49 protein-coding genes, 7 pseudogenes and 1 riboswitch (2 of these 57 running past the window's edge) are annotated in these 56598 nt (G+C 67.7%); of the genes and pseudogenes, 31 read left to right on the top strand and 25 right to left on the bottom strand.

Going from position 1 to position 56598, the window contains the following annotated elements; genetic code table 11:
• The 3 genes from GQ57_RS05115 to GQ57_RS05105 all read left to right on the top strand — a co-directional run.
• Positions 1-860, top strand: partial view of a DUF1501 domain-containing protein gene (locus GQ57_RS05115; RefSeq protein ID WP_034197281.1) — the 3' portion only. Its footprint begins 298 nt before the window's first position; the window shows 860 of its 1158 coding nt (coding positions 299-1158); its start codon lies off the left edge, out of view; it ends in the stop codon at positions 858-860.
• A gap of 62 nt (positions 861-922) precedes the next feature.
• Complete coding sequence (locus GQ57_RS05110; protein ID WP_034197280.1) at positions 923-1144, top strand: YXWGXW repeat-containing protein; 222 nt, start codon at positions 923-925, stop codon at positions 1142-1144.
• A 145-nt stretch (positions 1145-1289) separates the two neighbouring features.
• Positions 1290-1688, top strand: coding sequence for a lysozyme inhibitor LprI family protein (locus GQ57_RS05105; RefSeq protein ID WP_034197279.1), 399 nt, complete (start codon positions 1290-1292; stop codon positions 1686-1688).
• A 47-nt stretch (positions 1689-1735) separates the two neighbouring features.
• Here the strand turns inward: GQ57_RS05105 and GQ57_RS05100 are convergent, their stop codons facing one another.
• Positions 1736-2929 (bottom strand): tyrosine-type recombinase/integrase, encoded by a 1194-nt coding sequence (locus GQ57_RS05100; protein ID WP_034197278.1) that lies wholly within the window; start codon positions 2927-2929, stop codon positions 1736-1738.
• 379 nt (positions 2930-3308) lie between these two features.
• Between GQ57_RS05100 and GQ57_RS05095 the strand changes: the two genes are divergently transcribed.
• Positions 3309-3689, top strand: a complete 381-nt coding sequence (locus GQ57_RS05095; RefSeq protein WP_031397571.1) for a DUF4377 domain-containing protein — start codon at positions 3309-3311, stop codon at positions 3687-3689.
• A gap of 9 nt (positions 3690-3698) precedes the next feature.
• Here GQ57_RS05095 and GQ57_RS05090 read toward each other — a convergent pair whose 3' ends face one another.
• Positions 3699-5087, bottom strand: coding sequence for a DHA2 family efflux MFS transporter permease subunit (locus GQ57_RS05090; protein WP_031397570.1), 1389 nt, complete (start codon positions 5085-5087; stop codon positions 3699-3701).
• A gap of 161 nt (positions 5088-5248) precedes the next feature.
• Between GQ57_RS05090 and GQ57_RS05085 the strand changes: the two genes are divergently transcribed.
• Complete coding sequence (locus GQ57_RS05085; RefSeq protein ID WP_031397569.1) at positions 5249-6109, top strand: LysR family transcriptional regulator; 861 nt, start codon at positions 5249-5251, stop codon at positions 6107-6109.
• Between the two features lie 83 nt (positions 6110-6192).
• On the opposite strand, the gene GQ57_RS44125 is transcribed toward GQ57_RS05085, so the two are convergent.
• The gene (locus GQ57_RS44125; protein ID WP_268810866.1) at positions 6193-6321 is read right to left on the bottom strand and encodes a hypothetical protein; all 129 of its coding nucleotides are present in this window, start codon (positions 6319-6321) and stop codon (positions 6193-6195) included.
• The gene (locus tag GQ57_RS05080; protein WP_235215022.1) at positions 6306-6545 is read right to left on the bottom strand and encodes a hypothetical protein; all 240 of its coding nucleotides are present in this window, start codon (positions 6543-6545) and stop codon (positions 6306-6308) included. Before GQ57_RS05080 ends, GQ57_RS44125 begins: the two co-directional genes overlap by 16 nt.
• A gap of 260 nt (positions 6546-6805) precedes the next feature.
• On the opposite strand from GQ57_RS05080, the pseudogene GQ57_RS05075 reads away from it, so the two are divergent.
• Positions 6806-7539, top strand: a pseudogene (locus GQ57_RS05075) (LLM class flavin-dependent oxidoreductase); the annotation flags it as partial.
• A 180-nt stretch (positions 7540-7719) separates the two neighbouring features.
• On the opposite strand, the gene GQ57_RS38915 reads toward GQ57_RS05075, so the two are convergent.
• Both GQ57_RS38915 and GQ57_RS43270 read right to left on the bottom strand, forming a co-directional pair.
• Entirely contained in the window at positions 7720-8445 is a 726-nt protein-coding gene (locus GQ57_RS38915; protein WP_174923141.1) for a lysozyme inhibitor LprI family protein, read from the bottom strand.
• A 115-nt stretch (positions 8446-8560) separates the two neighbouring features.
• Complete coding sequence (locus GQ57_RS43270) at positions 8561-8830, bottom strand: hypothetical protein (RefSeq protein ID WP_162531553.1); 270 nt, start codon at positions 8828-8830, stop codon at positions 8561-8563.
• A gap of 544 nt (positions 8831-9374) precedes the next feature.
• Here GQ57_RS43270 and GQ57_RS05070 point away from each other — a divergent pair.
• The 4 genes and pseudogenes from GQ57_RS05070 to GQ57_RS44235 all read left to right on the top strand — a co-directional run.
• Positions 9375-10094: a hypothetical protein gene (locus GQ57_RS05070; RefSeq protein WP_081894815.1), complete on the top strand. Its 720-nt coding sequence runs from the start codon at positions 9375-9377 to the stop codon at positions 10092-10094.
• A 261-nt stretch (positions 10095-10355) separates the two neighbouring features.
• On the top strand, positions 10356-10592 hold the full coding sequence (locus GQ57_RS05065) for a FitA-like ribbon-helix-helix domain-containing protein (protein ID WP_031397566.1): 237 nt from the start codon (positions 10356-10358) through the stop codon (positions 10590-10592).
• Positions 10579-10995, top strand: coding sequence for a type II toxin-antitoxin system VapC family toxin (locus tag GQ57_RS05060; RefSeq protein WP_235215025.1), 417 nt, complete (start codon positions 10579-10581; stop codon positions 10993-10995). The genes GQ57_RS05065 and GQ57_RS05060 overlap by 14 nt, the downstream gene beginning before the upstream one ends.
• Positions 10996-11163: 168 nt before the next feature.
• A pseudogene (locus GQ57_RS44235) lies at positions 11164-11574 on the top strand (VOC family protein); the annotation flags it as partial.
• 1227 nt (positions 11575-12801) lie between these two features.
• On the opposite strand, the gene GQ57_RS05050 reads toward GQ57_RS44235, so the two are convergent.
• Entirely contained in the window at positions 12802-13503 is a 702-nt protein-coding gene (locus GQ57_RS05050; protein WP_031397563.1) for a hypothetical protein, read from the bottom strand.
• Positions 13504-13992: 489 nt separating this feature from the next.
• On the opposite strand from GQ57_RS05050, the gene GQ57_RS05045 reads away from it, so the two are divergent.
• The 4 genes and pseudogenes from GQ57_RS05045 to infA all read left to right on the top strand — a co-directional run bounded on the left by GQ57_RS05045 (position 13993) and on the right by infA (position 16298).
• Positions 13993-14313: a hypothetical protein gene (locus GQ57_RS05045; RefSeq protein WP_152603196.1), complete on the top strand. Its 321-nt coding sequence runs from the start codon at positions 13993-13995 to the stop codon at positions 14311-14313.
• Positions 14314-14917: 604 nt separating this feature from the next.
• Positions 14918-15067 (top strand): annotated as a pseudogene (locus GQ57_RS41355) (acetyl-CoA C-acetyltransferase); the annotation flags it as partial.
• Positions 15068-15365: 298 nt separating this feature from the next.
• The gene (locus GQ57_RS05040) at positions 15366-15569 is read left to right on the top strand and encodes a cold-shock protein (protein ID WP_006483056.1); all 204 of its coding nucleotides are present in this window, start codon (positions 15366-15368) and stop codon (positions 15567-15569) included.
• A gap of 465 nt (positions 15570-16034) precedes the next feature.
• Positions 16035-16298, top strand: coding sequence for a translation initiation factor IF-1 (gene infA, locus GQ57_RS05035; RefSeq protein WP_011355053.1), 264 nt, complete (start codon positions 16035-16037; stop codon positions 16296-16298).
• Between the two features lie 154 nt (positions 16299-16452).
• Here infA and GQ57_RS05030 read toward each other — a convergent pair whose 3' ends face one another.
• Both GQ57_RS05030 and GQ57_RS05025 read right to left on the bottom strand, forming a co-directional pair.
• Complete coding sequence (locus tag GQ57_RS05030; RefSeq protein ID WP_052001085.1) at positions 16453-17259, bottom strand: alpha/beta fold hydrolase; 807 nt, start codon at positions 17257-17259, stop codon at positions 16453-16455.
• A 139-nt stretch (positions 17260-17398) separates the two neighbouring features.
• Positions 17399-17740: pseudogene (locus GQ57_RS05025) on the bottom strand (4-hydroxy-2-oxovalerate aldolase); the annotation flags it as partial.
• A gap of 301 nt (positions 17741-18041) precedes the next feature.
• On the opposite strand from GQ57_RS05025, the pseudogene GQ57_RS05020 reads away from it, so the two are divergent.
• The 5 genes and pseudogenes from GQ57_RS05020 to GQ57_RS38470 all read left to right on the top strand — a co-directional run.
• Positions 18042-18629, top strand: a pseudogene (locus GQ57_RS05020) (SDR family NAD(P)-dependent oxidoreductase); the annotation flags it as partial.
• Between the two features lie 170 nt (positions 18630-18799).
• Positions 18800-19048: a hypothetical protein gene (locus GQ57_RS05015; RefSeq protein WP_031397557.1), complete on the top strand. Its 249-nt coding sequence runs from the start codon at positions 18800-18802 to the stop codon at positions 19046-19048.
• A 248-nt stretch (positions 19049-19296) separates the two neighbouring features.
• The gene (locus tag GQ57_RS05010) at positions 19297-19596 is read left to right on the top strand and encodes a hypothetical protein (RefSeq protein WP_034197275.1); all 300 of its coding nucleotides are present in this window, start codon (positions 19297-19299) and stop codon (positions 19594-19596) included.
• Between the two features lie 92 nt (positions 19597-19688).
• The gene (locus tag GQ57_RS05005) at positions 19689-20045 is read left to right on the top strand and encodes a copper-binding protein (RefSeq protein WP_034197274.1); all 357 of its coding nucleotides are present in this window, start codon (positions 19689-19691) and stop codon (positions 20043-20045) included.
• 279 nt (positions 20046-20324) lie between these two features.
• Positions 20325-21728 (top strand): collagen-like triple helix repeat-containing protein, encoded by a 1404-nt coding sequence (locus GQ57_RS38470; protein WP_063934556.1) that lies wholly within the window; start codon positions 20325-20327, stop codon positions 21726-21728.
• Between the two features lie 120 nt (positions 21729-21848).
• Here GQ57_RS38470 and GQ57_RS04990 read toward each other — a convergent pair whose 3' ends face one another.
• Entirely contained in the window at positions 21849-22310 is a 462-nt protein-coding gene (locus tag GQ57_RS04990; RefSeq protein ID WP_031397553.1) for an Lrp/AsnC family transcriptional regulator, read from the bottom strand.
• 114 nt (positions 22311-22424) lie between these two features.
• On the opposite strand from GQ57_RS04990, the gene GQ57_RS04985 reads away from it, so the two are divergent.
• The gene (locus tag GQ57_RS04985) at positions 22425-23060 is read left to right on the top strand and encodes a LysE family translocator (protein ID WP_034197272.1); all 636 of its coding nucleotides are present in this window, start codon (positions 22425-22427) and stop codon (positions 23058-23060) included.
• 81 nt (positions 23061-23141) lie between these two features.
• Here GQ57_RS04985 and GQ57_RS04980 read toward each other — a convergent pair whose 3' ends face one another.
• Complete coding sequence (locus GQ57_RS04980) at positions 23142-23885, bottom strand: methyltransferase domain-containing protein (RefSeq protein ID WP_152603195.1); 744 nt, start codon at positions 23883-23885, stop codon at positions 23142-23144.
• Between the two features lie 493 nt (positions 23886-24378).
• On the bottom strand, positions 24379-26307 hold the full coding sequence (locus tag GQ57_RS04975) for a TonB-dependent receptor domain-containing protein (RefSeq protein ID WP_031397550.1): 1929 nt from the start codon (positions 26305-26307) through the stop codon (positions 24379-24381).
• 339 nt (positions 26308-26646) lie between these two features.
• Positions 26647-26839, bottom strand: a riboswitch (cobalamin riboswitch).
• Positions 26840-27242: 403 nt separating this feature from the next.
• Here GQ57_RS04975 and GQ57_RS04965 point away from each other — a divergent pair.
• The gene (locus GQ57_RS04965; RefSeq protein WP_034197269.1) at positions 27243-28085 is read left to right on the top strand and encodes an SDR family NAD(P)-dependent oxidoreductase; all 843 of its coding nucleotides are present in this window, start codon (positions 27243-27245) and stop codon (positions 28083-28085) included.
• Between the two features lie 34 nt (positions 28086-28119).
• Here the strand turns inward: GQ57_RS04965 and GQ57_RS04960 are convergent, their stop codons facing one another.
• The 4 genes from GQ57_RS04960 to GQ57_RS04945 form a co-directional block, all read right to left on the bottom strand.
• Positions 28120-28368, bottom strand: coding sequence for a hypothetical protein (locus tag GQ57_RS04960; protein ID WP_031397547.1), 249 nt, complete (start codon positions 28366-28368; stop codon positions 28120-28122).
• 117 nt (positions 28369-28485) lie between these two features.
• Positions 28486-29460: a threo-3-hydroxy-L-aspartate ammonia-lyase gene (locus GQ57_RS04955; protein WP_034197268.1), complete on the bottom strand. Its 975-nt coding sequence runs from the start codon at positions 29458-29460 to the stop codon at positions 28486-28488.
• A gap of 61 nt (positions 29461-29521) precedes the next feature.
• Complete coding sequence (locus GQ57_RS04950) at positions 29522-30160, bottom strand: helix-turn-helix transcriptional regulator (protein ID WP_031397545.1); 639 nt, start codon at positions 30158-30160, stop codon at positions 29522-29524.
• A 56-nt stretch (positions 30161-30216) separates the two neighbouring features.
• Positions 30217-30732: a YbaK/prolyl-tRNA synthetase associated domain-containing protein gene (locus GQ57_RS04945; protein WP_034197267.1), complete on the bottom strand. Its 516-nt coding sequence runs from the start codon at positions 30730-30732 to the stop codon at positions 30217-30219.
• A gap of 249 nt (positions 30733-30981) precedes the next feature.
• On the opposite strand from GQ57_RS04945, the gene GQ57_RS04940 reads away from it, so the two are divergent.
• A complete protein-coding gene (locus tag GQ57_RS04940) occupies positions 30982-31491 on the top strand; it encodes a hypothetical protein (protein WP_034197266.1) in 510 nt (169 codons plus the stop codon).
• A gap of 145 nt (positions 31492-31636) precedes the next feature.
• On the opposite strand, the gene GQ57_RS04935 is transcribed toward GQ57_RS04940, so the two are convergent.
• The gene (locus GQ57_RS04935) at positions 31637-32116 is read right to left on the bottom strand and encodes an NUDIX hydrolase (RefSeq protein WP_235212626.1); all 480 of its coding nucleotides are present in this window, start codon (positions 32114-32116) and stop codon (positions 31637-31639) included.
• 87 nt (positions 32117-32203) lie between these two features.
• Here GQ57_RS04935 and GQ57_RS04930 point away from each other — a divergent pair, with 87 nt between their 5' ends.
• From GQ57_RS04930 to GQ57_RS04910, 4 genes are all read left to right on the top strand, one after another.
• Positions 32204-32968, top strand: coding sequence for an alpha/beta fold hydrolase (locus tag GQ57_RS04930; RefSeq protein WP_034197265.1), 765 nt, complete (start codon positions 32204-32206; stop codon positions 32966-32968).
• A 458-nt stretch (positions 32969-33426) separates the two neighbouring features.
• Entirely contained in the window at positions 33427-34860 is a 1434-nt protein-coding gene (locus GQ57_RS04920; RefSeq protein WP_152603194.1) for a hypothetical protein, read from the top strand.
• 216 nt (positions 34861-35076) lie between these two features.
• On the top strand, positions 35077-35859 hold the full coding sequence (locus GQ57_RS04915; RefSeq protein ID WP_152603193.1) for a hypothetical protein: 783 nt from the start codon (positions 35077-35079) through the stop codon (positions 35857-35859).
• A 62-nt stretch (positions 35860-35921) separates the two neighbouring features.
• Positions 35922-36908 carry an alpha/beta hydrolase gene (locus GQ57_RS04910; protein ID WP_235215020.1) on the top strand — a complete coding sequence of 329 codons (987 nt, stop codon included), beginning with the start codon at positions 35922-35924 and terminating at the stop codon, positions 36906-36908.
• Positions 36909-37028: 120 nt separating this feature from the next.
• Here GQ57_RS04910 and GQ57_RS04905 read toward each other — a convergent pair whose 3' ends face one another.
• Together GQ57_RS04905 and GQ57_RS43265 are read right to left on the bottom strand one after the other, a co-directional pair.
• Entirely contained in the window at positions 37029-37727 is a 699-nt protein-coding gene (locus GQ57_RS04905; RefSeq protein ID WP_034197261.1) for a DarT1-associated NADAR antitoxin family protein, read from the bottom strand.
• A gap of 4 nt (positions 37728-37731) precedes the next feature.
• Positions 37732-39453, bottom strand: a complete 1722-nt coding sequence (locus GQ57_RS43265) for a DarT ssDNA thymidine ADP-ribosyltransferase family protein (RefSeq protein WP_200880651.1) — start codon at positions 39451-39453, stop codon at positions 37732-37734.
• A gap of 457 nt (positions 39454-39910) precedes the next feature.
• On the opposite strand from GQ57_RS43265, the pseudogene GQ57_RS04895 reads away from it, so the two are divergent.
• From GQ57_RS04895 to GQ57_RS44230, 3 genes and pseudogenes are all read left to right on the top strand, one after another.
• Positions 39911-40662: pseudogene (locus GQ57_RS04895) on the top strand (SDR family oxidoreductase).
• A gap of 527 nt (positions 40663-41189) precedes the next feature.
• A complete protein-coding gene (locus GQ57_RS04890) occupies positions 41190-43055 on the top strand; it encodes a phosphoenolpyruvate carboxykinase (GTP) (RefSeq protein WP_034197260.1) in 1866 nt (621 codons plus the stop codon).
• Between the two features lie 219 nt (positions 43056-43274).
• Positions 43275-43544 (top strand): annotated as a pseudogene (locus GQ57_RS44230) (flavoprotein); the annotation flags it as partial.
• Between the two features lie 67 nt (positions 43545-43611).
• Here the strand turns inward: GQ57_RS44230 and GQ57_RS04885 are convergent.
• The gene (locus GQ57_RS04885) at positions 43612-45276 is read right to left on the bottom strand and encodes an acid phosphatase (protein ID WP_034197259.1); all 1665 of its coding nucleotides are present in this window, start codon (positions 45274-45276) and stop codon (positions 43612-43614) included.
• Positions 45277-45753: 477 nt separating this feature from the next.
• Here GQ57_RS04885 and ftsH point away from each other — a divergent pair, with 477 nt between their 5' ends.
• A complete protein-coding gene (gene ftsH, locus GQ57_RS04880) occupies positions 45754-47727 on the top strand; it encodes an ATP-dependent zinc metalloprotease FtsH (protein ID WP_034197258.1) in 1974 nt (657 codons plus the stop codon).
• Between the two features lie 160 nt (positions 47728-47887).
• Here ftsH and otsA read toward each other — a convergent pair whose 3' ends face one another.
• The 3 genes from otsA to GQ57_RS04865 form a co-directional block, all read right to left on the bottom strand.
• The gene (gene otsA, locus GQ57_RS04875; RefSeq protein ID WP_031397531.1) at positions 47888-49294 is read right to left on the bottom strand and encodes an alpha,alpha-trehalose-phosphate synthase (UDP-forming); all 1407 of its coding nucleotides are present in this window, start codon (positions 49292-49294) and stop codon (positions 47888-47890) included.
• A 608-nt stretch (positions 49295-49902) separates the two neighbouring features.
• The gene (locus GQ57_RS04870) at positions 49903-51522 is read right to left on the bottom strand and encodes a methyl-accepting chemotaxis protein (RefSeq protein ID WP_031397530.1); all 1620 of its coding nucleotides are present in this window, start codon (positions 51520-51522) and stop codon (positions 49903-49905) included.
• Positions 51523-51988: 466 nt separating this feature from the next.
• Entirely contained in the window at positions 51989-54067 is a 2079-nt protein-coding gene (locus tag GQ57_RS04865; RefSeq protein WP_235215019.1) for a TonB-dependent receptor, read from the bottom strand.
• A gap of 402 nt (positions 54068-54469) precedes the next feature.
• Between GQ57_RS04865 and adhP the strand changes: the two genes are divergently transcribed.
• Positions 54470-55498 carry an alcohol dehydrogenase AdhP gene (gene adhP, locus GQ57_RS04860; protein WP_031397528.1) on the top strand — a complete coding sequence of 343 codons (1029 nt, stop codon included), beginning with the start codon at positions 54470-54472 and terminating at the stop codon, positions 55496-55498.
• Between the two features lie 47 nt (positions 55499-55545).
• Here the strand turns inward: adhP and GQ57_RS04855 are convergent, their stop codons facing one another.
• Positions 55546-55977: a MarR family winged helix-turn-helix transcriptional regulator gene (locus tag GQ57_RS04855; RefSeq protein ID WP_031397527.1), complete on the bottom strand. Its 432-nt coding sequence runs from the start codon at positions 55975-55977 to the stop codon at positions 55546-55548.
• A protein-coding gene (locus tag GQ57_RS04850) for an alpha/beta hydrolase family protein (RefSeq protein ID WP_031397526.1) crosses the window boundary here: on the bottom strand, positions 55974-56598 show its 3' portion. It continues 293 nt past the right edge of the window; 625 of the gene's 918 nt are visible here — the last part of the coding sequence; its start codon lies off the right edge, out of view; the stop codon is at positions 55974-55976. Before GQ57_RS04850 ends, GQ57_RS04855 begins: the two co-directional genes overlap by 4 nt.

The following is a 56598-nucleotide window of genomic DNA, read 5'->3' as shown; positions in this document are numbered from 1 at the left end:
TCATCCACGCGATCGCGTCGCCGTATCGCGACCGCTCGCATTTCGACGGTCAGAACGTGCTCGAGACGGGCGGCCGCGCGCCGTACCAGGTGAAGGACGGCTGGCTGAACCGGCTCGCCGCGCTGCTGCCCGCGACGCGCGAAAGCGCGATCGCGTTCGCCCCGACCGTGCCGCTCGCGCTGCGCGGCAGCGTGCAGGCCGCGTCGTACGCGGCATCCGGTTTGCCGGCCGCGCCCGACGACCTGCTTGCGCGGGTGTCGGCGCTCTACGAGGCCGACGCGCAGCTCGGCCCGCTGTGGCAGTCGGCGATGGACGCGCGCGGCCTCGCCGGCGACGCGCATGCGCGGCAGGACCCGGCGGGCGTCGGCAAGCTCGCCGCGACGTTCCTGGCGCGCGACGACGGCCCGCGCATCGCGATGATCGAAACCGGCGGCTGGGACACGCACAGTGCGCAGAACGCGCGGCTCGCGAATCAGCTGAAGGCGCTCGACACGATGCTCGCCGCATTGCGCGACGGCCTCGGGCCCGCGTGGCAGCAGACCACGGTGCTGGTCGCGACCGAGTTCGGCCGCACGGCCGCCGCGAACGGCACGGGCGGCACCGATCACGGGCAGGCGTCGGTCGCGATGCTCGCGGGCGGCGCCGTCGCGGGCGGCCGCGTGATCGCCGACTGGCCGGGCTTGCGGTCGGGGGACCTGTACGAAGGGCGCGACCTGAAACCGACGGCGTCGCTCGACGCGCTGATCGCGGGCGCCGCCGCCGAAAGCCTGCGGCTCGATCCGCGCCGCACCGCGTCCGCGCTGTTCGCGGAAAGCGGTGCGATGCGGCCGATGAGCGGACTGTTGCGCGGAACCGCGTGACGCACGGCGCTGCCGCAGCGGCGCCGATCAATCCATCCATGACACAACAGGGAGAATGCAAGATGACGAAGATCCGATCCGTTTCGCTCGCCGTGCTGGTGACGGCCAGTGCGGCGCTGATGTCCGCCTGCGTGGTCGAACCCGTGCGGCCGCCGCAGCCGGCGCCCGTCGTCGAGGTGCCGCCGCCGATGCCTGCGCCGGGCTATCGCTGGGAGAAGGGCCATTACCGGTGGGCCGGCAATCACTGGGCTTGGGTGCCTGGGCACTGGGTAGGCGTGTACTGATCGGGCAGCACGTGCCGCGCGCGGCGCGGCGTCTTGAACCGCGATGCGCGTTGCCCTAAGCTTCGGGCTTCCGGCGGCGGGCATGCCCGTTCGCCGTCACGGCGGGCCGATCCGCGGCCGCCGTTTTCTTCCCGATGGCACCTACATGAAAGCATGGCTCGTTGCGCTGGCCGTCGCCGCCGGCATGACCGGCGCGCACGCCGCGTCGTTCAACTGCGCGAAGGCGTCCACGTTCGTGGAACGCGAAATCTGCGGCAATCCGGCGCTGTCGCGTCTCGACGATGCGCTCGACGCGGATTACCGGCACGTCGTGGACGATTTCGGCAACTACCCGGTCGAGGATCCACCCGAGTATCACCAGTTCATCGCCACGCAGAAGGCATGGCTGAAGGCGCGTAATCGCTGCACCACGACGCAGTGCCTGTTCGACAGCTACCGCAAGCGCATCGACGTGCTGTGCGGCCAGATCGACGTGCCGGCGGAAAGCGACCGCGCGACATGCCGCGGCAACGGCGGCCTGGGCGGGCTCCGCCTGGCTCGCTGAGCCTGGCCGCGACGCGCGGGCGGGGATCGCCATCCGCCGCCGCGCGCCTACCACCCGATCCGGTGTTTCTCCTGCGTCTCGCGATGCCGCCAGTCGTCGTCCGCGTGCAGGTACTGGCTGGTCGTCGTGAGCGATACATGGCCGAGGTTGTCGCGCACGAGCCGCAGGTCGACCTGGCCGTCGGCCATGTGCGAGCCCGCGCTGTGGCGCAGCCAGTGCGCGGACGCCTGTTCGAGCACGCGCGCCTGCTGCGCGCCGGCTTCGCCGTTCGCGCGCAGCCGGTCGGCCGCGTGCCCGAACACCTGCTTCACGATCCGGTGCAGCGCCGCGCGCGTCAGCGGCTTGCGCGCCCGGCCGACCGGCAGCACGAGCGGAGTCGGCTCGCCGTCGGCGGGTAGCGCAGGCAGCCCGTGCGCGCGCCGGTAGCGCGACAGCTCGGCCATCATCTCGTCGGTGGCCGGCACGAGCCGTTGCCGGCCGCCTTTGCCCGTCACGTCGAGCCACCAGCGCTCCAGCCCGTCCGCGTCGCGCCGGCAGAAGAACCGGCCCATCGTCGTGTCGGCCGCTTCGGTGATGCGCAGCCCGCCGAGGTACAGCAGCGTGAACAGCCAGCGTGCGCGATCCGCGTGGAAACACGCGCGTGCGTCGTCGCGCGGCATCGCGGCGATCGCGTCCTTGACCGACTGCCACAGCGGCTGCCCGAGATGGCGCGTGACGCGCGGCGCGGGCCGGCGCTGGCGCTGGCGCGACAACGCGAGCGGATTGCCGGCCAGGTAGCCGGCCTGCACGAGCCACGAGAACATCACGTTCAGGATCACCAGCGCCTGCCGCTGGCTGGCCGCCGACAGCGGCCCGTAGAACGGCCGCCAGCGCGGATCGTCGCGCGGATGCTTGCGGCCGCCGTTCGCGCACCACAGCTCGGCGGGCGCCGGTGCGAGCAGGAACTGCCGGTAGACGACGAGATCCTCGTGCGTGAGCGACGACAGCGGCTTGCCGCACGCGATCACGGCCCACAGCAGCAATCGTTCGGCTTCCTTGCGGTAGTTCTGGAAGGTGGTGGACGTATCGACGAAGCGCGCGAGCCAGGCGCGCACCGCGTCGAGGTCGTTGGTCGCGGCGATCTGCGGATGCGCGCCGTTCGCGCGGTTGGCCCCCGCGCGTCCGTCGAGCGCGGCCGGCACGGTCAGCACGTCGATCGGCAACGGGCGGAGCGCGGCGTCGGACGGAACGGGTGAGGTCATGCGAAGGGAGAAGGACGGTGCGTGGCCGCGCGGATCAACGCAGCGCGACGAAGCGGATCGGGAAGCGCCGATGGTACACGATCATCGCGCGGCGAACCCGCCGTCGCGACGGCGGCATCGAGCACGCCGCCGCGAGACGGCGCGTTGTCCGGCCGTGTCCCCGCGAGCGGCGCCTGCCGCGCGATGCCGACGATCCGGGGCGCAGCGACACGTGCGATTCGCCGGTGGCGATATGCGTGACGGATCGGGAACCCGGTAACTCGGCGCGTCGTGCGCGAGATTCCGTGAATGAGAGGGATTTTTTTTGTAAGGTATTTGTGAACTTTCCCGCCACGCTATCTCTCTAATCGGCCCTCCAATGCTTTCAGAGGAACATCAGATGATTCGCCAATCCAGAACGCTGCTCGGCGCGGCCGTCATTGCCGGCAGCACGCTCCTCGCCGGATGCCAGACCGATGCGGTCGCCACGGCGCCGAACGCGGCGCGCCCGGCCGACGGCAAGCCGGTGACCCGGACCGTCTACGTCGCGCCGCAATCCGCGCGCTGCACGGGCGTCGCGCCGATGGAATGCCTGCAGGTGCGCAGCAGCCCGGGCGACGCGTGGAGCCTGTGGTATGCCGGCATCGAAGGCTTCGCGTACCAGCCCGGCTACCTGTACACGCTCGAGATCGACGAATACCGCGTCGCGCAGCCGCCGGCCGACGGCTCGTCGATCCGCTGGGTGCTCAAGCGCGTCGTCGAGCGCCGCCCGGCGAACTGACGGCTGCACTCATGCCGACGAGCGCGCCGCCGCGCCGGCCGGCGGCGCGGCCGTATCGATGCGCCGGAACACGACGGACGACAGCAGCGTGACCGCGCCCATGCACGCGAACGCCAGCATGAACCCGTGCGCCATCGAGCCCCAGCGGGCGGCGAACAGGTTGACCAGCCCGCCGCCGATCGACACGCCGAGCCCCATCGCCAGCATCTGCATCATCGTGAACAGGCTGTTGCCGCTGCCGGCGTCGGCGTGCGACAGCCCCTTGAGCGTCACGCCGTTCATGGCCGCGAACTGCATCGAATTCGCGGCGCCGAACACGATCAGCAGCAGGCCTTCCAGCAGCGGCGCCGGCCGCGCCGACACCAGCGCGAAGCCGGCGATCGCGCAACCGACGATCCCCGTATTCACGACGAGAAATGCCGCGTAGCCGAAGCGCTTCACGAGCGGCGCGATCCAGCGTTTCGCGATGACGCCCGCGATCGCGGCGGGCAGCATCATCAGCCCCGATTGCAGCGGCGTATAGCCGAGCTGCACCTGCATCAGCAGCGGCAGCATGAACGGCACCGCGCTGGTGCCGATCCGGCACAGCAGGTTGCCGAGCAGCCCCGACCCGAAGTTCGGCTCGCGGAACAGCCCGAGCCGGAACAGCGGCTGCGCGCGCCGCCGTGCGTGCGGCAGGTACGCAAGCGCGCTCGCCAGCCCGAGCACGGCGAGCCCGGCGGCCCACGCGGCGCGGTGCGCGGGCATCGGCGGATCGATCGCGAGCGACAGCGCGATCATCGCGGCCGACAGCAGCGCACAGCCGACGAAGTCGAACGGTGCCGGCTGCTGCGCCTGGTCGTGCGGCAGGTAGCGCTGCACGGCGACGAAGCCGACCGCCCCGACCGGCACGTTGACGATGAACACCCAGTGCCAGGAAATCGCCTGCGTGAGCCAGCCGCCGAGCGTCGGCCCGACGATCGGCCCGAGCTGGCCGGCGATCGACACGAACGCGATCGCCGCGACGTAGTGTTCGCCCGGCACGCGCCGCAGCACCGCGAGCCGCCCGATCGGCAGCAGCATCGAGCCGCCGATGCCCTGCACGGCGCGCGCGACGACGAGCTGGCCGAGCGTATGCGATGCCGCGCAGCCGATCGACGCGAGCACGAAGACGAGAATCGCGACCGAGAACACGCGGCGCGTGCCGAACCGGTCGGCGAGCCAGCCGGACGCCGGCGTGAGCATCGCCATCATCAGCGTGTAGGCGACCACGACGGGCTGCATCGCGAGCGGCGACGCGTGCAGGCTTTGGGCGATCGACGGGAGCGCGGTGTTGACGATCGTCGTGTCGAGCGACTGCATGAAGAATGCAGCGGCGACGATCCAGAGCAGGGCGGAGTGTGGGGATTCCCGGGACATGACGAAATCGGTGGTGCAACAGGCCCGGCGCGGGTTGCGCCGCCGCGTGGCCGCGCGGCGCCGGCCGGTCTTCAAGCGTTCGATGGTACCGATTCCGTCGGCCATCGGGAAGTCGCCTGAAGACGTTGACTGTCATCGGCAATGCCGATGACAATGCCGGCATGCTCAATCCTGTCTGGCTCAAGACGTTCGCGACCGTCACGAACTGCCGCAGCTTCACCGAAGCGGGGCGGCAGCTCGGGCTCAACCAGTCGAGCGTCAGCGAACACGTCCGTCGCCTCGAGGAGAGCGTCGGCCGGCGGCTGTTCGTGCGCGACACGCATTCGATCGCGATGACGGCCGACGGCGAGGCGCTGCTCGTGCATGCGAACGTGATCCTGCAGGCGCTGAACCGCGCGGAATCGCAGTTCCGCAAGCCGCGGCTGCAGGGGCGCGTACGGCTCGGCGCGCCCGACGATCTCGCGCTCGTCGCGTTGCCGGACGTGCTGGCCGGGTTTCGCGCCGCGCATCCCGACGTCGCGCTGGAAATCACCACCGGCATGACGAGCCGGCTCTGCGAAGCGCTGGACGCGGGCGCGCTCGACCTGATGATCGGCAAGCGGCGGCTCGGCGAGCGGCGCGGCACGCCGTTGCTGCGCGCGCGGCTCGAATGGGTCGCGCGGCCGGGCACCGTCGTGGATCCGGAGCGGCCGCTGCCGCTCGTGCTGGTCGCGGAGCCGAGCGTGACGCGCGCGATCGTGCTGAATGCGCTCGCGGAAAAGGGCATCGGCTGGGAAGTCGTCTGTTCGAGCAGCAGCCAGCCGGGTTGCATCGCGGCCGCGCGCGCGGGGCTCGGGCTGACCGCGACGTCGCATTACCTGTCGACGGGTGGGCTCGCGCCGCTGGGCAACGGCGATGCGCTGCCCGTGCTGCCGGAGATCGAATTCATCGCGCTGGCCGCGAAGCGGCTCAGCCCGCCGGCCCGCACGTTGCTCGAATTGCTGGAAGCGAGCGACCTGCGCGCACCGGGCGCGGAGGTGTGACGTCACTGCGACGGGTGACGCTCCTGTAACCGGCACTGGCACCGACACCGACACCGACACCGGCTTCGCGCGCCGTCACGCCGTCACGCCGCCCGTTTCTGCGAAATCACGAGCAGCGCGCCGTTCCGGTCCTCCAGCACCGCGCGGTATTCGTGCGGCCCGGCCTGCACCGGCACGCGCACCGCTGCGCAGGCCTTCACGACGCGCGCCATCGCCGCGCGTAGAGGTCATCATTCCCGTCGACGCGCAGCGTGAGCGCCACGCGCTCGACGATCCGCTCGTCGCCGGCCACCAGCGCGATCGTCAGCGGGCCGCCGTCGAGCGCGCGGTAGCGCTCGCCGTCGCGGAACTTCACGTTCATGCCCAGTCCGTCGACGAACAGCGGCAGCGCCGTGTTGATGTCGTCGACGGGATACAGCAGCATCGATATCTTCATCCCGGTTCTCCGATGTCGTGATTCGGGCGGCGTGCAATGCGCCGTCGTTCGATGCTAGCGCGCCGTTCCCGCCGTCACGCAGTCCGATCGGATGACCGTGAAACCCCTCTGTCGCCGCGTGCATGCCGTTACTCCAAACAGACGATGCCCGCGCCCGTGCGTGCGCCGACACTCCCGTTCGTGGACCGTCGCGCTTCGTCCGTATCGTGCGGGCGGCCTGCACGACTCCGACTCGTCCAACATTCATGGAGACGCATGCAATGAAGTTTTCCCTCATCTACGAAGCCCAGACCACCGACGCATCGCGCGAGGGCGACCGCCGGGTATTCAGGGAGACGGTGGAGCAGGCGCTGCTCGCCGAGCAGGTGGGCTTCGACACGATCTGGTGCGTGGAGCCACATCGCTGACCCACTACGCGCACATGAGCGCGCCGGAAACCTTCCTGGCGTATCTGGCCGGACGCACGACGCGCATCGGCCTCGGCCACGGCCACGGCCACGGCCACGGCGTCGTGTGCCTGCCGCCGGCGATGAACCATCCGATCAAGGTCGCCGAGCGCGTCGCGCTGCTCGACATCCTGTCGGGCGGCCGCGTGCACTTCGGCGTCGGCAAGGGCGGCAGCCAGCAGGAGGCCGGCGCGTTCGGCTACGACCTGAACGAACTGCAGCCGATGATCGACGAGTCGATGTACCTCGTGCCGAAGATGTTCGTGCAGGACGAGATCGAGCACGACGGCACTTACATCAGGATTCCGAAGCGACCGATCCACCCGAAGCCGTTCCAGGATCCGCATCCGCCGATGTACCTCGCGTGCACCAACACCGACGCGCTGCTGCGCGCCGGCCAGCGCGGGATGGGCGCGCTCGTGCTCGGCTTCGGCGGCCCCGACGAAGTGGCGAAGAAGAGCGCGGTGTACCGCGAAGCGTGGGCAAACCGCAAGCCGGAAGACCAGGTCGGCTTCCGCCCGACCCGGCATCTCGCGGCGCTGTGCCCGGCGGCCGCCGTTCGGGCAATGTTTCAGTTGCGTGTCGACTCTTGCACAGGGAGGCCTGAATGAAACTGATCGCGCGCATGTCGACGGCAGCGCTGCCTTGCTGGCGCCGGGCGGTGCGGCCGACCGTGGGTTTGCCGCGCCGCCACTGCCTTCGCCGCCCGCCGGAGACGATTGCGAGGGTCAGTTGTCTTGAACATTGACATCGCCGGTTTGTGCAATCTTCGCCAGTACGCGCTTCTGGTATGCGTACCACGATGTCAGGCATTCCTTATCTCGACAATTTTTCTCTCGAAAGTTCCACTGCTTGCGGGTTCGTTCGGCAAACGCCGTTTTGTCGATGACGGCGTCTTTTGCTTGCTGATAGGTCGCGGCAAGATCCCGGTCGGACGCTGCAAGATCCGGATCGTGGCAGATCAGGAACTCCGGAATCGACTTTGCCTTAGTGCAATCGAAGCTTGTTTGTTGCAGTGGCGCGTTCGTTGCGTCACTGGCCGGTTGGTTTGCCACCGGCTGATCCGCAGGCATGTTCGATGGTGTCGAAACTGCCTTGTTCTGTGATTGTTGAGGTTGATTGAGTGTTTCCGTGTGCTGACCATAGGGGACCAGCTGCCCTGACATCGCGTCTTCAATCATCTCGCCGATCAGGGAATTGGGTACAACGCGGAGAGTTTCTGTTTTTAGAATCATGTCGCCGGCCATTGTTTGAGATTTGGCAAAATCACATGGCGCCGAACAAGTAATGCGATTGGAAACATTCGGATTGTCTTCATCGACCAGGAGCAGAATGTAGTTGCCGTCCCTGAGGCCGACGAAACGCATCATTACGAGTGCCTTCGTGGCTTTTCCTGCTCTCACGTCATCTTCACTCAATGCAGGCTCGTAACCATATGTGCCATCCTGGCTCATTGCGTAGTTGTGCGACGGGGGAGGCGGCGCAGAGGCTACCGCAGGAGGCGATGGCAGTGGCGCGGAGCCGGGGTTCGTTGCTGACGACTGAGCGCTGTTGTCCGATTGCTTCGAATTACAACCCGCTACGATGGTTGAAGCCAACAAAAGAAGAAGTGCGATACGTTTCACAGTTTCCCCGCTGGTCGATTGGCCTTTTGGATTGCCGATGGCTGGCGCGGATATTCAAGGTGAGATGCCTCGCCTTTAATAGTCCGGCAGCCGAATTGGTTTGATAGGTCGGCTTGGTCTCGGTCGGTGGATTGTACCAAGGTGCTTCGTCTGGATGGGGACCTGGAAAGTCAATAAATTGATACATCGTGGTTGCATATCGAATGATAAGCATGTGCCGGTATCGGTATTCCCCCTGAGTCGTCGCGCAAGATTCCGCATCCGCCGCAGTCGCGACCGCCACGAGGTCACACCTTTGCAACACTTTCGGGAAGCGTTGCGTCAATCGCGCTTGACGGCGACGAACTCACGTCCGCACCGAAGGCCGCCCGGCCTTGTCCCGCCTGCCCGGCGGCATCCACGCGCGATCCGGCCCGTCGCGCGTGCCGGCCTCGCATGCCGGAACGGGATGCGTTTCTGAAACATTTCTTCCGATTACCTCTCGCGTGACCGTTCGAGTTCGACGGTGATGCTTGTCCCGCGCAGGTTTGCGCGTCATGGCACGCGCCTTGCGGTTGCCCCGATGCCGCGGGTGCGGACGAAACCGGCCAGAGCGACGATCGCATCGGCGGCATGCAACGACATCGAACCAAACGGGGAATCGGATCGGGAGCGGGCGCCGCGCATGTCGTATCGGTCATGCGCAGGGCGCGATGCGCTCCCGATCCGTGGAACAGCAAGCGTGCTTGCAAGGTGTCGTGCCGGGGTTCGCATCGCGCATGGCGACGCAGGCCGCATGCGCCGGCGCGGCTCGCCCGGCACATGTCGGGGAGGCGCCCGTGAAAACGACAATGAACCAATGGGTTGCGGTCGCGGCGATGTGCGCCGCAAGCGCGCACGCGCAGGAGATCTACCTGCAGGGCGGTACGCAGGGCGCGGGCATCGGTGCGGCCGTGAGCTTCAATTCGATGCTGGGCGCGCATGCGGATTTCAACGCGATCGATCTTTCGCATGATTTCTCGGTCGCCGGCAATCGCTACCAGGACGACCTGAAGCTGCGCCAGGGCGGCCTGTACGCGGATATCTTTCCATGGCGAGGCAGCGGCTTCCGGGCGACGCTCGGGATGCGCTTCAACGACGATGAGCTGCGCGGCGTATCGGCGCCGACCGACGGGGCCTACGTGTTCGGCGGCAAGCGCTATCCGGCGTTGCCGGGGATGTATGCGGTCGCGCAAGCGCGTTATCCGACCGTGATGCCGTATGCCGGGATCGGCTACGGGCACCGGCCCGCGTCGAAAGGGCTGGGATTCGTCGCCGACCTCGGAGTTGCGTACGGGATACCGGAATGCACGTACACGCTCTCGCCGGCACTGGCGGCCGCGGCGGGGCCGGCGAAGAGCCAGATCCTGGCGGAGAGCGGGCTCGATGCGCTGCGGCAGGTGATGTCGCGCTATCGGTGGTACCCGGTGTTGCAGATCGGGGTTTCGTACCGGTTCTGAGCGGTCGGGGTGGGAGAGCGCGCGCCGGTCGTACAGAGGGGCATGGCCGATCGGCCGTCTTTTCCGTCGCGCTGATCCGGCTTACCTTGCACGCAGTTCGACGTGTCGAGCGAACTGCGCGAGTTGGCCGGATTCATGCGGCCGGTTCGCCGTTCGCTGACGCCAACCACCGTCCTCCTTCAGTGGTTCTGGATGATAGCAATGATTGCAATCCAGGATCGTCGCGCTATCATTGATAGCGATATCTGGATGGAGGGAACCATGGCAAATCTTCTGGTGCGCAACGTGGATGACAGGATCGTTCAGAGCCTGCGTGAGCAGGCTGCGGCAAACGGCAGGAGTGCCGAGGCCGAACATCGGGCCATTCTGGCCGATGCACTCGGTCGGCCCAAGCGAAGGACATTTGCGGAAGTGCTGACAAGCATGCCCGATGTTGGCGAAGACGCGGATTTTCAACGTGTTCAGGATTCCGGCGAGGTCAGGCGTGTTTTTGATTGATACGAACGTCATCAGCGAAATCAGGAAGGGCAAGCGAACCAACCGCGGCGTGCGGGCCTTCTTCAGGCAGGCCGAGGCGGACGCGAGCCCGCTGTACCTTTCCGTTGTGACGGTTGCTGAACTTCGACGCGGCGTCGATCTGATCCGTCATCGCGGCGATCACAGCCAGGCGTCGGCGCTGGAGGCGTGGCTCGCGACGATCCTGTCCGGCTATGCGCCGAACATCCTGCCGGTGGACATCGAGGTCAGCCAGATGTGGGGGCATTTGCGCGCGCCCGACCCGGCGCACGCACTCGACAAGCTCATCGCAGCCACTGCGCTGATCAACGATCTCACCGTGGTCACGCGCAACGTCGCGGATTTCTCCCGCACCGGCGTGCGGTTGCTGAACCCGTTCGACTGAGCCGGGTTGCCTGACGCGGCAGCCGGCGCGGGTTCGCCGCCTTCCCCGCGCGTCTGACCCGTTGCGCCGGGCGTCCGAACGCTCCCGTTCCCCGCCGCTTCTCGTCCCAACAGACGATGTAACGCCACCCCCGACCGGCAACGGATTCTGAACCAGGAGGAGGCCGACATGATCGATGTCCGTGCGCTGGGCTACGTCGTCGTCGAGGCGACGCGCGTCGATGCGTGGCGCCGCTACGCGGAAGACGTGCTGGGCATGCAGGCGCTCGACGCGCCCGGAGGCGCGCTGTACCTGAAGATGGATGAGCGCGACTTCCGCTACGTGATCGTCCCCGGCGCGGCCGACCGTTATGCCGCGTCGGGCTGGGAGCTGCCCGACGGCGCCGCGTTCGACGCCGCGCTGGCGGTGCTGCAACGTGCGGGTATCGAGCCGGTCCGCGCGACGCCCGGCGAAGCCGCGCTGCGCCGCGTGCAGGCGATGGCGTGGTGCACCGACCCGTCCGGCAACCGCCACGAGCTGTACTGGGGCGCGCGCTGCGACTTCCGCCGCTTCGTGTCGCCGCAGGGCGTCGCGCATTTTACCGGAATGCACGTACACGCTCTCGCCGGCACTGGCGGCCGCGGCGGGGCCGGCGAAGAGCCAGATCCTGGCCGAGAGCGGGCTGGATGCGCTGCGGCAGGTGATGTCGCGCTATCGGTGGTACCCGGTGTTGCAGATCGGGGTTTCGTACCGGTTCTGAGCGGTCGGGGTGGAAGAGCGCGTGCCGGGGAATCGTCGGTATCGCGGATACGGGCGTGACCACGGATACAGGCAAGAGGCGTGTTTTTTCCGTCGTCATGCCGAGTACGAGCTATGTCCGAAATGGGCTGCGGATTCAACCCGTCGATGCAACGAATTGATGAAATCGCTCAGCCGGTGTGTCGAAGTCTAGTGTCTTTCGCGCCCCCCCGATAAAGACGCCCGGTATGGCTTGGGGAGAAGCCACCCACACGGTGAAGGAGTCGCCGATCGAATGCATCCGGGCGGCGCCGTGAAGACTTGCCTTCGTGATGCGTCCATCGTGTCGGCGTCGAGCGAGTCTTTTCGGTCCTGGCGCGTGCAGGTGTTGATTGCCAATGTGCTGCCGTAGTGCGATCGGGATGCGCAATTTTTGCTCGAGAATTATCGCGCCAATCCCGCTGGGCTCGGTGCTTCCCGCAGGATTTCCCGGTACGGATATTCACCGGCCGGGTGGCCGTCAGCGGATTCGTGACAGCCTGACCAGGTACGCCAGAACTGCTACCTCGATTCCAGTGTTTCTTTCACGTTCGATTATGTGCGTCGCGCCGCCCTTTGCAGACAGGAACGCGACATACCTGAAGACGTTGTCCAGCGCTTCCGTGTCGGCGTGTACCCGGTCGATGCAAGGAACGGAAGCACTGCTTGCGCCTGCTCGAGGGCGGCACTCGCTGATGATCCAGTACCACACGGGCCACAGATGTCGCCCGTCATCGAGCCCGGTTTCTTTGCCTGCCGTGGAGAAAGGGGGGCCGGGAAAGGGCTGATCCGGACAGGTCGATCGCTGGGCCAGTCGGCGCGAGCAAGCACGTGCAGCCATGCATCGATTCCGGCATAGACATGATTCTTCGTGGATTTCCAGGGATGTTGCTTGCAGAACCTCAAGGGACGTTCGCAATCCGGGACGGCAGCCCCTAGATACGAGTCCACCTCTACCGACCGCGACGTGACGTCATCAGTTTCACCGGGATTGCCAATGTCATGCCCGGAAATTCCTGCCCTCCGGCCGATGGAAACGCCAAGCGGACTTCATTGCGAGACGGTTGCCCTGGCAATCGCCGCGCGGTAAGGCTCGGCTAACGCGGCTCCTTCTCGATAGAGAATCCTGGTCGCCCAGCATGCGTCGTGGGGAGAGACCGTTCCCGGGTTTTGCAGCACCGAAATGAATTTCTGCGCTTCCTGCGGAGAGAGTGTGGCTTTTATTCTGGACATGGCTTCGTTGACATCCTCCTGCTTGAGTGTCGGAATAGGATCCTGTCGCAATGCGGCCAGTACGGCGTCGGCCCCGGATGAAAACCAGAAATCGGCGTCGGCCTCGTTCAGCTTGACTAGGGCTTGGTCCATTGCGCTCGGCCCAGGCGTTGACGAGGGGCCCTGCAGGAGCGCCACGCACTCGGATTCGCTCGCCTCGTCGAATATCCTGGACACGATTCGCATCCTGGTCTCGAGCGTTGCATCGTCGAGCCGCGTCATGCCATTCAATGCCAGGCGGGTGCCGCGGCTTGTTGCATTCTCGCGCGTCGTCCGGGCTGCGAATGCCTGAAAGTCCGGATCGGAGGTCACTCGCATGACGTATTTCGCGTAGCTCGCATGGATTGGCGTGGATTCGGGGAAGGGGTTGTGGATCTCCTCGCCTTGAATGTTCGCCTCCGCATCAGGTGCTGCATCCGCGCGCCCGATCGTCAGTGCAAGTACAAGCAGCACGCACTTGTGAATTCCGTTGCCGTTCATGTCGATTACCGTTTTGTTCAGATTGTGTGAATGGCGTCAAGCGTAAATGCCGGCCGGCAAGGGTAACGCAGAGAGGTCGGCGCGTGGAGCGGCCGTCGTCGGGAGACAAGCACGACGGATCAGGCTTGGCCGCTGCCAACCGTGACGGAAGGGCGCTGCCCGACTGTCCGTGAATGACCCGGGCGGCATGTGATTGCTCTGAGCACAGTGCTTCAGTGTGGAAGGCCGCTGTTTGCGATCCCGCGTTTCCGCGGACATGCACGGTTCATCAAGGAAATGGCGCCGGTTATGGATTCGCAAGTCGTCAGGGCGGACAGCATTGACGAACGACCAAGTCCACATCGCTTTGCGGGTTGTCTGTCGGTCAACTGATCTGGCGTACAGTGGCATCGGCCTTCAAACCCGGCTGACGGCTGGCAAGCGACGTCGAAAGTCCAGGAAGCGCGAGATGCTGATGTGCCGAAGCGGGTGACACAGCATTGCGCCAAAATGAGCTTTGCATATGGTGGAATGAAGGTGGGGTTCGAGTGTGCTTGCCGCTTCGCGGCAGGGATTGGGCGTATGGGCAGCAAAGTGGCTTTGTTGTATGGTCGCAGCGAAGTTCCGAAGCTTCACTTCTTCAGTCGGGAGAAAATGATGGCGCAAGTCGCGTACGTTGTAGCGAAGCAAGTGGATGGACAGGTTCAAAGCTGGCAGATGAGCCCGGTTAGCGTCCCTCAGCAGTCGTTGCCTGATGCTTTTAACGCCGGTTACAAGGTCGTCAGTACGACAAGTACAACTGACTTTGTGCTGGTAATCGTCGAGCAATAGAGCGGGAAGTACCGTCGGTGCCATGTACTTGGCTGCCTTTCTTTGGCCTCGATTGGAAAAGACAGGCTTCGGCAAGAGACTGTTCATGGCGCACAGGCAAGTGCCTGGTTTTTATGGCGGCAAGATGCACGCTCCGGCAAGCGTTTTTTTGCCAAAATACGCACCGGGCTAATTGAAATGGAAAGAAATACGTCGGATCGCCATGCCTGTTTGCTAACACGAACGTCATCAACGAAATCAGGAAAGGCTCGCGAACCCATTGCGGTGTGCGGGCCTTCTTCGTTCAGGCAGGCCGCGGCGGACGCAAGCCGAGCCTACCCGAATCTTTGTGTGTGAGACATGAACTGACGGCCAAGGAGACTTCATGCCGTCCGAACGTCCGCAATCACGGGAGCGGTTTCCCGACGGTGCGCTCGCCGCCCGCCAATGCACGTTGTCGCGACTGCTTCCGTGGCCAGGTCTAGAACGTCGAGAATTCCCAGATATGGTCCTTGCCGTGTTGCCTGACGAACGCCTTCAGCCTCGCGATATCGGAAATTTGCCCGGAATCGAGGTCTTCGTGCCGGCCGTTCGTGACGTAATCGAGCGCGTCCGGCGCAAGTTCGAAGGCGTGCTGCACGACGAGACGCCGCGCCCCGACACGTCGCTGGCAAAGATGGCGAAGCTCGAACCGCTGATGCGGGGCGGCTCGCTGACGGCCGCCGTCGCGAGCCAGACCGGCGATGCGGCCGCCGCGCTGCATCACGTGTTCGAGCCGCGCTGAGGGCGGGTGTGCCGGCCAAAAATCCGGGGCGCATCGAAACGGGCGCTGTCGGCCGGCAACGCCCGTCGCACAAGGCGCGCACGGCAGCCGCGCGGATGCACTGCACCGAAAGGGCTTGACGAGGTGGCGATTTCGGCGTAGTGTCCGAGACCGAAGTCGTCAAGAAGTTCGATTGCTCATCATTCGCCGCATACCATGCGGCAGTCGTTGGTCTCTCCCTCTTTTGATCTTTCTGTGCCCGTCACGGGCGCATGTTCAATCTTTTGTAAATTGCATTAAGGAAGTATTTGTGGATACCGGTACCGTCAAGTGGTTCAACGAAACCAAGGGCTTTGGTTTCATTTCCCCGGACAACGGCGGCGACGATCTGTTCGCCCATTTCTCGGAAATTCGCGGCACGGGCTTCAAGACCCTGGCCGAAGGCCAGAAGGTCAGCTTCGAAGTGAAGCGCGGCCCGAAGGGTCTGCAAGCGTCGAACATCACGCCGCAGTAAGCCGCATCGGCAGCGGCCGCCACGCGGCCGTCGCCGGCCGGATTCTCGCGCGGGACGCCGTTTGACCGGCAGTCCGCGCGATCCGATGCGCACGACCGATGCATCGCGGCATTCGCGATGCATCGGTCGTGACGCCTCCCTCATCGCATGCCCGAACGGCGTGCGACGCAACGCCCTCGCGAAGCGCCCGTCGCTTCGCCAGCGCATCACCGCTTCAACGCATCAACCCGAGCAGACCGCCGCCATGCCTTGGCCGGCGCGGTCCCGACCTGCGCGGCGCTCATCGCGCCGCCGCCACCGACCGCCCGAACGCCGCAACGCGCCGGGCTCCGATCGCAAGACAGGCCCTTGGCCCGTCTGAACGAACCGATCCCCGGCAGCCTGCCGGCCGCTGTCCCGTTGCGGGACAGCGCACCGGGCAGATCGCCGCGGCCGCGGTCAATCACCTTGTCTGGAGGAATTGGTTTGGCAAAAGAAGAACTGCTGGAACTGGACGGAATCGTCGACGAAGTGCTGCCGGACAGCAAATACCGTGTCACGCTGGAAAACGGCGTCGTGGTGGGCGCCTACGCGTCGGGCCGCATGCGCAAGAACCACATCCGCATTCTCGCGGGCGACCGCGTGACACTGGAACTGTCGGTGTACGACCTCACCAAGGGCCGCATCAACTTCCGGCACAAGGACGCGAATTCGCCGCGTCCGCCGCGAACCGGGCAGCCGCGCCGCTAAGCGGCCGGGATCGGGCGCGCGACGCGCCCCGATCGCAATCTGTCCGGCCATGAGCCGGGCAACCCCGACGGGCGGCGCGGTTCGCGCCGTTTGCCGGCGGCATCGCGCCGCGGCGGCCGCATCGCCTTCACCGGCCGCCGTGCGTGCACTACGCTCAGGCCGCCGCGTCCCGCAGGAAATCCTCGACGATCGTCGCGAAATACGGCGGACATTCCTGCATCGGGTAATGCCCGCAATTCGGGATCGTCGCGAGCCGCGCATGCGGATGCCACGCGAGGAACGTCGCCTGCATCGCCGCGGCGTCGAGCCCCGGGTCCTTGTCGCCGACGATCACCAGGAAGCGCGTGTCGAGCCCGCGCACGTCGTCGACGAAATCCGTTCCCGTCAGCATGTCGAGATACGCGAGCCGGCAGCCCGGCGCCGTGCGCTCGCGGTTCTGCCGCAGCTTCACGTCGGCCCAGCGCGCCGACAATCCCCCCGTCACGTAGCGCGCGAGCCGTCGCAATGCATCGTCGTCGACGGTCGTGCTCGCGAAGAATGCGCGCGCGTCGTCGTTCAGGCGATTGCCGGCCGCCGACATCGGGCATACGGCGATCGCGCTCAGGATGCGCTCGGGCGCGTCGGCGGCGAGTCGCTGCGTCGCCATGCCGGTCATCGAATGGCCGATCACGTGAAAGCGCTGCCAGCCGAGCCGGTTCGCGAGCGCCAGGCAGTCGGCCGAGATTTCGGCGACGGTATACGCACCGGTCAGGTGGGCGGATTCGCCGTAACCGCGCAGATCGACGAAGACATAGGTAAACGCCGCGTCGTCGAGATACGGCAGCAGCGCCGCGTAGTTCGTCCGGTCGCCGAGCCAGTCGTGCAGGACCATCACGCAGGCGGGGCCCGTGCCGTACTGCAGGTAGCCGAGGCCGTCGTGGCCGTTTGCCGGGCGGGAGGCGAGGGTGTCGATACGATTCATTTCAAGGGTTTCCTTCTGGTTGGGAGAACCAAAACGAAACGCCCTCCCGGCGGACCGGGAGGGCGTCTTGAAAGTGCATCGATCGTATCGGGCCGTCCGGCGAAAGTCAACGGCCGGGGCGCGGGCGAGGGCCAACCGGTTACGCCGCGACCGCCCGAGCCATCGTCAGCGCCGCGTCCTCGATCATGTCCTCCTGCCCGCCGACGAGCCGCTGCCGGCCCAGTTCGACGAGGATGTCGCGCGCCGGTATCCCGTACTTCGCTTCCGCGCGCTTCGCGAACAGCAGGAACGACGAATAGACGCCCGCATAGCCGAGCGTCAGCGCGTCGCGGTCGAGGCGGATCGGGGCGTCCAGGATCGGCGCCACGAAATCCTCGGCGACGTCCGAGATCGCGAACACGTCGACGCCCGTGTCGATCCCCATCCGGTCGCACACCGCGACGAACACTTCCATCGGCATGTTGCCCGCGCCGGCGCCGAGCGCGATCGTGCTGCCCGCGTGTGCGTCGGAAACGGCGGTGCACGTCAGCAGCGCGGCGGCCAGCGTCGACAGCGTGGCGGTCGCCCGCCTGTCGGTACGGCGCGAAATCCGTTGATGCATGGTGTCTCCTCTTGGGGGATCGACGGCGATCGACCGTGTGTTGTCGTGAGAGGCAGGGTAGGGAGATCGCGGTAGCAGGGAATCGTCGAAATGAACTAGATGACTTCCATAGGACAGCCAACCAATCGATTTCGCAACGCCCGCCCGGCGCGGTTCAGCGCGCGGTTACCACGGAGACATGATGAAACGCACCGAAGACCTGTTCGACCTGCACGGCAAGGTGGCCGCGATCACCGGCGGCGCGCGCGGCATCGGCGCGGAGACGGCGCGCACGCTGGCCGCCGCCGGCGCGCGCGTCGCGATTCTCGACGTGCTGTCGCAACCGGCCGAAGCGCTGGTCGACGAGATCCGCGCGTAGGGCGGCCAGGCTGCGTTATGGCTGCTCGACGTGACGCACGAGGCCGACGTGGCGCGCGTGTTCGGAGAGATAGTCGCGCGCTTCGGGCTTCTCGACGTACTCGTGAACAACGCGGGCATCGAAGGCCACAACGTACCGACGCACGAACTCACGCTCGCGCAGTGGCAGCGTGTGCAGGACGTGAACGTCAACGGCGTGTTCCTGTGCACGCGTGCGGCTATCCCGCTGCTCGAAGCGGCCGGTGGCGGTTCGATCGTGAACCTGTCGTCGATGTACGGGATCGTCGGCGGGGCCGACGTGCCGGCCTATCACGCGTCGAAAGCCGCGGTGCGGATGATGGCGAAGGTCGACGCGATGCTGTATGCGGCGAAGAACATCCGCGCGAATTCGGTGCACCCCGGTTCGACGCGAAGGCGAAGGGCACGCGGATTTATCAGCGACTGGCGGCGGATTGCCTGCTGACGATCCGGCGGCTCGACGGGTGAACGCGCGTCCGGGCCGGCCAGGATGCGCCGGATTGCCGGGCAGGTTGCCGTTGCCGTAAGATCGGCACAGGACTCTCCCATCGGCATCCGCGTCACATGAAAAAAAGCATACGTTTGCGGTTCACCGTCATTGCGTCGGCTTTTGCCGTCTACAGCGTTTACATGCACATCCAGCAGCTCGTCAGCGGTTGCGTGTGGGTCAGGGGCCATCAGCGCTGCAGTTTCGAGAACAGTGCGAATTTCGAAGGGTGGATGGATCTCGACCTGATGATTACCTGTTGCTGGGTCGCCGCGGCGGTGGTGGGGTGGATTGCCGTCGCGCAGGCCGCGAAGAAGCCGGGCTGACGATCGGTGTGCGCCGCGAACCCGGTCGCTGTCGATGCGTGACGGCGATTGGCGGGGCGACGACGGGGCACGCCGCGCCGCAGCGCTCGCGCGCCGAAGGGACAACGGGCCGACGGGCTTGGCCCCTCTTTGCATCTCGCTACGCCGGTTGCCGGAAACGCCGGCCAAGGCCGCCGGTCGTTGTGCTTTTGCCTTCCGCGCCGGGATAATGATCCGGCGTCGCGCATGCTGCGCGAAGGGAGGCTCCCATGCAATTTCCCACGGGGTCGGTGGTCGCGCTCAGCTCGGCCGCCGCGACGATGTTTTCGATGGGCATGCTGTTTCTCGGCTACTGGGGGTTCCACGAGCCGCTGCCGTGGCGGTTCGGCGACTATGTCGTGATCGTGCCCGGGCTGGCGGGCTTCGCGTGCCTCGCCAGCGTGCCGTTTCTGGCGACGTCGCCGATGAAGACCCCCGGCGACGAGTCGCGGATGCTGGTCGCGCGGCGCGTGTTTCTGTGCGGCGCGAGTGCGGTGTGGTGCGCGATCGTCGCGTCGCTGTTCGTGTGAGAGCCGGGGCCGCCGGCGGTGGCGGACGCGGTCGTGCGCGGCGCGCGGCGCACGACCCGAACGAACGGGTGCGGTTCGACAGGAGCGTTGCGATGAAGATCTGCTTTCCCTGCGTTCAGGCAGCCGCCGTATGGTGCGCGATGGTGGTCGTGGCGACGCCGGCGTTCGCGGGCAGCGAGATGCCCGACATGAACGGGGCGGACACGACGATGTCCTCGCCGGATGCGGCGCTGACGGATGCCGAGGTCAAGGAGATCGATGCCGGGCGCGGGCTGGTGACGCTGGAGCACGGCGCGCTCGACAACATCGGGATGCCGGCGATGACGATGGCGTTCAACGTGGCGGACGCGGCAATGATCCGGTCGCTGCACGTGGGCGACAAGGTCAGGGTGCGCGTCGAGAGCGTCAACGGCACGCTCACGATCGTGAGGCTCGTGAAGCGGCCATGACGGACGAGCCGGCGCGGGCGTGACGGCAATACGGGGCGGGACCCGCCCCTTCGTCGTTTGATGCTACGTAACGCGGAGCCCGCGTTACGCGCGTGTTACCGGTGACGGCAAGGCCTGATCGCACCGGGGCGATCGGCGACGGATGCCGGGTGCGATAGCCGCGGACGGCCACCGGCAATGCGCGCGCAGGCATGCGTGCCGATCCGTCGTGGGCGTCGATCGGGATGGCACGATCGATGCTTGTCGGGATGGTCGAGCTGAAAAGCGAAGGGGGCTTTCATGCAAATTCATTTCGTCAGGACGAACGTGGCGCTCGCCGCCATTGCCGCTGCGTGCGCACTGGCTGCCTGTGGCGGCAGCGACGTTACGGCACCGACGCCGGGCGGTGGCACCATCGGAACGACGAGTACGAGCGGGACGAGCGGGAGCAGTGGCACGAGCGGGAGCAGTGGCACGAGCGGAACCAGTGGCACGAGCGGAACCAGTGGCACGAGCGGAACCAGTGGCACAAGCGGAACCAGCGGCACGAGCGGAACCAGTGGCACGAGCGGAACCAGTGGCACAAGCGGAACCAGTGGCACGAGCGGAACCAGCGGCACGAGCGGAACCAGTGGCACAAGCGGAACCAGCGGAACCAGCGGCACGAGCGGCACGAGCGGCACGAGCGGCACAAGCGGCACGAGCGGCACGAGCGGCACAAGCGGCACGAGCGGCACAAGCGGCACGAGCGGCACAAGCGGCACAAGCGGCACAAGCGGCACAAGCGGCACAAGCGGCACAAGCGGCACAAGCGGCACAAGCGGCACGAGCGGTACCCCCGGCACGAACGGCATCATCAGCTCCGTCGGCGCGGTCGTCATGGACGCCGGCGCCACGATTTCCGGCGTCAGCCCGCCCGGGGCGACCAAGGGCGTGACGACCGGCCTCGGCAACATGGTCACGGGCGCGGGCACGATCGTCCGCGATACGACCAACGCCATCAGCAACGGCATCGGCCAGATCGGCTTCACGGCGAATCCCGTCGGGACGACAGTGGCCGGCCTCGGCACCATCGTCGGCTCGACCGGCAATCCGGTCGCCGGCCTCGGCGAAACGGTGAAGGCGCTCGGCACCGGCCCGCTGTCGCCGCTGGCGCCCCTCACGACACCCGTCGGCGGCCTGCTCGATACGGTGGCCGGCGGCCTGAAGACGGGCGGCACCATGCTCGGCTCGGCGCTGTCGTCGGGCCCGGTCCAGCAGACCACGCAAGCGATCAGCACGGCGATTACGCCGCTCGTGACGACGGTCGGCCAGGTCACGCAGCAGGTCGGCGCGGCAACCGGCCTCGGGCAGCCGGTCGCGGGCCTGCTCGGGCAGGTCGGCGGTGCGATTACGTCGGCGGGGTGGAAGGTGACGTCCACGTCGCCGCAGCCGCTGGTCGGCGGCGTCGGCGAACTCGTCCGCGCGGTCGGCAACACGGTGACCAATGTGGGCGGTCTCGTGAACGCAAGCGGCGCGAACGGCGCGGTGCCCGTCGCGGGCCTGGTGACGAGCGTGGTCGGCGGCATCCCGGCGACCGTGCACGGCGGTTCCGCAACCGGCACGGGCGGAAACGGCGGTTCGCCGCTGGGCGGTCTCGCCAATCCGCTCGCACCCGTTACGGGGCTGCTGGGCGGCCTGCTCGGCGGCGTGACGGGCAAGTAGTCGCGCGGTCGCCTCGTCCGGCGGCAACCGGCCCGGCGGATGTCGGCGGCAGGTTGCCGCCGACCGCGAGCGCTCGACGCGCGGCCGCGTGCCGGCGTCGGGGCCCGGTCGCGCGATGCGTCATTCGCGGACGACGTCGCGCGGCGACGGCGGTCGCGCCATCCCGCGCGCCGGCAGCGGCGTCGACATCACGATCGACGTGCGTGTTTCGCCGTACAGGTTGATGCGTTCGATCAGTTGTTCGAGATGGGCCATGCTGGTCGCGACGAAGCGCATGACGTACGAGTCGGCCCCCGTCACGTGATGGCATTCGACGACTTCGGGGATCGTCTCCAGCAGCTTGAGGAATTTCGCCTTGGCCGGCTGCGGCACCGTGATGCCGATCAGCGCGCTGACCGGATAGCCGGCCGCGGCAGGATTGATCCGGGCCGTGTAGCCCGCGACGACGCCGGCCGCCTCGAGGCGCTTCACGCGCTCCGTCACCGCCGGCACCGACAGGTGCACCTGGCGCGCCAGCTCCGTATAGCTGATGCGGCCGTTGGCCTGCAACAGCGTCAGTACCTTCCAGTCCAGATCGTCCATTGCGGCTTTTTTTTAAGGTGGAGCGGCTATTTTTCCTTAAAAACCGCATTCAGCGATGACGGGACTTTCCCTACGATGCCTGTTCGTCCCGTTGCATGTCGCAAGGAGCAGGCAATGTTGTTCATCCAATCCGTCGTGATCGGGCTGTCGATCGCGGTGCCGGTCGGCCCGATCGGCATGCTGTGCATACAGCGCAGCCTGAGCCGCGGCTTTCACGCGGGGTTCGCGACAGGCGTCGGCGCCGCGTGCGCCGACGCGATCTACGGCCTGCTCGGCGCGCTCGGTGTCGCGGGTGTCGTCACCGCATTTCCGATGCTTGCCGTCGGCCTGAAGATCGGCGGCGGCGCGTTCCTCGTGTGGCTGGCGTGGACCGTCGCGCGACAGGCGCCGGCCGCATCGACGCCGCAGCGCGACGTGTCGCGCCGCACGACCGTCGTGCGCGATTTCCTGACGACGTTCGGCCTGACGCTGTCGAACCCGATGACGATCCTGTCGTTCGTCGGGATTTTCGCGGCGCTGGGGCCGCTGTCGGGGGCGAGGGATGCGGCGGCGTGGCCGGCCGTCGCGCTGATGGTCGGCGGCGTGTTCGCCGGGTCCGCGGCCTGGTGGCTGTGCCTGAGCAGCGCGACCGCCGCGCTGCGCACGAAGATGTCGTTCGCATTCGTGCACGCGTTGTCGCGTGTATCGGCCGCCGTGATCGCGGTGTTCGGCGCGGTTCAGGTGGTCGCGGGCGTGAAGGGCTTCGTCTAGCGGGGTGTTGCCTTCCGGGAGGCCGCCGCGTTGACCTTTCCGGGGCGCAAAACCCTCCGCGGGTATCGATTCCGGATGCGATCAGATGGGGCGAAAGACGGCGTACTGGTCGCCGTCGAGCTTTTCCATGTACCGGTAGTCGTGGAGCGTCAGGCTGACGGGCTGGAGCGATTTCTCGTCGGCGGCCTCCGTCTCGCTGCTGGCGCGCGCATTGAACAGATGCGAGGCGTTCGCCGAGTTCACGAGGAAATCCAGGCCCTTCGCATTCCAGTCGAGATGCCCCCGGAGCAGATAGAAATGCATGATGCCGCATTGCTGATGCGCCCAGAAGTCATGCCACATGAAGGAATCGGGCCGCCACACGGAATTGTGGCTCTCGAAATAGGAGGTCCCGCTCATCGGCATGCATTCGGGCGTCGAGATGATGATGTAGCGCGCCCGGTAGTTCAGGAATTCCAGGAGATCGCGGCCATGAGAGTGGCGCATGTGTTCAATGACATCGCCCAGGATGATCGTGTCGTACGCGTCGCCGGGGCGATCGTAGAGCGTGTCGCTGAGGCCGGCGATGATGTCGTCGTAGCCGTTGTCGATCAGCAGCGGATGGGTTGCCTCGTCGCATTCCAGTGCGGTGAAGCGGCAATCCGGCACGACATCCCGGAGCATGCGTCCGTATTTCCCGCCGCCGGCGCCGATGTCCAGTATTTTTCCCGGATCGATCAGCCTGATCAGGTAGCGTGTCAGTTGATCGAAGGTGGGCCACGAATATCCGATCTGCTCCAATTGAATCTCCAGGCGGGATTGGCTTGAACAATCGATCGTCGTCACGTCACGGTTCGTGCCGGCAGGCGCGGGCGGCGAACCGGGTCGTCGGGCGTGCGGCGCCATCCATCGCAAGACGGCGGCGTGAAATTCGCGATCGACGGCTCGAGGGCCGATCACCGCGCGTCGGGCGCTTATTTTCGGCGCGTGCCGCCCACCGTACGGCCTGACGGAGCAAATGTCCAGCAGGGTTCTCCGGCCTCGACGGCCCGGCAGTGCGTGCGTCGTGTCGGGACCGGGCGTTCGGGGCGTTCAGGCCGGTCGCCCCGGACGGCGTCGCAACGTGTTTCGACGATGATGGTGGGTTCGACGCTCGTCGGCGTGCCGAGTTCGGCATTTCGCCTGTCGACGTCGTCGAGCGGGAGCAGGATGGGCCAGGGTTGCGTTCTTCCGGTTTTCCGCGGCGAAACCCTGGCCGGGCCGGCGCGTGCGGCGGACAGCGCGGCCGCTGTCCGTTCGAAGCCTTGCCGCGCCGCGCCAAGGCTTCTTCATCGACGCGTCAGAACGTATAGCTGATCTTCCCGAACGCGGTACGCCCCAGCGTGTTGTAACCGTACGCGGTCACGTACTGGCGATCGAACAGGTTCGACAGCGTGGCCGACACCGTCAGGTGCGAATTGATCCGGTACGACGCACGCAGGCCCACCGTCAGATACGACGGCAGATAGGTCATGTTCGCCGGATCGTCGAACGTCGTGCCGCCGTAGAGCAGCGACGCGCCCGTGCTCAGCGCGTGCAGGTGCAGCTCGTCCCACGTGTGGTCGATGCTCAGGCTGACCGTCTGGCGCGGCCGGCGGTTCAGCCAGGAGTCGTTGGTCTCGTCCTGCGGATTCAGGAGCCCGACCGCGAGGCTCACCGGCGTCGAGTTGCCGATCGTCCCCTTGTACGACAGGTCGAGCCCGCTGACATGCGCACGGCCGATGTTGATCGGCGAATAGGTCAGCGGGTTGTACGCGATCAGGTTGGTGATCCGCGTGTCGTAGATCGCGGCCGTGAACGTGCCGTACGACGTGTTCGCGTCGATCGCGGCCTCGACCGACGTATTGCGTTCCGGACTGAGGTTCGGATTGCCGTAGCCGGGGTAGTACAGGTCGTTGAACGTCGGCAGGCGGAACCCGTTGCCGTACGACACGCGCGCCGTGTAGACCGGCGTGATCGCCCACGACAGCGCGGCGTTGCCGGTGTTCACCGACTGCCCGGCGATGATCTCGTGACGGCCCGCGAGGAACAGGGTCACGGGGCCGAGCGTTGCCGACTGATGCAGCGAAAACGCGGAATCGTTGCGCGTGGGCACGCCGGTTGGAATGTCGATCGGCAGGAACGCCTGCTCGCGCGTGAAATCGTAGGCCAGCTTGGTCTCGCCCGACAGCGGCAGGCCGAACAGGTGGAAGCCGCGTTCCTGATGGGTCAGCGACGTCGACGTGCTGATGCGCTGCGAATTGATCTGGTCGGTCGGGACGGCCGGATTGCTTGCGTAGAGGAACTGGCGATCGTTCGAATAACCGAACGACTGGTCGAACTGCGTGTCGGGCGTGATGTCGAGGTGGAACGCGATACCGGTCGTCAGCTGATGATCGAGCTGGCGGTCTGCGTAGCCGATGTTGTCGAAGGACAGATCGGACCGGTGATACAGCGCGAACGTCGAGATCGACCAGTTGTCGCGCGCATAGCCGAGCCGCGCATCGAGATCCTGCGCGTGGTACGGGTTGCGGCCGGCCTCGTGGTACGGCAGCACGGGCTGCGTCGCATCGATGCCGGCCGTGTTGTACGAGTGCAGGCCCAGCGAGTAGGTGAGCCCGCCGAGCGCGGCGAGCGGCCCGGTCGACGGCACCGTGCCCGAGGTGCGCAGCTGCGTGTCGAAGGTCTTGTTCGACCCGCCGCCGAACGAGACGGTCGTCTGGTTCGGCTGGTTGGAGGCGCGGCGCGTGAAGAGCTGCACGACGCCGCCCATCGCATTGGCGCCGAACGACGCGGCGGCCGGCCCCGAGATCACCTCGACGCGTTCGAACGCTTCAGTCGGCAGATCCGACCACGGCGCGATGCCGGTGGTCGACGAGCCGATCCGGATGCCGTCGATGAACACGGCGACCTGGCTTGCCGACGAACCGCGGATGCTGACCGACGCGGACGAACCCGGGCCGCCGTTCTGCGACACGGTCACGCCGGGCAGCGTCGCGAGCGCCTCGGTGATGCTCGGGTCGCTCGGCGACAGCCGGTCGAGATCGGTGCGCGTGAGCACCTGGGTCGTCGCATAGCGCTGGTCGAACGACTCGGGCAGCCGCCGCGTGTCGGTCACGGTGATCGCCGGCAGGTCGGTGGCGTCGGCGGCGGGGGCCGTCGGCGAGGCCGCGAGGTCGCCGGCGGCGTGCGCGGCGGGCGAGAGCAGGGCGGTCGCGGCGGACGTGGCAAGGAGGTGTCGAATCTTCATGAGGCTGTCGTTGTTGTCGGGCTGCGCGTGGGCGACCGGGAACGGGCGGCGGGCAGCGCCGGTTTTGTTATCGGTGATCGGGCGGGTTATCGCGCGACCGGGCCGGTCAGGCTGCTGTCGCGGGCGTCGGCGCGGCGCGGGCCGGCGGACGCGATCGACATGGCACGGCGCGCGGGCGGGGCGTGCGCGCCGGCGGCGGGCCGGTGCGACGCTTGCGGCGCGCAAGCGGATGCGGTAACGGAGGACATCGGGCAGATCCTGAGGTCGGGCCGTCCATGCAACGGGCGACCGCCAGCGGCGGCGCCTGGCGCATCGGGACACCCCGCCCGGTGCGGCTGCTTGGACCTCGGGTCGATGGCAGGTCTCCTGGCTCGCGGGTCGCGATGCGTGCCGGCCTTCCCGGTTTCCCAGTGGCATGCGGTGGCACGGATTCGCCGCTCACAGTTGCGGGGGCAGCCGCAGATTCGAGGCGCCGCCTCTCCTGCGTTCCCATTTGATCCCGTTTCCGGGAACCATCAGCGCGCAAGGGTAATGGCGGGCGCGCCGGCGCGTCAATTGTCCGGTTGCGCAGGGGTGCGAAAAAACGTCATTGCCGGAAAAAACGGTTGGAATCCTGTTCATCGTGCGTCGCCGCCGCCTTTCATGTCTGACGAAACGGGGCGGTTCGCCGCCGTTCGGTCGCACCGGAACCGGCTCGGCGCGACACCCGTCCACCGGGCGAACGCGCGGCGGAACGCCTTCTCGCCGCCGAACCCGGGGTGCGCGGCGATCCGTGCGACCGGCTGGCCCGGGTCGCGCTGGCGGCGCGGGCGCCCGATCTCGTTCAAACAGGCGAGGCGGACACGAGGCGGGTGTTGCATGTTGCTGCGGATATCGCGGGCCGAACGGCCCGCGCGCACGGCTTCCTTCATCGACCCGACAGGACTCCGACCGACATGACGAAAACGATTCGCTTCGACGGCGGCACCGCCGTGATCACCGGCGCGGCCAGCGGCATCGGCAGCGGGCTCGCACGCCGCGCGGCCGCCCTCGGCATGCGCGTCGTGCTGGCCGATCTCGACGCGGCGAAGCTCGACGCATTCGCCGCGACGCTCGACACCGACACCGACACCGACACCGACACCTTGTGCGTGCCGACCGACGTCAGTTGCCCGGAAGCCGTCGACGCGCTGGCGGCCGCGGCCTGGCAGCGCTTCGGCGGCGCGGACCTGCTGTTCAACAACGCGGGCGTGATGGCCACCGGCTTCAGCTGGGAAATCACGCCGGAACGCTTCGAGCGCAGCTTCGCGATCAACGTGCACGGCGTGCTGAACGGGATCCGCAGCTTCGTGCCGCGCATGCTCGAGCGCAACCTGCCCGCGCGGGTCGTGAACACCGCATCGGTGGGCGGATTCCTGCCGAGCCCGTTGATGACGCCGTATTCGGCGACGAAATTCGCGGTGGTCGCGCTGACCGAATCGCTGTACGGCGAACTGAAGATGCTCGGCGCGCCGGTCGGCGTGTCGCTGCTCGCACCGGGCCCCATGCACTCGGGCATCTTCGACGATCCGTTCGGCACCGCGCACGACCGGCCCGAGGTGCGCGGCTTCGTCGACACGATGCGCGCGATGCTGAACGCGCACGGCCTCACGCCCGACGCATTCGCCGAGCGCGTGTTCGACGGCGTCCGGGAGGAGCGCTACTGGCTGATCCCGCAACCGGAGACGATCGACGGCGCGCTGCAGCGGCGCACCGACGCGATCCTCGCCGCCCGCGATCCGTCGCTGCCGTCGTTCTGAGGCCGGGCGCGGCAGCGGCGCCCGGCGCGCGCCGTCACATGTGCGAGCCGGCGTGCGTGCGGCCGCCCGGGTCGTCGCCGCGATCGGGCGGCGTATTGTTCTGATCGATCTTCGCGAGCACGATGCCGGCGCGCGGCAACGCGCCGGGCGAACGGTGCGCGGCCTGCGCGGCGGGGTCGTGCGGCGATGTCGAGGGAAAACCGGTGAACGTCGCGCCCGGTTGAGCGAACGCCGTAAGAGAGGCGGCCGCCAGGGCGGCGGCGACGATCGCGTGCGTATTCATGGTGGCTCCTTCACGACTGACTGCGGGACAACCTATTCAGTCTAGGGCGCCAAACTTAACGCGACGGCAAGTCGCGACGGCGCGCGGATGACGGCATCTTTCCGCGCGCCGCTGCGCTCAGGCCGGGGCCGACACCAGGCTGCAGAAGTTCTCGAGATCGACGTTGCCGCCGCTGATCACGACGCCGACGCGCTTGCCCCGCAGCGCGTCCTTCATCCGGCGCACGGCCGCGAACGACAGGCAGCCGGTCGGTTCGACCACGATCTTCATGCGCGTCGCGAAGAAGCGCATGCAGTCGACCAGTTCCGCGTCCGTCGCGGTCAGGATGTCGTCGACGTCGCGGCGGATGATCGCGAACGTCAGTTGACCGAGGTGCTGCGTCTGCGCGCCGTCGGCGATCGTGCGCGGCGTGTCGATATGCACGATCGCCCCGGAGCGGAACGATTGCTGACCGTCGTTGCCCGCCTCCGGCTCGACGCCGTACAGCGTTGCCTGCGGCGACAGCGCCCGCGTGGCGAGCGCGGTGCCCGACAGCAGCCCGCCGCCGCCGAGCGGCGTGAACACCGCGTCGAGCGGGCCGACTTCGTCGATCAATTCCTTGGCGGCGGTGCCCTGGCCGGCGATCACGTCCGCGTGATCGTAGGGCGGGATCAGCGTGAACCCGTGCCGCTCGGCGAGATCGCGCCCGATCTGCTCGCGATCCTCGGTGTAGCGGTCGTAGGTCACGACGTTGCCGCCGTAGCCGCGCGTCGCCGCCATCTTCGCGGCCGGCGCGTCCTGCGGCATCACGATCGTCGCGGGGATGCCGAGGATGCGCGCCGACAGCGCGACGGCCTGCGCATGGTTGCCGGACGAGAACGCGACGACGCCGTGGCGCCGCTGCGTCGCGTCGAAGCGCGACAGCGCGTTGAAGGCGCCGCGGAACTTGAAGGCGCCCATGCGCTGCAGGTTCTCGCATTTGAAGAACACCTGCGCGCCGAGCGCTTCGTCGATCGTCCGCGACGTCATGACCGGCGTGCGGTGCGCATGGCCTTCGAGCCGGGCCGCGGCGGCGGCGACATCGTCGTAAGTGGGGAGGGTCGGAGAGTTCATGATCGTTCGAGGGTCGGAAAGGTCAAGTGAACGGGCGCGCCGCGCGCACGCGGCGCGGGCATCATTTCGCGTCGTTGTAGACCGTCGCGCGCGACACGCCGAGATGTTGCGACACGATCTCCATTGCGCGCCGCACCTCGAGGAAGCCGTCGGTTTTCAGCGTCTGCATCAGCTCGCGGCGCTGCTCGGTCTTCAGTTCGCGCGGCGTCGTTGCGAGGCGCATCGCGAATGCGTCGATGCGCTGCCGGATCGCATCCGCGCCGGCCGGGTCGAGCGTGTCGGCGACGGCTTCGCCGTCGGTGCGGCAGAACTGGTTCAGCATGCCCTGGAAGCCGCGGAACAGCGTGACGTCGGCATTCAGGCACAGGGCGGCCACGTAGCGGCCGCTCGAATCCTTGATGCCGATCGACGTGCTTTTCGCGGTGCGGCCGTCGGCGAAGCGGTTCGGGTAGTTCGCGAGCACGGGCGGGAAGTCGTCGTCCGCGATGCGGGCGAGGCCGAGCTCGGTCGCGGGATCGCCGACCGCGCGTCCGGACAGGTTGTTGTGGATCGCGAGGATCGCGTGCTCCGGCGTGCGCAGGTCGTGGACCACGACCTCCGTGAACGGCGCGAACATCGCGCCGAGCCCTTCGGCGATGCGCTGTACCTGTTCGATCAGCGACGCCTGTTCGGACGGCGCTTTTTTGCGGGAGGCGGTCATGGCGGATTCAGGTTCGGGTTCGGGTTGCGGAGCGATGCGACGGCTGCGGGAAACGGTCAATCGGCGGGGGCCTGGCCGTCAGCCGTTTCCGGCCGCGTGATGTCGGCGAGCAGCGGGCGCGCGATCCGCAGGTAGTCGGTCGCGTCGAGCACGACCGAGCGGTCGAGGCGGCCCGCGTTGAACGCGATCTCGGCGTTGCGCTCGACCAGCGCGGGATCGACGACGAGCGTGATGCCGGCATCGAGCGCGAACGGCGGCACGGCGCCCATCACGCAGCGCGTGACGGCGGCCGCCAGGTCGGGCGGCGCGAGCGTCGCCTTGCGTCGCCCGACGGCAGCGGCGACCTTGCGGAAATCGATCTTCAGGTGGCCGGGAATCACGGCGAGCGCGGTGGCGTCGCCGCCGTCCTTGAACGTGCAGAGCATCGCCTTCGCGCCCTGTTCGGGGCGCGTGCCGCGCAGCGCGGCGATCGCGTCGCATTTGCCTTCGGCCGGATGCTCGAGCACGCGGAACCGTGCACCGGACGTATTCAGCAGATCGCAAAGCGTGTCGAAAACGGGGTAGTCGCTCATGTCGCTCCGGGCCGGCGTGGCAAGGGCATCGAGGCAGGTGCCGAGTCGGGCGAATCGGCGGGCTGGTCGATGGAATGTCCAATTATAGACGTTTTGTCGGTGGCGTGGGAAAGGAGCGGGAGGGCGGGAGGCGAGGCCGCGCCCGTTTCGTCCGCGGCGTCGGGTGCTATGGTTCGGGTTCCGCATGACGCCGCGACAGGAAAGCGTGCCCGCGCAGCGGCATCCCGAACGCATGTAAGGAATCGCGCGATGATCGGTCTCGACAGCCCTCGCTGGGCACAACTCAGGCACGCGTACGGCAACGCCGCCGACATTCCCGCCCTCTTGAGGCAGCTCGACGGTGCGCCGGCCTCGGCGCACGATGCCGAGCCATGGTTCACGCTATGGAGCGCCCTGGCGCATCAGGGCGACGTCTACGATGCGTCGTTTGCCGCGGTTCCTTACGTCGTGCAGGCGCTCGCATCCGCGCCCGACGTCGCCGACCATGCGTACTTTCAGTTTCCGGCGTGGGTCGAGATTTGCCGTATCAGGCACGCGGTCGCCGTTCCGGCCGACCTGGAATCCGCCTATTTCTCGGCGCTCGCGCGGCTGCCGTCGCTGGTCGCGACCGCGTCCGAACGCGCGTGCGACGAGGCGCTGGTGACCGGCATGCTCGCGGCCGTGGCAACGGCGAAAGGGCAGCCGAAGCTCGCCGAGGCCCTGCTCGACATGACGCCGGAGGTGCTCGACGCATTCATGGCGTGGCTGGACGCGCGCTGATGCGGTTTACTCGTCCGCCGGGGCGCGCGCGCGCCGCAGGCTGCACCGCCGCGTAGCCGCTTGCGTCGCGAGGTCCGGATCGTCGAACGGCCGTCGCGGGGCAACGACGGGCGCACGCCTCCGCAACGCGCCGGCGTACACGCCGTCAACGCCCCAGGTATTCGGCCACGCGCGCCTGCAAGTGCACGATTCCGTCGGCGAGGCGCAGATACGCGTCGACATCCATCAGCGCCCATTCCTGGCCTTCGTTGCCGAAACGGATCGCGGCGATATCCGCAGCGCTCAGCTGGCCGGCGAAAAACCAGTGCGGCAGGCGGTCCTGACGGCTCGACGGATACATCCTGGACCACCCGATCCGGCTCTCCGGAATCGTCAGCCCGAATTCCTCGTGCAGCTCGCGGAGGGCGCATGCCACGGGCGTCTCGTCGCCTTCCCGGCCGCCGCCGGGCAGGTCCCACAGGCCGGGAAACGGTATGTCGGGCTTGTCGTCGCGCCGATAGACGAGCAGGTCGCGATCGTTGAAGAGCGCGATTTTCGAACCACTGAAGGGAGCGGGCGAGGCCATGCTGGAGCCATTGGGCGGAAGCGGATCCGTCAGTGTAGAGTCAGCGCTGCTCACGCGCATGCCCGATTCGATACAGGCATCTGTCGCGCACGCCGGCAAAGACGGCGCGGTACGCGCGGAAGCCGCAACTCAAGGGGAACATCGAACATGAAGACTTTTGCCGTCAGGAACGGCCGGTGGGGGCTCCGATATCACGATCTCCCCGGGCAGGGCGTTCCGGTGCTCTTCGTGCACGGCATCGGGTGCGCGTCCTCCTGCGACTATCCGGACGTCGTGGCGATGCCCGCTTTGTCGGGGCGTCGGCGGGTGCTGGTCGATTTGCTCGGATTCGGATTCAGCGATCGCCCGGCGGATTTTTCCTACACGGTGCAGGAGCACGCAAGCACGCTCGCGGCGCTGGCCGATCATCTGGCGCTGCCGTCGCTGGACCTGTTCGGGCACAGCATGGGGGGCGCCGTGGCCATCTCGGCAGCGGCGCTGCTCGGCGAGCGGGTACGTCGTCTCGTGCTCGGCGAGCCCAACCTGGATGCCGGCGGCGGATTTTTCAGCAGAAAGATCGCGGCGATGACCGAGGCGGAGTACGTGCAAACCGGGCACGCGGCGCTGATCGCCGAATCCGCGGCCGGCGGCAGCGATATCTGGGCCGCTTCGCTGTCGGCCAGCGCGCCGTACGCGGTGCATCGAAGCGCGGTGTCGCTCATCGCGGGCAGCGAGCCCGGCTGGCGCGAGCAGCTCCGTTCGATGACGATGCCGAGAACCGTCGTCTTCGGCGCGCACTCGTTGCCCGACGTCGATACCGCGCGTCTTCCGATGGACGGGGTGAGCGTTGCCATCGTGGAAAATGCCGGGCATTCGATGGCGTGGGAGAATCCGGCCGGGCTGGCCGCGGCGATTCGGCAAGCGCTCGAATAGCCGGAACCATCGAGTCAACCCGTGACGAGGACGGTGCGGATACGGGGCGCGCGTGCTGTTGTCTCGTGGGGCATCTGCCATGCGTATGCCGTCACGGGCGTTCGCTCCGGATGGGACGGAACGTCGTCCGTATCGGTGCCGGCATGATCGCGACGGTGTCGAGCCGTCTCGCGAAAGAACGGGTTCGTCCGCGCGGCGGCCGCTGTACACGGCCGGATTGCTTCTTGCCGCCTTTGCGCTGACGAGCGTCCCCGGTTGCCCGGGGCGATTGCGCGGGGAGCGGCCAGAGGCAGTCGGGCTGGCGCAGACGTCCGGAGCGCCGTAGATAACGAAGATCGTGGGCGACTGGCAGACACGGGGCGAGCCCGTGCCGGCCGATTGCGCTTGAAATACACCGGCTTTCCGCGAGGGGCCGCGTGAAGGACCGCACGATGAGAAGACGAACCGCGACATGGGCCGTGACCGCGCTGCTGAGTGGTTGCCATGCCTTTCACCCGGTATCGACCCAATCCCTGTCCGGTTGCGTATCCGGTTCGGCCTGCGCGACGCCGTCGACGGCAACGGCGACCGGAACCGGGCAGGCGTCGACGGTGCAACCCGTTTCGGCCGCCGCGCGCGCGTCCGAGCGGGCTGCCGACGGATACAACCGGATCAACGCGCGGATCGACGCATTGCGCAACGCGTGCGCGGCCACCCTGGCCACGCCGGAGTTGAATCCGATCTGCGACAAGATCGAGATCTTTCACGATCCGGCGATACCCGCGCCGTATCCCTACGCCATGCTCGACATCTTCCCGACGCGGGCTGACGTGCCCCTGATCGAGAAATGGAGCGCACTGCGTGACGCGTGCATCAAGCAGGAGCATGAGATCGACCTGACGTCGCCGGAGCTGACGCCGATGGCGCAGTCGGCGACGCTGCAGGGCGCGGCGTTCGCCGGTATTGTCGAGGCGAAGATCCGCCGGCTGACCGCGAGCCTCTCGCAACGGAAGCTGACCTATGGTGAATTCGCCCAGCGCCGCTACCAGATCAATAGCGCGTCCGGGAACGCCGCGAGTCGCGTCGCCATGGCATTGAGCATCGGGGATCCGGGCAGAAGGATTCTCGAGCAGAGTCGTATCGAGCGTCAGTTTTCGGCCGAGGCCGATACGTTCGAGCGCTACTTGCGTGCGGTCGACGCACGTCGGCCGGCAACGGTGTCGTTGGCGTCCGCAACGGCCATCGGATCGCGTGCCGCCGGGCAGACGTGCGTTGCGAATTGCGCGCCGTATTCCACGCCGGAAGAGGGGCCGTTCAAGGGGGTGCGTCATGGGGTCACCTGGACCAGCGGCGGGCTCGGGGGAACGACGACGACGCTCGTCGACTTCGACATCGGCACGTTGTCCGTGATCAAATTCGCGCTTGTGTCCCGCGGAGGCGAGGTGCAGTCCGGGATCACGCATCGCTCGAACATCGTGCTGGCGCCGAGCGATCTCGCAAGGCTGCGCGCCATCGCGAACATGATCTGGATATCCTTCGGCCCCGTCCCGATCGCCCAAGCGGCTCTGGGCAACTTCTGGGAAATACGTGTGGTCGATGGCGAGGTCGTCCGGTCGGAGCGCGGATCGGGTGACGCGGGCGGCGCCGGGCGCGATCTCAATGTCGCCTTGCGGGACATCGAGGAACGACAACTGGCGCATTTCCTGTTCGAGAACAGGCGCATGTATCGAGTGTGGTCGTGCCATGACTATCCATCGGCCGGGCACGCCGGCCTGCCGCGTTCGTATATTCGAACGTCCGGATATGGGTGGTCGGATCTGGGCCACGTGCCCTCCGCTTTTCCGATTCCCTCGACCGATCCATTGCGATTCCGCTTCGATGTCGAAGAAACCCGATGGACCTGCGCCGATTGATGCACCGAGGACGCGCAGACGGACGACAAGCAACGCCGCGCTTGTCCGGCGGCCCGATACAGGACGTCGTTGGTATCCTTGCAACCGGTTGAGAAAAACATTTCGACGTGGAGTACACGGGCAATGCTGATCGGCACGCTGGAAAAATGCGGTGAAGAATCATCCCCGGAGCGTCAATGCCCGGGCCACGCAACGGGGAAGACAGGCCGCTTTTGCGTGCGAACGGCGCTGGCGCTCGTGCTGGCGCTCGCCGCGCATGGCACGTTCGCAGCGGGCGACGTGAACGACAAGGATCAGCAGCAGGCCGCGTTGCGTGCGCTGATGGGCAACGACCCGGCGCCGGCGGAGAGTGTCCAGGATGTCGCGCTGTCGACGTGGACGCACGGGCCGTCGACGTCCGGTCCGCTGTGGGTCGTGGCCGCATTGGTGCAGCGCCCGGCCGACGACGCCGACGCGGCGTTGTGGACGGGCGTCCTGACCCGCGACGCGCAAGGATTCCGCCTGCTCGCGAGCGATCGAAGCGAGCGTGTCGATACCTCCCCGATGCTGTGGAATGCATTCCTGACGATGGATGTCATTCCCTACCGGATCAGCGCGCAGGAAACCGCTTTCGGCGTGCGCTTCAACAACAACTACACGTCCACGTCGCATAGCGATACGACCGGGATCCTGAGCCTGTACCGCTATGCCGACGCGCGTGTGACGCCCGTCTTCACCGCGACCACCGACTGGTCGACCTACGACAAGGACGGCGTCGCGGAGTGCATGAAGGAGGCGGCCGGAAAGGGCAAGGCGCGGGGCGATGCCGGGCAGGATGCATGCGATGCGGAAAACACGGCGGAGGTTCATTACGTGCTGTCGTTCAGCCCGCGCACGACCAATGGCCACTACGACCTTCTGGTGCGCCCGAAGGGCAAGGCTGCGTCGGGCAAGTCCGCGCGTTTCACCTGGAACGGGAACACTTATCAGCCGCGTCGCTTCGACGGCGACTCGCGCTGACCTTCGGCTGCGGCGCGGGTGAGCCTGTCGCATCGTCGCGAGCGCTGCCCGCGACGGGCATCGTGAATCGCGTCGACGGTCCCGCATGCAACGGGAGTGACAGAATCATGGACGTTTGTCAGGGAGGGCGTTTGCAAGTCATGCAACTGGATATCGAAGCACCGGGGCCCGCGGGCCCGCTGAAGGGCACGTTCTTGTCCCCGGACATCGGCGACGCGCCGGTCGTACTGATCGTACCGGGCTCGGGCCCGACCGACAGGCATGGCAACGGGCCGAACGGCCTGCAGGCGTCGACCTGCCGGTTGCTCGCGGAAGGATTGTTCGACCGGGGTATCGCGTCGGTCCGGATCGACAAGCGCGGCATGTACGGCAGCGCCTCGGCCGTACCGGATGCCGATGACGTCACGCTCGACGACTACGCGGCCGACATCCATGCGTGGGTTGCCGCGATCCGGGCGCGCACGGGCGCCTCCGGCGTCTGGCTGCTGGGGCACAGCGAGGGCGGGCTGGTGGCGTTGCTGGCGGCGCGGCACGCGGCCGACATCGCCGGCCTGATCCTGGTCGCCACGCCGGGACGCCCGTTGGGGCAGGTATTGAGGCAGCAACTGCAGGCGAACCCGGCCAATGCCCCGATCCTGGACCATGCCATGTCGATCCTCGACTCCCTGGAAGCCGGGAAGCGGGTCGACGCGGCCGGCATCGACCCGGCACTCATGCCGCTGTTCAGGCCGTCGGTCCAGCGCTTCCTGATGAGCGGGCTGACCGTCGATCCGGCCGCGCTGATGGCCGGCTGCATGAAGCCGGTGCTCGTCGTGCAGGGGACGCGGGACATCCAGGTTGCGGTGCAGGACGCCGAGCTTCTGCTGCGCGCCAATCCGCGTGCCGAAATGGCGCTGATCGCCGATGCCAATCACGTCCTCAAGACAGTCCGCACGGCGGATCTGCACGACAACATCGCCGCGTATTCGGCCCCGGACCTGCCGCTGGCGGACGGTGTCGTGGAGGCCGTTGCGACGTTCGTGCACGGCTCGACGGCGAGCCGGCGCTAGCTCCGGTCGAAGCCGGTTCGCCCGCCGGGCGGGCCTTCATCCGCAGGCGTGCCGCACGGCCGCGCCCGGCGTCGTGCTCGCCGGCTTCCGCAACGATGGGCAATCGTCGGCGGGGCGGCGTCAGAACAGCGAAGGCTGGCCCGCGTCCGCGTCGCGATCGACGGGCGGGTGAGCCGCGAGCAGGGCGAGAAACGCGTTTCTGTCCAGGCCGGACGCCGTGAGCTTCCCGCGCGCATGCAGCGCGACGAACAGCGCGGTGGAGTACGCCTGGCAATTGATCGAGCGCGCCGGATTGAACTCGATGTCGGTAAACGCGGAATAGGCGCATAGCCGGGAAGCGCGTTCAGGGTGCTGCATCAAGGCCGTGATGAAGAGCCAGTCGTAGAACGCCGTACGGGGCTCCAGCGGCCAGTCCTCGTTCATGAACCGGAAAGCGACGAGGCGTCCGGAATCCCTGAGCCGTCGGTCGCGCTTCGCGTCGAGCGACGACATGGCGAGCATGTCCGTATACGGGCCGCCATTCTCGAACACCTTGCTGCCTTGAAACGCGCACTCCACGCTCGTCGTGTCGTCGCGTCCGGGCGCACGGAGTCCGAGATTGAAAGCGCTCAAGGCCACGCCCAGTTGCGCGCGCGATTTACTCGAGATTTCCAGGATGTCCGCGACGCCCGCGGCCTGCCGGCCGGCGGCGTGGAGCGCGTCGATCGAACGCTGCTTCTGCGTGACGGACAGGCCGGGGAACCATTCGAACTCGACGTCGACCGTTCGAACGAGCGACGGCCCTTCGGGGTTCGGTATGAAAATGGGGCGCTGCGCCATGGAATTACCTTGCTCCGTTACGTTGATAGCCGCGCGAGGAGAACGGCCCGGAATCGGGTTCGAACAGGGTGACATTGCGTCCGTCGAGCAGCGCGGACAGCGCCTGCATCGTTTCGTGACTGTCGAACGCAATGGCTTCGATGTATTCCGGTTCGATGACGTCGAACACCAGTACCTCCGCCTGCGGATCGGTCGGATCGAACGCGAGCAGGTTCTGATCGGCGCGGCCCGGAAGATCGTCGAGCGGCTCGAACATGCCGCGAAAGGCGTCGATCCCCGTCAGTTGCGAACGGGGGAGCGTCCTGATCCGATGATCCGCCGCGTTGCGCCGGCAAAAGCCGCAGGGCTTTTGCCAGAGGACGGCGGGATGGATGCCGAGCACGACCCAGCGTTCGTCGGGGTTCGTTTGGCGGTACTTGAAGAACATCCGGTGATTGGGGAATGCGATCGAAAGCGAGACGCCGTCGCGGCGGCCGTCCAGGCGCAGGCCGTCGTTGACGGCGGGCGCGACGCCCGATTCGGCGGCTTTGACCCGCGAACACAAGCCATGCCGCAGGATCGAATCGAGATTCGATGCGCGGGTGAAATGCGTGAGCATCGGAATCTGCAGCGTGCCTGCCAGCGCCTCGATCGCGCGGCGCGATGCATCGTCGACGGGTGTGGCCGGGGCGGCCGGCGCGCTGTCCAGCAGCGCAACCGGATCGCCGGCATCGGCGCTGGCCGGCACGGGGCGCGCCGGCGTCGTCGGCCGGGTTCCGACGGTGCCGGCGTGCGGTGCGAGCGGTGCGTGCGAGGGCGTGTCGTCGATCGTTTCGGAAGGCGCGAGGCCGCGCCAGTCGAGTCCCGCCTCGAAGCGTTGAACGCGCGCCAGCAGGTCGGTCTGGCCCGCGTCGATCATTTCCTGTTCGAAGCTTGCCCTCAGGCCGGGTTGCTTCAGGTTTTGCGACAGCGTGGCCAGGAATTGCGCGTAGTCGTCGACCGCCGCATCGACTCTGCGTTGTATGGCCGCATCGATCGATCCGTCCGGATGGATCGGCCGTTGTGCGAGATTCACGCACACGACCGGCGGGTCCGGCGGCTCCGCCACCGGCTCGCCCTCGTGCTCCTTCAGCAAGCCGATGAGCTGCTCGTAGCTTTGCCGGTACTGCTGCCGGCATGCCTCGCCGCGCGACGCCAGCTCGCGCTCCAGTTTCAGGCGACGGGACGCGCTTTCGAGGCAAACCTCGAGATAGACCCGTTCGATGCCGCATGCCCGTACCAGCGGCGCGGCGGCCTGCTGGGCCGCCGCCTCGATGCCGACGAACGCGGCGAACCGGTCGATCATGCCGGCCGGCGGTGCCGCGGGGGCCGGGCGAATCGAGATGGCCGGGTCGATCGTTTCCGGCGAGAAGAGGGTCTTTCCGGGAATATCGACGGGGCCGGACGCCCGCCCGCCCGGTTTCGTGGCTGGCGGGGAAGCGGGCCTTACCGGCGCGGTCGGCGCGGTCGGCGCGGCGGGCGCCGGCGACGGTTGGCGGGTCTGTTGCGGCGAGGCTTCGCCGGATTTGAAGAACGCATAGGCGACCCAGATCACGATCAGCTGCAAGGCGATCAGCGGAGGCCAGAACAGATTGAAGACCGTCAACGCCGACCAGATCAGGCTGGCTGCCGCAAGCCGCTTCGGGGCAACGAGTCTCACGATGCCCAGGGTTGCAACAATCAGGAGCTGATATAGCAGGATCAACACGTCTTGTCCCGGAAGAGAAGGATCGTTCAGGAGAGAAATGCGTGCCGGCCCGGGGTTGTTGCGGGCGTGTCGGTCGCGCATGCCGTGACTGTCTGGCGCGAGACACCGGTGTGATGTGGCCCTGGTTTATCGCGCGCGCAGCAGTATAGAGGAAGATGGCGGGAATTCATGCGTGCCGGTGACGCGACACGGACGGCGAACGGTCGTCGTTGCCGGGAAGGCCGTCATGTGGCCCGGCAGGCCCATCCGGCGATCGTCGCCTGAAGCGTGCGCATGGGCGAGCTGAACGGCAAGGTCGCGCGCGTGACGGGCGCGCCGTTGTCGCTCGACGGCGGGCAGGCTCACCGGGGCTGATGCAGCGAACCGACGGGGTGCGGCGCGGGCCGCGCCCCGTCATGACGCCGGCGCGCACGCGAACGCGTGGCGGCCGGCAAACCGGAATCGAACGGAGGACGACATGGGGCGACTGGAAGGCAAGGTGGCAATCGTCACGGGCGGCGCACGCGGCATGGGCGCGGCGACATGCAGGCTGTTCGTCGCGGAGGGCGCGCGCGTCGTGATCGGCGACGTGCTCGACGCGCCGCGCGAAGCGCTCGCGCGCGAACTCGGCGACGCGGCGCGGACGAAGCGGGCTGGGCGCGCGTGACGGATGCGACGATCGAGCGTTCGGCCGCATCGACGTGCTGGTCAACAACCTGGCCGTGCTGACGTTCGGCGGCATCGCGGAGCTGTCGAAACGATTTCGAACGCGCGGTGTCGATCAACCTCGACGGCACCTTCTTCGGAATCCGCACGATCGCGCCGCACATGATCGCGCGCAAGCGCGGCTCGATCGTCAACATCTCGTCGGTGGACGGGCTGCGCGGCGTGAACGCGCTGGCCGCGTACGTATCGAGCAAATGGGGCGTGCGCGGACTGACGAAGGTCGCGGCGCTCGAACTGGGCCACCAGGGCGTGCGCGTGAATTCGGTCCACCCGGGCGGCGTCAACACCGCGATGTCGAACCCCACCGGCGCGCCGCTCGAGGAAATCAACAGGCACTGCGCGAACGTGCCGCTGCAGCGCGTCGGCCTGTCGGACGAGATTGCACGCGCGACGCTGTTCCTCGCGAGCGACGAAGCGTCGTACTGCAACGGCGCCGAGCTGGCCGTCGACGGCGGGATGGCGGCGGGCGCGTATTACCCCGGATTGCCGGGGGCGCTGTTTTGAGCAGGGGCGTACGTCGCACGTTCACGTCAGATGTTTGTGTGCGCAACCTAATTCAGGGTTTGCCTGAGTAGCGAAAACGTGAATTCGCGGCGCGCGCGTTCGCGCCGGCGGCGTGCGGGCGCGAGCGGGCAGATTTTCCGCATTCGCGAAACCCTTGCCGGACGGCCGTCCTGGCCGTTTCGTCCCCAAAGCGCGCGCGACGGCACTGTAAAAAAGACGCGCGCGCACCCGGCGCGCCGGTGCGCCGATCGCGTCGTTTCTTGCTGCAACGCAACGTTGGCCGAATAACGGCGATGGTATGCTGGCCCGCATGGAAGTTGTACGGCAGGTTGCATGCATGGCGAAACTCGCGTTCGCATCTTCTAACGAGACATCACATCCTCTCGCCCGCATCGCGGCATCGACACGCGCACAGCCCGCGTGCTCCGCGTTGCGCGTCGTTGCGACCTGCGTGCCGATCGCATTCCCCGTCTTGCGGGCCTCGCCCCGCATCCCCATCCCAGCCCAATAAATCCGGAGACATCCTCATGTCGCAAAACAATCTGGCCGAAGCCACACACGGCCCGCTGATCGCTCCACCGTCCTTCGTCAAACATCGCAGGCTGATCGAGTGGGTGTCGCGCATCGCGGCACTCACGGAGCCCGAGCGCGTCGTGTGGTGCGACGGTTCGCAGGAGGAAAACGACGCACTGTGCCAGGCGATGGTCGACCAGGGCACGCTCAAGCGCCTGAACCCGGCCAAGCGCCCGAACTCGTATCTGGCGCAATCCGATCCGTCGGACGTCGCGCGGGTCGAGGATCGCACGTTCATCTGCGCGGCTTCGCGCGACGACGTCGGCCCGACCAACAACTGGATCGAGCCCGCCGAAATGCGCGAGACGCTCAACGGGCTGTTCCGCGGTGCGATGCGCGGCCGCACGCTGTACGTCGTGCCGTTCTCGATGGGCCCGCTCGGCTCGCCGATCGCGCACGTCGGCGTCGAACTGTCCGACAGCCCCTACGTCGCGGTGAACATGCGGATCATGACGCGCATGGGCCGCGACGTGTACGACGTGCTCGGCGAGAGCGGCGAATTCGTGCCGTGCGTGCACAGCGTCGGCCATCCGCTCGAAGCCGGCCAGCAGGACGTGCCGTGGCCGTGCAACCCGGTCAAGTACATCGTGCATTTCCCCGAGACGCGCGAGATCTGGAGCTTCGGCTCGGGCTACGGCGGCAACGCGCTGCTCGGCAAGAAGTGCTTCGCGCTGCGCATCGCGTCGACGATGGGCCGCGACCAGGGCTGGCTCGCCGAGCACATGCTGATCCTCGGCGTCACGTCGCCGGCGGGCAAGAAGTATCACGTCGCGGCCGCGTTCCCGTCGGCCTGCGGCAAGACCAACTTCGCGATGCTGATTCCGCCGCAGGGCTTCGACGGCTGGAAGGTCACGACGATCGGCGACGACATCGCGTGGCTGAAGCCGGGCCGCGACGGCCGCCTGTATGCGATCAACCCGGAAGCCGGCTTCTTCGGCGTCGCGCCGGGCACCGGCGAGAAGACCAACCCGAACGCGATCTCGACGCTCAGGGAGAACGTGATCTTCACGAACGTCGCGCTGACGGAAGACGGCGACGTGTGGTGGGAAGGGCTGACCGACACGCCGCCCGCGAAGCTGACCGACTGGCAGGGCAACCCGTGGACGCCGGACATCGCGAAGGAAACGGGCCGCAAGGCCGCGCATCCGAACTCGCGCTTCACCGCGCCGGCCGCGCAGTGCCCGTCGATCGACGGCGAATGGGAGAACCCGGCCGGCGTGCCGATCGACGCGTTCATCTTCGGCGGCCGCCGTTCGACGACCGTGCCGCTCGTGACCGAGGCGCGCGACTGGGTCGAGGGCGTGTACATGGCCGCGACGATGGGCTCGGAGACGACCGCCGCGGCGGTCGGCCAGCAGGGCGTCGTGCGCCGCGATCCGTTCGCGATGCTGCCGTTCTGCGGCTACAACGTCAGCGATTATTTCGCGCACTGGCTGACGCTCGGCAAGCAGCTCGAAGGCGCGGGCGCGACGTTGCCGAAGATCTACTGCGTGAACTGGTTCCGCAAGGATGCGAACGGCAAGTTCGTATGGCCGGGCTTCGGCGAGAACATGCGCGTGCTGAAGTGGATGCTCGACCGCCTCGAAGGCACGGGCGGCGGCGGCGAGCATGCGTTCGGCGTGTCGCCCGCATACGACGACCTGCACTGGGACGGGCTCGACTTCACGCGCGAGCAGTTCGACGCGGTGACCTCGATGAATGCGGACGAATGGCGCGAGGAGCTGAAGCTGCACGCCGCGCTGTTCGACATGCTGAAGCTGCGCCTGCCGGCCGAAATGACCGACACGATGCAGAAGATCGCGCAGCGCATCGACGCCTGACGGATCGCAGCGACCCTGACGCCCCGCCGCCGGCCTCGCTCGCCGGCGGCGGGGCGTTCTGCATTCGCGGCACGCGCGTGCCGTTCGCCTGCGCCTACTGCGCGAGGCATTGCGCGACGACTGCGTCGACCGCGCGCTGCACGTCGCCGCGCCGGTAGCGCAGCAGCGCGATATCCGCCGGATCGGGCTCGTACGACACGACGTTGCCGCGCCCCGTGTCGCGCGCACGCCGGCGCGGACACGCTGATCGTCGAACGCGCGTCGAGCTACGGCGGCACGAGCGCGCTGTCGGGCGGCGAGATCTACCTCGGCGGCAGCGGCGGCCCGCCCGCGCAGCGGCAGGCCGGCTTTCACGACGCCACCGAGGATCTGTACCGCTACCTGATGCTCGCCGGCGGCCGCGATGTCGACGAGACGAAGGTGCGCCTCTACGCGAACGAGCGCCTCGCGCATCACGACCGGCTCGTCGCGCAGGGCCTGCCCTGCAAGAAACGACAACGCCCCGGGCGATCCTGCGGATTGCCCGGGGCGTCGACGGCAGGCGGCCGACCGGCCGTCAGCCGAGATCGAGCGCGTTCGTCAGGTCGCCCGGCGGCGTCGCGCCGCGCGCGGCGAACGCGTTGTTGCGCGCGACCACGCCGTCGAGCGGCGCGAGCCCGTGCACGCGGCTGATGAAGCGCAGGATCGAGTTCGTGTCGTACAGCGTGTGATCGACGAAACCCTGCTTCGCGAACGGCGAGATCACCAGTGCGGGAATCCGCGAGCCGGGGCCCCAGCGATCGCCGACCGGCGGCGCGACGTGATCCCACCAGCCGCCGTTCTCGTCGTGGGTCATGACGATCACGGTGTGTTCCCACTGCGGCCCGCGCCGGATATGGTCGATCACGGTCGCGATGTGGCGGTCGCCCGATTCGATGTCCGCGTAGCCCGCGTGCATGTTAAGGTTGCCTTGCGGCTTGTAGAACGTGACCGCCGGCAGGCGGCCCGCGTCGATGTCGGCGATGAGATGGTTGGTCGACGGCGTGTCGCCGAGCCCCGCGTCGCGCAGGTGCCGGCGGCGCGCATCGGTGCCCGGCGCGTAGTTCACGAAGTAGTTGAACGGCTGGTGGTGGTACTGGAAATCGGGCACCGTGCCCGTGTCGCGATGCTCGAGCGCGTACTGCCACGCGCCGCTGTACCACGCCCAGTCGACGTTCTTCTCCGACAGGCGGTCGCCGATCGTCGCATGGCCCTGCGGCGGGATCACGCGGATATCGTCCGGGTCCGCATAGGCGGCGTTGCCCGGGTCGGCCGGCGGCACGTAGCTCGGCTGGTATGGCGGCGCCATCGTGTTGACGCCGTAGCCGTCGGGCGTCAGCGGGCCGTCGCCCGCGAACTTCGGCGGGCCGTCGAGCGCGGACGCAGGCGAATCGTCGGCGAGCTTCAGCCGCGTGCCGGCCGGATCGTCGCCCTCGACCTTCGACAGCAGCTTGCCCGCATGCGGATGCTTGTGCGCGTCCGGATACAGCGGCGGCTGCGCCGAAATCAGGTACATGTGGTTCAGCCACGAGCCGCCGAAGGCCGCCATGAAGAAGTTGTCGCACAGCGTGTACTGGCGCGCGAGGTTCCACAGCCGCAGCGTGTCGGCCGAATTGCGGTAATGCCCCATCACGAGGCCGCCGGAATCGGCCCACGCGGCGAACTGGTCGTTGCGGCCGGCGGCGATCTGCATCTGGTTCTGATAGAAGCGGTGCCACAGGTCGCGCGTGATCACGCCGTTCGGCAGCGGCTTGCCCTGCGCGTCGGAGACGCGGAACGGCGCGTTCGGCAGCTTGTCGATGTCGCGCTCGGCGATCGCGTAGCGCTTGCCGTCCACTTCCTGCGCCTGCGGCACGAGGCCGCCCCAGATCTTCGGCAGCACGGGCAGCGGCGTCTTGCCGTCGCGATCGAGCTGCAGCGCGTGTTCGGGGCGCACCTCGCTCAACGGATGGCGCACGCCCGGGAAATCGCCGTACAGGTTCGCGAAGCTGCGGTTCTCCGCGTAGATCACGACGATGTGGCGCACGCGCTGGCGCAACGCCTCGTCGATGCGCAGGTCGGCGGCGGAGCGCGGCGCGGTGGCCGCCGTCGTTTCACAGCCGGCGAGCGCGACGCCCGCTCCGAGCGCGGCGAGGCCGCCGAGCACGCGGCGGCGGTCGGGGTCGGCGGGAAGGTCGTCGGGGCGATCGGGGGTGTCGTTCACGTCGTGGGCTCCTCGAATGGGCGGGTGGGCGATTTCGTTCGGTTTCGTTCGATGCGCGGCGATGCCGCTCAGGCTGCCGCGATGCGGGACGGAATGCAACGGCCTGCGTTGCGCAAAAGCGCAGGCGGCGCGGTTGTCATGAAACTGTCACGAACGCGACTATAACGCGGCGGGCGGCGTCGGCGAAAGCCGTTTGTCGGACGATTCGCCCCGCAGGCGGCTCGCGATGCGCGACGCGTGCGCGCGAGCTAGACTGGATTCAGGGGCGGCGCGCTACGGTGCGCCGCCCGGGCGAGGATTGCCGGGCGGCGCCGGACGGCGTCGCCGCGGCGTCGTCGATGCGACGAAGCGAGGCGATACAGCGAGACGACGATGGCGCGGATGCAGGCCGCTATCGCATGGCCGCCGGGCCCGCGCGCCGGTGGCGCGCGCGTGGCGGCGTAAGCGCACGCGGCGCGGCGCCTACGGCCGGATGCCATGGACAGGAAATTCGACTACCCGGGATGGCTGATCGCGGCGGGATTCTTCGTGCTGTTCGCCGCGCAGTTGCTGATGCTGCGTGCGGAAACGGCATCGATCGCCTACAGCGATTTCCACCGGCTCGTCGTCGCGCGGTTGGTCGACAATCTCGAGGTGGGCCCCGCGACGATCTCGGGCACGCTGAAGATGCCGCAGGCCGGCGCGATGCTGCCGGCGTCCGAGGCCGCGGTCGTGCAGCAGGCCGGCGCGCCGTGGCGCTTCACGACCAATCGCGTGACCGACGACCGCCTCACCGACACGCTGAGCGCCGCGGGCATCCGCTATCGCGGCGCGTCCGACACCGGCTGGATCGCGTCGCTGGCGGCGTGGCTGCTGCCGCTCGTGATGTTCGTGTTCGTCTGGAACATGATGCTGCGCCGGCGCGGCGGGCTGCAGGACTTCACCGGAATGGGCAAGAGCCGCGCGCGGGTCTACGTGCAGCAGGAAACCGGCATCACGTTCGACGACATCGCGGGCATCGACGAGGCGAAGGCCGAACTGCAGCAACTGGTCGCGTTCCTGCGCAACCCCGACCGCTACCAGCGGCTCGGCGGCAAGATTCCGAAAGGCGTGCTGATCGTCGGGGCCCCCGGCACCGGCAAGACGCTGCTCGCGCGCGCGGTGGCCGGCGAGGCGGCCGTGCCGTTCTTCTCGATCAGCGGCTCGGCGTTCGTCGAGATGTTCGTCGGCGTCGGCGCGGCGCGGGTGCGCGACCTGTTCGAGCAGGCGCAGCAGAAGGCGCCGTGCATCGTGTTCGTCGACGAGCTCGATGCGCTCGGCAAGGTGCGCGGCGTCGGCCCGATGTCGGGCAACGACGAGCGCGAGCAGACGCTCAACCAGTTGCTCGTCGAGATGGACGGCTTCCAGGCGGGCTCGGGCGTGATCATCATGGCCGCGACGAACCGGCCCGAGATCCTCGATCCCGCGCTGCTGCGGCCGGGCCGCTTCGACCGCCACATCGCGATCGACCGGCCCGACGTGAACGGCCGCCGGCAGATCCTCGGCGTGCACGTGAAGCGCGTGAAGCTCGCCGCCGACGTCGATCTCGGCGAACTGGCGCAGCGCACGCCGGGCTTCGTCGGCGCGGATCTCGCGAACGTCGTCAACGAAGCGGCGCTGCATGCGGCCGAACTCGGCAAGCAGGCGATCGCCATGGCCGACTTCGACGAGGCGATCGACCGCGCGCTGACGGGCCTCGAGCGCAAGAGCCGCGTGATGAACGCGCAGGAGAAGCTGACCATCGCCTATCACGAAGCCGGCCATGCGCTGGTGGCGGAAAGCCGCGCGCATTGCGATCCGGTGAAGAAGGTGTCGATCATTCCGCGTGGCGTCGCCGCGCTCGGCTATACGCAGCAGGTGCCGACCGAGGATCGCTACGTACTGCGCAGGAGCGAGCTGCTCGACCGGATCGACGCGCTGCTCGGCGGGCGGGGCGCGGAAGAACTGGTGTTCGGCGACGTGTCGACGGGCGCGCAGAACGATCTCGAACGCGCGACCGCGATGGCGCGGCACATGGTCATGCAGTACGGGATGAGCAGGAAGATCGGGCTCGCGACGTTCGACGACGGCGACGCGCACCAGGGCATCCCCGGCGCATGGCATCCGGGCAACGGGCGCTGCAGCGAACACACCGCGCGGATGATCGACGACGAGGTGCGCACGCTGCTGGCCGACGCGCATGCGCGTGTCGCGGCGACGCTCGGCGAGCGCCGCGCGGCGCTCGAACGCATCGCGCAGCGGCTGCTGCAATGCGAGGTGCTCGAACGCGACGCGCTGCTGACGCTGATCGGCGGGCATGAGGAGGCGGCGCCCGCAGCAGCCGCGCCCGGCGACGAAGCCGGCGCGCGCGGCGGCGCGATCGAAACGGAACATGCGTCCACGGTCGAGCGCGATTTCGTCGCGTACGAGCCGCCGCGCGACCCCGATCGCTGAATGCGATCCGACGTGACGACCAACGCGTATCGACGCGTATCGATGCGTACCGGCTACCGATGGGGCGTGTGCGTGCGGGCAACCCGGCGTCGGTCGGCTCGTGCGGCGTGAGCGGCGCGCCGCGCGACTGCGCGGCGACAAAACGGCTGCGTGACGCGGGTCAGGATTCCGTTGCGGCCGTGACTTCGGCCGCTTCGGCGAGTGCATCGAGAAAGCGTGTGCGCCACCAGTGCACGTCGGTCTTGCGCACGATCGCCATCAGCGCCGCGTGACGCTGGCGGCGCTCCTCGAGCGGCATCGCGAGCGCGCGCTGGATCGCCTGCGCGGTGCCTTGCGTGTCGTACGGATTGACCAGCAATGCCGACTTCAGCTGCTCGGCCGCGCCCGCGAAGCGCGACAGGACGAGCACGCCCGGGTCGGCCTCGTCCTGCGCGGCGAGGAACTCCTTCGCGACGAGATTCATGCCGTCGCGCAGCGGCGTGACGAGCGCGACGCGGCTGGCGCGATAGAGGCCCGGCAGGCGCTTGCGCGCAACGGTGCGGTGGATGTAGCGCATCGGCATCCATTCGAGTTCGCCGTAATCGCCGTTGATCGCGCCGCACAGGGTGTCCATCTCGCGCCGCAGGTCGTCGTAGGCGCCGAGATCCTCGCGGCTCGGCGCGGCGATCTGGATCAGCGTCGCGCGGTTGCGGTTCTCCGGATACTGTTCGAGCAACTGGCGGAACGCCTGCACGCGCTGCGGCAAGCCCTTCGTGTAGTCGAGCCGGTCGACGCCGACGAGCAACTGGCGGCGCGAGTATTCGTCGCGCATCCGCTCGAACATGTCGGTGCCGTCGCGATCGTGCGCGAGCGATTCGAATTCGTCGACGTTGATGCCGATCGGGAATGCGCCAGCCGACAGCGTGCGGCCGAACGCGCGCAGGCGGCCGTTCGGCAGCCGCGCGGCGCCGGCCTCCGCTTCGACGTAATGCTCGAAGTGGAGCAGGTCCGACTCGGTCTGGAAGCCGACCAGGTCGTACGCGAACAGCGAGCGCATCAGCCACTCGTGCTCCGGGATCGCGGCCATGATCGGCGGCGGCGGCATCGGGATGTGCAGGAAGAAGCCGATCGGATTCGCGCAGCCCATCGCGCGCAACTCGGCGGCCAGCGGAATCAGCTGGTAATCGTGGACCCAGATGGTGTCGTCGGGCCGCAGCAGCGTGCGCAGCTTGCGCGCGAACAACTGGTTGACGCGCCGGTAGCCGTCCGCGAAGCGGCGGTCGAACTGCGCGAGATCGAGCCGGTAGTGAAACACCGGCCACAGCACGTTGTTCGAATAGCCGAGGTAGTACGCGTCGTAATCCTGCGGGTCGAGATCGATCGTCGCAAGCTGGATGCCGCCGACGTTCTGGATCTGCACCTCGTCGCCGTGCGTGGGCTGATCGTCGCCGCCGCGCAGCCTGCCGCTCCAGCCGAACCAGACGCCGCCCGACTCCTGCAGGCTGTCCTTCACGGCGACGGCGAGGCCGCCGGCCGCGGCTTTACGGGGATCTGCAATGCGATTGGATACGACGACGAGACGGCTCACCAGCTCTCCTGACGATTGTTGGGGGAAAGGTTCGTGCGGCCGTGGCGCGGGAAGCGGACGCCGCCATCGATGCGATGGGGCCGCAATACGATCGGACGGGAGTCAGGGCGCGCGATTCGCCGGCCGAACGGGGAGTGCTTTTTCTAGCATACTCGCCATTCGTCCGTTTTAAAAGTCCGCGCACGGCGCGCGCCGCGTGTGCGGATGCCGCACGATCTCGACGACATCGGTGCGGCGACGCGCAACGCGCGGGCCGGCGCGGCGCTGCCCGCACGTCATGAACAAGGCGATGACGAAGGGCGATGACGAAGGGCGGATGCACGGCGCGCGAGCGGTCATGACGATGCGTATTTCCAGGTGCGCGCACGATGCCGCGCCGGCTGGCGACGATACGCTCGCGCCGGCGGATACGCTACAGGCAAGCGTGCCGCGAATGCGCGGCACGGATCGGCGACGCGCGACGTCCCGCGTGCGGGCGGGACGCGCCGGACGACGACACGCGACCGTGCCGCATGCCGCGCAAGGCTGCGCATCGCGCGGCGCGCGCAAGCGTCGCGCACGCGAAAGGGCGCGGCGGCATGCGCATCGTCGTCTTCCGGCGGCGTCCGTTACGCGGTGGCCGGCTGCCAGTGCGGCGCGACGGGTTCGTACGCGTGCGCGCCGGGCGCCGGCGCGTGTCCGCCGGACGGCATCCGGAACGCGGCAACCGTTTCGGACAGCTCGCGGCCTTGCGCCTCGAGCGACTTCGACGCGGCCGCGGCCTGCTCGACGAGCGCCGCGTTCTGCTGCGTCGTCTCGTCCATCTGCGTGATCGTCAGGTTCACCTGGTCGATGCCGCGGCTCTGCTCGGCCGACGCGGCCGCGATCTCGCCCATGATGTCCGTCACGCGCGCGACGGCCTGCGTGACGTCGGACATCGTCTTGCCAGCTTCGCCCGCGAGTGCCGAGCCGTCCTGGATCGTCTGCACCGACGCGGAGATCAGTTCCTTGATTTCCTTCGCCGCCGTCGACGAGCGCTGTGCGAGACTGCGTACTTCGCTCGCGACCACCGCGAAGCCGCGGCCCTGTTCGCCCGCGCGGGCCGCCTCGACGGCCGCATTCAACGCGAGGATGTTGGTCTGGAACGCGATGCCTTCGATGATGCCGGTGATGTCGGCGATCTTCGACGAGCTGTGGCCGATCTCCGTCATCGTGTCGACCACGCGGCCGACCACCGAGCTGCCGCGCTGCGCGACGTCCGACGCATTCGCGGCGAGCGTGCTCGCCTGTTGCGCGTTCTCCGCGTTCAGCCGCACCGTCGACGTGAATTCCTCCATCGTCGCGGCCGTTTCCTGCAGCGATGCGGCCTGCTCCTCGGTGCGCTGGCTCAGGTCGAGGTTGCCCGACGCGATCTCGCTCACCGCATGCGCGATGCTGTTCGACGAATCCCGCACGCGGCCGACGATGCCGATGAGCCGTTCGTTCATCGTCCGCAGCGCTTCGAGCAGGTCGCGCGTCTCGTCGTTGCCGCTGACCTGGATGCGGCTGCCGAGATCGCCGTTCGCCACGGTGCGCGCGACGTCCACGGCCGAGCCGATCGGCAGCGTGATCTTGCGCGTCAGCCACAGGCCGCCGCAGGCCGCGATCGCCACGGCGACGAGGCAGATGCCGGCCAGCAGGTTGCGCTCCGTCGTGTAGCGATCCGCGAATTGCTGCGCGATCAAGATTTCGCGTTCATGCGTATAGGTTGCGTACGCATCGGTCGCACGCACCAGCTGCGCGAGCAGCGGGCGGCAGTTCTCGTCGATGTCGGCGATCGCCTCGTCCTTCTTGCCGGCCTGCGCGAGCCCGACGATGCGCAGGGCGACGGGCCCGTAGTTGCCCTCGATGCGCACGATGTCGGCCACCAGTTCGCGCGCGCGATCGGAGGTGTCGTTCGCGTTCGCCATCATGTCCTTGAGCTTCGCCAGACGCTCCTGCACGTCCTTGTGCGCCTGGTTCACCTCGGCCAGCTCGATTTCGACGTCGGACGGCTTGCTCACCAGCACGAGATTGCGCGCGGCGATCGCGCGCCGGTCGACCGCGGTGCGGATCTGCGCGGACAGGTTGGCCCGGGCGTTGATCCCGGTCGTGTAGCGCTGAAACTCGGAATTGGTATCGGATAGCGCCTTGAGCGCCATGCCCGACACGATCACGACAACCGCGGCGAGCAGGCCGAAGCCGCCCAGGAGCTTGGTTTTGATGCTCATTCTGGTTATTTTCACAGTGTGCCTCTGTGCTGTAGTTGGTAAATTGAAATTATTGTTCGACCAGATACGGGCTCGTGCCGGCTTTAACGGGTATGTCTGGTGATTCTTTACCCTTCGAAAACCCTGATATTAGTTTTTTTAGCGCTGAAAGCCTTGTCAGGTGGGCGTTCAGGAATTTGATCAATAAACCCCGGAGCGCCCGTGATTTAAAGGTTTATACGTGGAATTTGAAACCGGTTTTATTGGGCGACACACAAATGTCTTGTTGTTAATAATCGTCTGATGAATTTTCCGGGATTTATGGATGAATCGCGGAATGCACTTGCGGTGAAATCGGGGAGGGAACCGTGACGGTTTTTCGGAGCGCGTTGTCCGAATGACGGTAATGGCGGATAAACGGAAATTCGCGGCGGAGCGGGGCCGCCGGAAAAACGGCCCGCGGCGGGCGCCGCGGGCCATGCAAGGGTCAGAACGTCGTGCGTAACCCGGCCATCGCGCTGCGGCCGCCTTCCGGCGCGAAGCCGCGCACCACCGACGTCGCGTAGCGGATGTCCTGGTTCGTCAGGTTGTCGCCGCGCAGGTACGCGAGCCAGTGCGTCGCGCCGACGCGGAACTTGTAGGTCAGCATCACGCCGAGGGACGTGTAGCCGTCCGTCGAAAAATCGTTGTCGGGCACGCGATGCTGCGACCACGCGTGCGTGACCTGCGCACGCGCGCCGAACGGGCCGTAGCCGTAGTCGGCCGCGAGCGTCGCGCGCAGCGGCGCGATGCGCGGCAGCGGCTGGCCGGTGTCGACGTTGCGCGCGTGCGTGTAGTCGGCCGTCAGTTCCAGGTCGACCGTGTGGCCGCGTGTCGCGAACGCGCGCCACTTGCCGTCCAGCTCGATGCCGTAGAACTCGGCGCGCACGCCGCGATAGATCGCCTCGTTGAGCGCGCCGTCGGCGCCGGGCGCGACGGGCTCGCCGTCGTCGTCGACGACGCGGCCCGTGTTGTACTCGGTCAGGTAGTTCGAGAAGCGGTTGTAGAACACGCCGACGCTGCCGCGGTTCGGGCCGCTCGCATACCGCAGCGACAGGTCGGTCGAGACGGCCTTCTCCTTCGCCGCGTTCGGGTTGCCGATCAGGAACTGGCCGGTCGCATCGTGCGGACCGTTCGAATACAGCTCGTAGAAGGTCGGCGCGCGTTCGGTGTACGCGACGTTGGCCGCCACCGACCACACCGGCGTCAGCGAGAACAGGGCGCCCGCCGAGAGGCTGCCCGCGTTGAACTCGCGCGGCTGCGCGCCCGCGAACTTCTCGACGCCGGCCGGATCGGGATCGACCTTCACATGCTCGAAGCGTCCGCCGAAGCTCAGCTTGAGCGCCGGCACGACCTGCCACTCCTCGAGGCCGAACAGCGCGACGCTGTTCGTGCGCGTGGACGGCACGAGCATTTCGTCGCCGAGCGCGGAGAACGTGTTCCGGCCGAACTGCACGCCGATCGCGCCTTCGAGCGGCCCGATCCGGCGATGCCGCGCCTCGATGCGCGCCTCGTAGCCGCGATTGCGGAAGGTGGTCGCGGTCTCGCCGTTGTCGACTTCCTTGTGCCGGTAGTCGGTGGTCGCGAAGTCGAATTTCAATGACGTGAACGGCCCGCTCAGGTTGCGCACCTCGGACGCGAACGCGAGGCGTTCCTGGCGCATGCGCAGCCGCACGTCGCTTTCCGCGACGGATCCGTAGTTCGATTCGTAGCCGCTGTACGAGAGCCCGGCGAAGCCGTCCGCCCACGTGTACGACGCGCCGACCGCGCCGCCGTGCACGCGGCCGTCGCTGTTCGGCACGCTGCCGTACGGTTGCGGCGCGTCGGGGCCGTCGCTCGCGCGTTGCGCGCTGCTGCGCGCGTAGCCGGGAATCCGCAGGGCGCTCGTTTCGCGGTCGAACGCGTCGACGTGGAACGCGAAGCGGCCGTTGCCGCCTTCGACCTGCGCGGCGCCCGCGCGCGCCGAGTTCGCGCCGCCGTAGCGCGCGTCGAGCGCGCCCGTCACGCCTTCGATCGCTTCGCGCGGAATCCGGTTGTCGATCGTGTTGACGACGCCGCCCACCGCGTTGCCGCCGTACAGCAGCGCGGCCGGGCCGCGCACGATCTCGACGCGCTCGATCGACAGCGGATCCTGCGGCACCGCATGGTCGTACGACAGCGACGACGCGTCGTAGGCCGCGACGCCGTTCTGCAGCAGCCGGATCCGGTCGCCGTCCATGCCGCGGATGATCGGGCGGCCGACCATCGGCCCGTAGGTGGTGGTCGACACGCCGGGCAGCCCGTTGAGCGTCTCGCCGAGCGAATCGGCCTGGCGACGCGTCAGCGCATCGCCGGAAAGCTGGGCGGTCGGCGCGATCAGGTCGGTATCGCCGAGCGGGTTCGCAGTCACGAAGATCGGCGCGAGCGGGGCGGACGACGGCGTGCCGGACGTGGCGGGCGCATCGGTCTGCGCGTGCGCGACGGCGGCGAGCAGCATCAGCGAAAGGGGGGACAGCGGGCGAAGCGGTAAACGAGGGAGGTCGCGCATGGTCGGTGAATCGGTTGGAATGAGTTCGGATGACGAGCGATGCGGGCAACCGCTTGATACGATATATTGTTGCGTTATCGGCGCGCAGTGACCCGTTGGAACATGGCTCGACGTGGCTTGCCTCCCCACGGCGCAACGGCGCCGGGCGGGCAAGCCGTTGAAATGATATGTTATATCATTTCAAATTCCAAGCTGAATGACGGGAGTCTGTCGGGTTTCCGTCGGATGAGTGAAATGATGGCGGGCCCGATCCGGCGATCAGGCGACCGGGCAGCACGCCGCGGTGCGACGCCGTGAAGCACGGGCCGCCGCCGCGCATTGTCCCGCGCGTTGATGCGCATCAACGTCGCCCGATTCCGGAGCCGGATACTGGATCGCTCATCGACCAGGCAGGAGCGACGCATGACCCAGACCATGAAAGCGGCCGTAGTGCACGCCTTCGGCGAACCGCTGCGCATCGAGGAGGTGCCCGTGCCGACGCCGGGGCCCGGCCAGATTCTCGTCAACATCAAGGCATCCGGCGTCTGCCATACCGACCTGCATGCGGCCGACGGCGACTGGCCGGTCAAGCCGTCGCTGCCGTTCATTCCGGGCCACGAGGGTGTCGGCATCGTCGCGGCGGTCGGCGCGGGCGTCACGCACGTACGCGAGGGCGACCGCGTGGGCGTGCCGTGGCTCTATACGGCCTGCGGCCATTGCGAGTACTGCCACACCGGCTGGGAGACGCTGTGCCACGGCCAGCAGAACACCGGTTATTCGGTGAACGGCAGCTACGCCGAATACGTGCTGGCCGATCCCGACTACGTCGGCCATCTGCCGGCGCAGGTCGCGTTCGACGAGATCGCGCCGATCCTGTGCGCGGGCGTGACCGTCTACAAGGGCATTCGCGTCACCGACACGCGTCCGGGCCAGTGGCTCGCGATCTCGGGCATCGGCGGGCTCGGGCACGTCGCCGTGCAATATGCGCGCGCGATGGGCCTGCACGTCGCGGCGATCGACATTTCGCCCGACAAGCTCGCGCTGGCGCGGCAACTCGGCGCGCAACTGACGATCGATGCGTCGATCGACGATCCGGCCAGCGTGATCCAGAAGGAGATCGGCGGCGCGCACGGCGTGCTCGTCACGGCCGTCTCACGCGGCGCGTTCGCGCAGGCGCTCGGGATGGTGCGGCGCGGCGGCACGGTCGCGCTCAACGGCCTGCCGCCCGGCGATTTCCCGTTGCCGATCTTCTCGACCGTGCTGAACGGCATTACGGTGCGCGGCTCGATCGTCGGGACGCGGCGCGACCTGCAGGAGTCGCTCGATTTCGCCGCCGACGGGCTGGTGCGCGCCCATATCCATCGCGACCGGCTGGGAAACATCAACGACATCTTCGCGAAGTTGCGCGAAGGCAAGGTCGACGGGCGCATCGTGCTGACCGACATGCAATGACGCGACGCGGGGCCGTCGAGGAACCGGCGGCCCCGTGGCGGCGCCGTTCAGCGTTCCGCCGGAAACCGGTCCTGCAACGCGTGCAGCCAGCGCGCGACGGTATCGAGTTCCTCGTCCGAGAAGCCGTCGCACAGCTTGCCGTTCAGCTCGCGCAGCAGCACGCGCGCCCGCTTGAGCGCCGCATGGCCTTCGTCGGTCAGGTACAGGCGGGTCGCCCGGCCGTCGTCCGAATCGGCGTGACGCGTGATCAGGCCGCCTTTCGCCATCCGGTCGGCGAGCCCCGTCATCGCGGACGGCGCAAGCTGCAGCGCGGCGCCGATCTCGCCGATCAGCGCGCCGTCCTGCTTCGCGAGACAGAACAGCGCGCCGGCCTGTGCGGCGCTTGCGCGCGTCTCCGTTTCCGCCTTGCGGTCGATCCAGCGCTGCACGCGCCGCTGGCCGATGTTCAACATGAAAAACAGTCGTCGGTCTTCGCTCAAGCTGGGTTCCCGGCTGCAATGGAGAGGGAGGGGCGGCTCGCACCGCGAGGCGGTTCGATCGCCCGCGCGAGCCAGTCGGCCACGTCGGGCCACAGCACCGTGCCGGGGCGGCTGCGGAAGAAGCCCATGTGCCCGACCGGGCCGCTGCCCGCCGCGTGCGGATCGATCTGGCGCCGTTCGACCGCCGCGCGGGTCAGATAGCTTACCAGCAGCCCGATCGCGCCCGGGTTCGCCCACGGATCGTCGTCGAAGCCGAGCGCGAGGATCGGCAACTGCTGCTTCGCGTAGCGCTCGGCCGCGCCGAGCGTCGGATCGTCGAAGAAATAGTGCGGCAGCGTCGTCCAGCGGCTCCATTCGCGGAACACGCCGGCGGGCAGATCCTCGCCGAGCCCGAGCTGCTTGCCGGGCACGTAGCCGAGCAGCGCGGACATCAGCGGGCCGACCACGCGCAGGATCAGCCGCACCTTCAGGCGCTCGGCCGCCTGCGTGATCAGTCGCGTGCTGCCCGCATGCGCGGCGACCAGCACGGCCGCGCGCAGGTGCGTCGTGCTCGCGGACAGCCCGATCGCATGCCCGCCGACGCTGTGCCCGACCGCCAGCAGCGGCAGCCCTTCGTACGTC

Source organism: Burkholderia sp. MSh2 (assembly GCF_000731655.1).
GTDB classification, from domain to species: domain Bacteria; phylum Pseudomonadota; class Gammaproteobacteria; order Burkholderiales; family Burkholderiaceae; genus Burkholderia; species Burkholderia paludis.
This window is presented reverse-complemented; position numbering and strand designations above follow the sequence as displayed.

Coding starts and splice junctions, on each gene's coding strand:
- GQ57_RS05110 (WP_034197280.1), top strand. CDS start 923: ATGACGAAGATCCGATCCGTTTCGCTCGCCGTGCTGGTGACGGCCAGT.
- GQ57_RS05105 (WP_034197279.1), top strand. CDS start 1,290: ATGAAAGCATGGCTCGTTGCGCTGGCCGTCGCCGCCGGCATGACCGGC.
- GQ57_RS05100 (WP_034197278.1), bottom strand. CDS start 2,929: ATGACCTCACCCGTTCCGTCCGACGCCGCGCTCCGCCCGTTGCCGATC.
- GQ57_RS05095 (WP_031397571.1), top strand. CDS start 3,309: ATGATTCGCCAATCCAGAACGCTGCTCGGCGCGGCCGTCATTGCCGGC.
- GQ57_RS05090 (WP_031397570.1), bottom strand. CDS start 5,087: ATGTCCCGGGAATCCCCACACTCCGCCCTGCTCTGGATCGTCGCCGCT.
- GQ57_RS05085 (WP_031397569.1), top strand. CDS start 5,249: ATGCTCAATCCTGTCTGGCTCAAGACGTTCGCGACCGTCACGAACTGC.
- GQ57_RS44125 (WP_268810866.1), bottom strand. CDS start 6,321: ATGGCGCGCGTCGTGAAGGCCTGCGCAGCGGTGCGCGTGCCGGTGCAG.
- GQ57_RS05080 (WP_235215022.1), bottom strand. CDS start 6,545: ATGAAGATATCGATGCTGCTGTATCCCGTCGACGACATCAACACGGCG.
- GQ57_RS38915 (WP_174923141.1), bottom strand. CDS start 8,445: ATGAGCCAGGATGGCACATATGGTTACGAGCCTGCATTGAGTGAAGAT.
- GQ57_RS43270 (WP_162531553.1), bottom strand. CDS start 8,830: ATGCTTATCATTCGATATGCAACCACGATGTATCAATTTATTGACTTT.
- GQ57_RS05070 (WP_081894815.1), top strand. CDS start 9,375: ATGGCGACGCAGGCCGCATGCGCCGGCGCGGCTCGCCCGGCACATGTC.
- GQ57_RS05065 (WP_031397566.1), top strand. CDS start 10,356: ATGGCAAATCTTCTGGTGCGCAACGTGGATGACAGGATCGTTCAGAGC.
- GQ57_RS05050 (WP_031397563.1), bottom strand. CDS start 13,503: ATGAACGGCAACGGAATTCACAAGTGCGTGCTGCTTGTACTTGCACTG.
- GQ57_RS05045 (WP_152603196.1), top strand. CDS start 13,993: ATGAGCTTTGCATATGGTGGAATGAAGGTGGGGTTCGAGTGTGCTTGC.
- GQ57_RS05030 (WP_052001085.1), bottom strand. CDS start 17,259: ATGAATCGTATCGACACCCTCGCCTCCCGCCCGGCAAACGGCCACGAC.
- GQ57_RS05015 (WP_031397557.1), top strand. CDS start 18,800: ATGAAAAAAAGCATACGTTTGCGGTTCACCGTCATTGCGTCGGCTTTT.
- GQ57_RS05010 (WP_034197275.1), top strand. CDS start 19,297: ATGCAATTTCCCACGGGGTCGGTGGTCGCGCTCAGCTCGGCCGCCGCG.
- GQ57_RS05005 (WP_034197274.1), top strand. CDS start 19,689: ATGAAGATCTGCTTTCCCTGCGTTCAGGCAGCCGCCGTATGGTGCGCG.
- GQ57_RS38470 (WP_063934556.1), top strand. CDS start 20,325: ATGCAAATTCATTTCGTCAGGACGAACGTGGCGCTCGCCGCCATTGCC.
- GQ57_RS04990 (WP_031397553.1), bottom strand. CDS start 22,310: ATGGACGATCTGGACTGGAAGGTACTGACGCTGTTGCAGGCCAACGGC.
- GQ57_RS04985 (WP_034197272.1), top strand. CDS start 22,425: ATGTTGTTCATCCAATCCGTCGTGATCGGGCTGTCGATCGCGGTGCCG.
- GQ57_RS04975 (WP_031397550.1), bottom strand. CDS start 26,307: ATGAAGATTCGACACCTCCTTGCCACGTCCGCCGCGACCGCCCTGCTC.
- GQ57_RS04965 (WP_034197269.1), top strand. CDS start 27,243: ATGACGAAAACGATTCGCTTCGACGGCGGCACCGCCGTGATCACCGGC.
- GQ57_RS04960 (WP_031397547.1), bottom strand. CDS start 28,368: ATGAATACGCACGCGATCGTCGCCGCCGCCCTGGCGGCCGCCTCTCTT.
- GQ57_RS04955 (WP_034197268.1), bottom strand. CDS start 29,460: ATGAACTCTCCGACCCTCCCCACTTACGACGATGTCGCCGCCGCCGCG.
- GQ57_RS04950 (WP_031397545.1), bottom strand. CDS start 30,160: ATGACCGCCTCCCGCAAAAAAGCGCCGTCCGAACAGGCGTCGCTGATC.
- GQ57_RS04945 (WP_034197267.1), bottom strand. CDS start 30,732: ATGAGCGACTACCCCGTTTTCGACACGCTTTGCGATCTGCTGAATACG.
- GQ57_RS04940 (WP_034197266.1), top strand. CDS start 30,982: ATGATCGGTCTCGACAGCCCTCGCTGGGCACAACTCAGGCACGCGTAC.
- GQ57_RS04935 (WP_235212626.1), bottom strand. CDS start 32,116: ATGCGCGTGAGCAGCGCTGACTCTACACTGACGGATCCGCTTCCGCCC.
- GQ57_RS04930 (WP_034197265.1), top strand. CDS start 32,204: ATGAAGACTTTTGCCGTCAGGAACGGCCGGTGGGGGCTCCGATATCAC.
- GQ57_RS04905 (WP_034197261.1), bottom strand. CDS start 37,727: ATGGCGCAGCGCCCCATTTTCATACCGAACCCCGAAGGGCCGTCGCTC.
- GQ57_RS04890 (WP_034197260.1), top strand. CDS start 41,190: ATGTCGCAAAACAATCTGGCCGAAGCCACACACGGCCCGCTGATCGCT.
- ftsH (WP_034197258.1), top strand. CDS start 45,754: ATGGACAGGAAATTCGACTACCCGGGATGGCTGATCGCGGCGGGATTC.
- GQ57_RS04870 (WP_031397530.1), bottom strand. CDS start 51,522: ATGAGCATCAAAACCAAGCTCCTGGGCGGCTTCGGCCTGCTCGCCGCG.
- GQ57_RS04865 (WP_235215019.1), bottom strand. CDS start 54,067: ATGCGCGACCTCCCTCGTTTACCGCTTCGCCCGCTGTCCCCCCTTTCG.
- adhP (WP_031397528.1), top strand. CDS start 54,470: ATGACCCAGACCATGAAAGCGGCCGTAGTGCACGCCTTCGGCGAACCG.